The sequence below is a fragment of the Martinezella sp. CNPSo 3964 genome (assembly GCF_057784375.1).
The window spans coordinates 1192488-1247279 of sequence record NZ_JBXSOW010000001.1; the positions used below are offsets into that span (position 1 = coordinate 1192488).

The window sequence follows — 54792 nt, forward strand, 5'->3', positions numbered from 1 at the left end:
TTCCGGCAGCTCACCGAGCTGGAACGGGCCATAGGAAATGCGGATCAGGCGGTTGACCTCGAGGCCGAGCGCGCCGAGCACGTTCTTGATTTCTCGGTTCTTGCCTTCGCGCAGGCCCATGGTGATCCAGACGTTGGACCCTTGCGTGCGGTCGAGCGTCGCGTCGATCGAGCCATAAAGCACGCCGTCGACGGCGATGCCTTCCTTCAGCTTGTCGAGAGCCTCCTGATCGATCTCGCCATGAGCGCGGACGCGATAGCGGCGCAGCCAACCGGTTGTCGGCAGTTCCAGAACGCGGGCAAGGCCACCGTCATTGGTCAGCAGCAACAAGCCTTCGGTATTGATGTCGAGGCGGCCGATCGACATGACGCGCGGCAGCTCGTCCGGCAGATTGTCGAAAACGGTCGGCCGCCCTTCCGGATCGGCATTGGTGGTCACGAGGCCGGCCGGCTTGTGATAGAGCCACAGACGCGTGCGTTCGATGCCGCGGATCGGCACGCCGTCGACTTCGATCTTGTCGGTAAGGGTCACGTTGACTACGGGCGTATCGAGCAACACGCCGTTCAGCTTGACGCGACCATCCAGGATCATGCGCTCGATATCGCGGCGCGAAGCCACGCCGGCGCGCGCCATCACCTTGGAAATGCGCTCGGCCTTTCCATCGTCGACCGTGCTCTCATCCGCAGCTTTAACGGCTGCGGCCTTTGCAGGCTTCGCGCCATCGCGTTTTACCGTCTTCTTGTCGCCAGCAAAGGGTTTAGACCCAGGCCGCTTGGGCTTGTCATTCATCGTCATTTGTTGTTTGCCTGAATTTTTAACGCGTGTTCCTATCAGGTCACGCCCTTGCGGTTAAGTGGAAAAACTTGAATGGCGGCTACAAATCAATTCATGGAGCTTGCTTTGGCCGAAGCGCGCCATGCTGGAGAGCGCGGCGAAGTGCCGATCGGCGCCGTTGTCGTGCTCGACGGCAAGGTCATCGCCACAGCTGGCAACCGCACCCGCGAACTCAACGACATCACCGCACACGCCGAAATCGTCGCCATCCGCCTGGCCTGCGAGGAGCTGGGCCAGGAGCGTCTGACAGGCGCCGATCTCTACGTTACGCTGGAACCCTGTACCATGTGCGCCGCGGCCATTTCGTTCGCGCGCATCCGTCGCCTCTACTATGGCGCCGAAGATCCGAAGGGCGGCGGTATCGACAATGGCGTGCGCTTCTATCGCCAGCCGACCTGCCATCATGCGCCGGAAGTCTATTCCGGCCTCGGCGAAACAGTCTCCGCCGAGATCCTCAGAGGTTTCTTTCAAGCGAAACGTTCCGAAGACTGAAAAGCGGCGGTTTAGAGCCGCCGCTTTGAAAACTTCTTACTGGAAGGGCTTCCACCAGCTGCTGTTGCTGGTCTGCTGCGCAGCCTCGGCATCCTTCTTGCGCTTCTTTTCCTTCTTCGACTCGGGCTCGCCGAGGTCGTTGAGGGCAGCCTGGTCGGCAACCTGACGATATCCCTGCGGCGGATCGATCAGATAGCGGCGCTGGTCATACGTGCCGGCCTGATCCTGGCGCGCTGCACGATAGGCGGCCGTCTGCTGGGCTTCGCTCATGTGATTCTTGCTGCTGTCGGCCTGAGCCAGCGGCGAGCGATAGTTGACGTCGTTCTTCTTCTCGTCGGCTTCCGTGGCGAGGCGCTTGCGGGCGTCTTCCGGCGATTCCAGCCAGGCCGGATTGTCCTTGCTTGCCAGCGACTGCTGCGGCGCGGTCAGAGTGTCCTTGTCGCCACCAACAACCAGGCCGGGGCGGTTCGGGTACTTTACACCCTTGTCCTTCGGCGTCGCGGCCGAAACGGAGGCGATATCGCCAAGGTCGTCCAGGAGCTGCACGCCGGCCGTCTTGTCGGTGCCGTAAGTCGGGCTGCTCAGGCAACCGGACATCGCGCCGCAGCCAACCACAAGTGCCGCCAAGCTGACGCCGACACGAACCTTATGCATCGCTCTCATGAAAACCCTTCCCAGCCATGCCGGAATAAACGTAACAGGACCCCATTAGACGGCAACTGCCGTAAAAATCGGGCCATTTTCAGGCAGCTTTTACCGGATGAACGCCGCAAAGGCAATTCACCCGGCAATTTTCTTCAGTTGACAGCGGCAAGTTCGCGCAGCGCCGCGGCATCGCGAGCCGAGACATCCGGGTATTCCGGATCGGAACCGACATCCGTGGTGATGCGCCAGGAACGGGCGCATTTGCGGCCTTCGGCGAGCTTCGGAACGACACCGACCTTGGCATCGCCATCCAGGCGGAAGGCATCCGCAGGCCCCTGTTCACCCTGGATGGTGATATCAGACGTGATGCAGATTTCCGAGAAGTCCTGACCTTCGAGCACCTTCAGCAACTCCGGATCGGCGACGTAGACGACCGGGGCGGCTTCCAGCGAAGAGCCAATGCGCTTGTCCTTGCGCTCGATTTCGAGCGCGCCTGTGACGACGCTGCGCACGGCGCGGATCTTCTTCCACTTCTCGGCCAGCGCCTCGTTCTTCCATTCCGCCGGAATGGTGACGAACTGCTCGAGATGAACCGAGACCGCCGACGGATTGCGCGACAGCCACGCCTCTTCCGTGGTGAAGGGCAGCATCGGCGCCAGCCACGTCACCATGCAGTCGAAGATCGTGCGGATGACGGCGAGCGAGGCCCGGCGGCGCAGGCTCGACGGAGCATCGCAGTAGAGCGCATCCTTGCGGACATCGAAGTAGAAGGCCGAAAGCTCGACATTGGCGAAATCGATCAGCGCGCGGGCAATGCGCTTGAAATCGAAGGCGTCGTAGCTTTCGCGCACGAGCTCATCGAGCTCGGCGAGACGGTGCAGCATCAGCTGCTCCAGCTCCGGCATGTCGGCGTAGGCGATAACTTCGCCCTTGTCGTGCGCGAGCGTGCCGAGCATCCAGCGGATGGTATTGCGCAGCTTGCGATAGGCATCGACATTGGTCTGGATGATGGCCTTGCCGACGCGCAGATCTTCCGAATAGTCTGACGTCATGACCCAGAGACGGAGAATGTCGGCGCCTGCATCCTTCATCACCTCTTGCGGCGAGGTGACGTTGCCCTTGGACTTCGACATCTTTTCGCCCTTCTCATCCATGGTGAAGCCATGGGTGAGAACGGTATCGTATGGCGCGCGGCCACGCGTCGCGGCACTTTCGAGCAGCGACGAATGGAACCAGCCGCGATGCTGATCGGAGCCTTCGAGATAGAGGTCTGCCGGCCACTTGAGATCCGGGCGATCTTCTAGCGTGAAGGTGTGGGTCGAACCGGAATCGAACCACACGTCTAGGATGTCCATGACCTGCGTCCAGGGCTCGTTGGCCTTCTCACCGAGGAAGCGCGCGCGCGCGCCTTCCGCAAACCAGGCATCGGCGCCTTCCTGCTCGAAAGCCTCGAGGATGCGGTCGTTCACGCGGTCGTCCTGCAGGATGTTGCCCTGTTCGTCGACGAAGATCGCGATCGGCACGCCCCAGGCGCGCTGGCGCGAGAGGACCCAATCCGGACGCTGCTCGATCATGGCGCGCAGACGGTTCTGGCCGGCAGCGGGCACGAAACGGGTATCGTCGATAGCCTTCAGGGCGCGCGAGCGCAGCGTCGAACCATCAGCAAGGTCCTTGTCCATGTAGACGAACCACTGCGGCGTGTTGCGGAAGATGACCGGTTTCTTCGACCGCCAGGAATGCGGATAGGAATGCTTCAGCCTGCCGCGTGCGAAGAGCGTGTTCGTCTCGATCAGCGCCTTGATGACGAGATCGTTGGCATTGCCCTTCTTGCCGTTGTCGTCCATGACGCGACCGCCCTCGAAACCAGGGGCATCGGCGGTGTAGAAGCCACCGTCATCGACCGGGAACGGAATGGTGGACGAGATACCGCGCGCTTCGATGGCGCGGGAATGCGACATCCAGGCGTCAAAGTCCTCGCGGCCGTGGCTGGGCGCGGTGTGCACGAAGCCCGTACCGGCATCATCGGTGACGTGATCGCCATCGAGCAGCGGCACCTTGAAGCCGTAACCGAGCGAAGCCAGCGGGTGCGCGCAGGTGAGCGCGGCCAGATCGGTAGCGGTCACATCGCCGAGACGCTTGTACTGCAGCTTGGCCTTGGCGAAGGATTCTTCGGCGAGCTTGTCAGCGAAGATCAGCTTCTCGCCGGGGCGCGGACCGAAATCATTGGCAGCTTCCGTGACTTCGTAAAGCCCGTAGGAGACACGCGAGGAATAGGCGATCGCGCGGTTGCCGGGGATCGTCCAGGGCGTGGTTGTCCAGATGACGACGAAGGCGCCGGCAAGATGCGCAGCACCCTCAGCCACCGGGAACTTCACCCAGATCATGTCGCTCTCGACATCGGCATACTCGACTTCGGCTTCCGCCAGAGCGGTACGCTCAACCACCGACCACATGACCGGCTTGGAGCCGCGATAAAGCTGACCCGTGCGGGCGATCTTCAGAAGCTCGCCGGCGATGCGGGATTCCGCATGGAAGTTCATGGTGAGATAGGGATTGTCGAAATCGCCGGTGATGCCCAAGCGCTTGAACTCCTCGGACTGGATTTTGATCCAGCCGGCGGCAAAGTCCCGGCATTCCTGGCGAAACTCGTTCACCGGAACCTCGTCCTTGTTCTTGCCTTTCTCGCGGTACTTTTCCTCGATCTTCCATTCGATCGGCAGGCCGTGGCAGTCCCAGCCCGGAACGTAGTTGCTATCATAGCCGCGCATCTGGAACGAGCGGGTGATGACGTCCTTGAGGATCTTGTTCAGCGCATGGCCGATGTGGATGTGGCCGTTGGCATAGGGAGGGCCGTCGTGCAAAACGAATTTTTCGCGGCCCGCAGCGGAAGAGCGCAGTTGTCTGTAGAGGTTCATTTCCTCCCAGCGCTTCACCAGTTCCGGCTCCTTTTGCGGCAGGCCGGCGCGCATCGGAAAGTCGGTTTCCGGCAGGTAAAGGGTCTTGGAGTAATCCATCTTTTCAGCGGTATCGGTCATAGTCGTGACAATTGCCTCGGTGTCTCGGGCGTCTTGCGCCTCAACTGGCGCAGCCATATTGGGATTTTTCGGCGGCGGAAAGCGTCTCTTGAGCGAAACGCCAAAAACCCGGACCTTCCGGCAGCTTACAGCGCGCGGAAGGCCGGGCCAATAATTCGTATCGATAGGCTCAGCCGAAATTGGGTCATAGTCGCCGGTTCATAGGCGCTTTTTCCAAGAAAAGGAAGAGGAAACAGGCCCGCCGGCGCACAGAAAAGCCGCGGACGTTTCCGCCCGCGGCCGATGGGATATTGCCTCGATCAGGCGCGTGCCGTCGCCCGCGCCGGCATGACGGCGTTGAGGATCACCGACACGACGATGTTTGCGGCAAGCGCCAGCAGCCCGGTGTAGACCGTGAAGCTTACGTCTCCGAGCGCGACCGCATGCAGCGGCTTCCAGCCGGCATCCCAGACGAGATAGATGCCGCCAAAGAAGCCGACGGCCCAACCGGCCAGCAGAGCCGGGGCACGGAACCACTTGGTGTAGAGGCCGAAGACCAGGGCCGGCAGCGTCTGCAATATCCAGATGCCGCCCAAAAGCTGGAGATCGAGCGCGAACTGCGTCGGCAGGAAAATGATGACCAGCAGCGCGCCGACCTTGACGACGAGCGAGGTCATCTTGGCAACCTTCGCCTCGCCGGCATCGGAAACCTGCGGATCGACATAGGCTTTCCAGAAGTTACGGGTGAAGAGGTTGGCAGCGCCGATGCTCATCACGGCCGCAGGAACGAGCGCGCCGATGGCGATGGCCGCGAAGGCGAAGCCCGCAAACCAGCTCGAGAACAGGGTCTGGAACAGAGCCGGCACCACGTCATTGGCGCTGTCCAGCTTCAGATTTGCCGCGTGGCCCATATAGCCGAGCAGTGCCAGCAGACCGAGCAGCAGCGTATAGGCCGGCAGCAGCACCGCATTCTTGCGGATGGTATTGCCACTGTTGGACGCGAAGATGCCGGTGAGCGTATGCGGATACATGAAGGCCGCGAGCGCCGAACCGAGCGCCAGCGTGGCATAAGCAACGTATTGGTTGCCGCCGAGCAAAAGACTACCCGCCCCCTTGGCCTTGAAATCCGCATCGGCCGCCGCAAAGACATTGGCATAGCCGCCGAGTTTCGCCGGAATGAGCGCTATGGCCGCGATCACCACGATGTAGATCATGATGTCCTTGACGAAGGCGATCAGCGCCGGGGCGCGAAGGCCGGCCGAATAGGTGTAGAGCGCCAGGATGATGAAGGCGACTGCGAGCGGCAGTTCGCCATGAAGCCCGAGCGCCTTGAATACCGCCGTCATGCCGACGAGCTGCAGGGCGATGTAGGGCATCGTCGCGATGACGCCTGTCAGAGCGACCGCCAGCTCCAACGCCCGCGAGCCATATTGACCGTGGACGATATCGCCCGCGGTGACATAGCCGTGATCCTTGGCGCGCCTCCAGAGAAGCGGCATGACCATGAAGACAAAGGGATAGACGACGATCGTATAGGGCAGCGCGAAGAAGCCATAGGCGCCGACCGTATAGACCAGCGCCGGGACGGCGATGACAGTATAAGCGGTGTAAAAGTCGCCGCCGACGAGGAACCAGGTGATCCAGGTACCGAAGGTGCGGCCGCCGAGGCCCCATTCGTCGATATGGGCAAGAGTCTTCGGCCTGCGCCAGCGTGCAGCGACAAAGCCCATGACAGTCACGAGCGCCAGGAAGAAGATGAAGACGGAGAGCGCGGTCGGATCGATATCAGTCATCATGGCGCATGCTCCGGTAGGCGATCCATGTCAGGATTGCCGTGATCGGCACCCAGGCCAGCTGATACCAATAGAAGAAGGGGAAACCCAACAGCACAGGATCGTGGCTGTTGTAGAATGGAACCCAAAGCAAGCCTATGTAGGGAATGACGAGCAGCCAGCAGGCCGCCGTCCCAAAGCGTTTGTCCATGTCCGATACCTCTCACGCGGTGTCTGCGCGCCACCTTGTTGCAGTTGTCAGAGTGGAAGGGGTGCATCGATCCGCGATTGCAATGAGCGCCCAAGGGCCGAAGCCGATGAGCTTTGGCTATGCAGAGCCAGACCAACGAATATGAATTCCTCCCAACGGCCCGCCTGCGAGCAGCCGCTGATAAAGTCCTACGGCGAGTCTGCTGGCCGAACAAGATATTAGCTGATGCGAAATCGTCGAGCCTACCCAGAAGTGGGTAGACGGGCGTTACAACGCCGTGGTTGCGATGCCGTGGTCGAGGGCGTAACGGATCAGGCCGGCCGTCGTTGCGATGCCTAGCTTCTTCTTCAAATTCTTGCGATGCGTTTCCGCCGTAGCAGGCGTGATCTGAAGTTCCTCGGCAATCTCACGATTGCTCCTGCCTGTAACGATCAAGCCCAGAATGTGACGCTCACGGGGTGTCAGAGGGTCGGCCTCTTTTTGCAGCGCGTCCGCCACCAAGATGTCGCGAACGCCCGACGAGAAATAAGTTCCGCCGGCCGCTACGGTTTCGATAGCGCAGACGACTTCGTCGGTCGAAACGTCCTTGAGGATATATCCGACGGCACCGCGCATGATCGACGAGGAGATGTATTCGCGGCTGTCGTGCATGGACAGCATCACGATCCGCGTCTCAGGAAGCTCCCGGCGAAAGAGTTCTATCGCATCGATGCCGCTCAGCTTCGGCATGTTGATGTCCATCAAGGTCACTTGTGGCAGTGTCCGCCGACCGACCTCCAGGCCGCTTTGCGCAAGGCTTGCCGTCCCAACTACCTCTATGTGGTCGAAAGTCTCCAGCACGGCTTTCAGTCCATCCAGCACCACGGGGTGATTGTCGATCAGCAGAACGCTGATCCTGCCTCTGCTCATGCCGCATCCACCTTTGCTCTTAGCAAGGCATTGGCCGATTTCGGCAGCATCGCAATAAGCGTCGTGCCATCGGCCGTGCTTTGAACGAGAAGCAGGCCACGGAAATGCGCCATCCGTTCCTGCATGTTCCTGAGCCCGAGCCCGCCCTTGCCGTCGCCGGCGCCCTCAAAACCAATACCATTGTCCGAAATTCTCAAGCGCGCACGCCCCCGATCGCTCCAAAGTTTGATCGTAAGACGCGTCGCACCGGAATGACGTTCGACGTTGTTCAAGGCTTCCTGGGCGACACGGTAGAGCGCTGTATTGGCTTCGGGCTTCAGCAGGCTAGTGAAGCCCGAAGCCTCGATCTCGGTTGCGATCCCGGTCCGCTCACCGAAATTGTTCGCGAGTGCGGTGAGTGCGGCCGTCAAGCCGAGATCATCGAGCACGCGGGGGCGGAGATCGTGCGAAAGTCGTCTGATGTCCTTGATCGCGCTGTTAAGGGTATCGATACCCTTCTCGATCGTCGTGGCGGCATCGTCGACCTGGTTTCGTACCTTGCGGTTGGCGAGATCCATGACGTAGCGCACGCCAAGGAGATTCTGCGATACGCCGTCGTGCAATTCGCGGGCAAGACGGGCGCGCTCCTCCTCCTGCGTATCGATCACTCTTTGCGTCAGCTCCTTGAGCCGGCCATCGGCCATGCGTCGCTCACGGAACGTCAGCAGCATGCAGGTCGTGAAAACGACCAGAACGGCGGGAACAGCTATCAACGTGACGACGATGAAGGTTCCTTTTATGTTTGCCCGCATGGCGGCATTGGCGGCCGCAGTCTGAGTGAAAATATCGTCCAGATAGACACCGGTTCCGACGACCCAGTGCCATTTATCAAGGCCGACCACGAATGAGAGCTTATCGGCCATGCGGCCGGTAGAGGGCTTTTCCCATTTGTACTGGTGCAGGCCCCCGCCGGCTTTTGCCGTCTTGATGAGCTCCGCGATGACCCTGTCCCCGTCCGGATCAGTCAAATCGAGCCAATTCCGGCCGTTGCGAAATCCCTCACGCGGATGAACGATGTTGTTCCCATCATAATCGTAGACAAAAAAGTATCCGTCCGGGCCATAGTCAAGGGAGGTCAGGATCTCGGCTACCTTATCCTTCGCGGCCTGATCGTCCGGCGCGGCGTCCCGATAGGTCGCCTGAATGGCCGAGACAGCGAGGTCTGTCAGGTTAACGATTTCCGTTTCCTTTGCCTTCAGCATGTTCTGTTCGAAGGTCTCGATATTGTTCTTGGTAAGATTGGCCGACTGCCAGGTAATGAAGGCCGTGATTGCCAGGATCGAGATAACGAGAGGCGCGAGCGCGAGCGCAATAATCTGATTGCGTAATGTCAACGATTACTCCTCCCAAGAACCGGCGCAGAAGAATGGCCCTTGTCGGACACGAATTCAACAGCTTGCCAGCGGTGTTGATACACACCCGCAATCGGAGAGTTCCCTCGAAACGGCAAGGTGCCGTATTCGAACGGCAGCCACTTGGGAAATATCAGTCGAAGGCGATGATGCGATCGAGCTCGCCGAGCGGCTGGACGCCGGCGAGCAGCGCACGCGCCTCGTCCTCATCCTTGCGGATCTGCGCGACCAGCGGGTCCAGACCGTCGAACTTCAGTTCGGGGCGGAGATAGCCAAAGAAGGACACCGAACAGACCTGGCCGTAGAGATCGCCACTGAAATCGAAGACGAAGGTCTCGAGCAGCGGCGCGCCATTATCGGTCACCGTCGGGCGCCGGCCGTAGCTGGCAACGCCATCGCGGATGACGCCATCGGCCGTTCGGAAGCGAACAGCGTAAATGCCTGCCCTCAGCGATATCTCAGACGGAAGCTGCATGTTTGCCGTGGGGAAACCGAGCGTGCGGCCGAGCTTCTCACCGCCGATGACAGGCGCCTGAACGGTATAGCGATAGCCAAGCAGTCCGGCGGCCTGCGCCACATCGCCCTCGGCGAGCAGCGTACGGATACGACTCGACGAGATGACCTCGGTGTTTTCGTCGCGGAAGGCATCGATCAGCGTCACGCCGAAGCCGTTATGGCTGCCGGCATTCATCAGGAAGGCCGGACCACCCTGACGATCATGGCCGAAATGGAAATCGAAGCCGGTGACGACTTCGGAGGCATGCAGCCAGTCGATCAGGATCGAATGAACGAACTCGTCCGCCGAGCGCTGCGAGAAAGTGCGATCAAAGGGATATTCGATGACGGCGTTGAAGCCGAAGGCCTCGAGCAGCCGCGCCCGCAACGGTGCCGGGGTCAGGCGGAAGACGGGCTGATCAGGCTTGAAGACGGTTCGCGGATGCGGCTCGAAGGTCAGCACCAGAGCCGGAACACCGCGTTCCCTGGCGATCTCCAACGCACGCGTCAGCACGGACTGATGGCCGCGATGCACGCCGTCGAAATTGCCGATGGCGACCACGCCGCCCTTCAAGGCGTCGGGAAGCGGCTCGCGGGTTTCGTTGCGATGGAAAACGGTCATCGTCTGCCACTCTCCTCAGACAAGGCGCGGCATCCACCACTTCGGCGAGGCCTGCTCGCGCGCCAGGAAGGCGCCGAGTGCTGCCTCATCCGTGTGTCCCTCGACGACATATTCGCGGGCGTGGATGCCATGGCTGATATAAAGAAGATCGAGACCGTAATCGAGCGCCCCGCGCACGTCGGTCGGCATGCCGTCGCCGATCGCAACCACGCGCGACAGCGGAAATTCGCTTTTGACCTCGCGAGCCGCGGCAATCGCCGCATCATAGATCGGCTGGTGCGGCTTGCCGGCGATGCGCGTCTGGCCGCCGAGCCGCTCGTAATAGGCAGCCATGGCGCCGGCGCAGGGGATCATGCGATGGCCGCGCTCGACCACGAGATCCGGATTGGCGCAGATGAGCGGCACGTTGCGGGCGGACCAGGCCGTCAGCATATCGGTGTAGTCGTCAGGTGTCTCAGTCTCGTCGTCGAAGAAGCCAGTGCAGACGATGCTTTCGGCCTCGCCGGCGTCGACACGTTGAACGTCAAGGCCTTCGAGGATGCCGATATCGCGTTCCGGCCCGAGCAGGAACACCTTCTTCGGCCCCTCGGCAATAAGCTTGCGGGTGACGTCGCCCGAGGTGATGATGCGGTCGTAGACGCTGTCGGGAACACCAATCGCCCGCAGCTGCTCGACCACTTTGGGAGCGACGCGCGGAGAATTGGTGATGAGGACGACCGCAAGGCCTTCGCCGCGGGCCGCTTCGAGCGCGATGGAGGCTTCCTTATAGGCCGTGACGCCGTTATGGAGCACGCCCCAGACATCGCAGAGCGCAACATCATAAAGTCCGCCGATGTCGCGAAAGCTCTCGATCCGTTTGCCCATGCCGTCCTCGCATCAAATAAATCACGGGCTGACATCGCAAACCGGCCGGCAAATTACAAGAGCGGCCCACAAGGTTTTTGCATCGCACAAGCCCCGAGTAGCAGGCATAGACAGGGTCTGCGGGCGGCAAAGTGAGGTGGCGAAGGAAGCGGGATTGATGGTCCCGAAACGGTGCTGTCACGCCCTTCTTCACGAGATCAAAATGAGGGACTCTTTGCAACGATATGCTACGTGGGATCGCCGTGGACGTTAATCATCCCCCAAACAAGCCGATGCGCGCCGCAAAAAATTCACAGTGCTGTTCTTGACTCGTCCGGAAGCCACCCCTAAATCACGGTCGCTAGCACTCTCGGATGATGAGTGCTAACAAAGTCCATACGGATCCCCCGCTGATCCGTGAATGTCATTTGATCGAGGGATTAGACAATGGCAAGCACCAATTTCCGCCCCCTTCATGACCGCGTCGTCGTTCGTCGCGTCGAGTCGGAAGAAAAGACCAAGGGTGGCATCATCATTCCCGATACCGCCAAGGAAAAGCCGCAGGAAGGCGAAATCGTCGCCGTCGGTTCTGGCGCTCGTGATGAGTCCGGCAAGGTCGTAGCACTCGACGTCAAGGTTGGCGATCGCGTTCTGTTCGGCAAGTGGTCCGGCACCGAAGTCAAGCTCAACGGCGAAGACCTTCTGATCATGAAGGAAGCCGACATCATGGGCATCATCGGCTAATCAGCCGGTTCCCTTTTCCGATACAGCTGACGGGCGACAAGCCCGGAAAACGCGAATTCAGGAGTTTCAAACATGGCAGCTAAAGAAGTAAAATTCGGCCGCAGCGCCCGCGAAAAGATGCTTCGTGGCGTCGATATCCTCGCTGACGCAGTAAAGGTCACGCTCGGCCCGAAGGGTCGTAACGTCGTTATCGACAAGTCCTTCGGCGCTCCGCGCATCACCAAGGACGGCGTTTCCGTCGCCAAGGAAATCGAACTCGAAGACAAGTTCGAAAACATGGGCGCCCAGATGGTCCGCGAAGTTGCTTCGAAGACCAACGACGTCGCCGGTGACGGCACCACCACTGCAACCGTTCTCGCCCAGGCGATCGTTCGCGAAGGCGCCAAGGCTGTTGCAGCCGGCATGAACCCGATGGACCTGAAGCGCGGCATCGACCTCGCCGTTGCAGAAGTCGTCAAGGATCTCCAGGCCAAGGCCAAGAAGATCAACACTTCGGAAGAAGTTGCCCAGGTCGGCACGATCTCCGCAAACGGCGAAAAGCAGATCGGTCTCGATATTGCTGAAGCCATGCAGAAGGTCGGCAACGAAGGCGTCATCACGGTTGAAGAAGCCAAGACCGCCGAAACCGAACTCGAAGTTGTTGAAGGCATGCAGTTCGACCGCGGCTACCTCAGCCCCTACTTCGTAACCAACCCGGAAAAGATGATCGCCGACCTCGAAGACGCGTTCATCCTCCTGCACGAGAAGAAGCTCTCGAACCTGCAGGCCATGCTTCCGGTTCTCGAAGCCGTCGTTCAGACCGGCAAGCCGCTCCTCATCATCGCTGAAGACGTCGAAGGCGAAGCTCTTGCGACCCTCGTCGTCAACAAGCTGCGCGGCGGCCTGAAGATCGCTGCTGTCAAGGCTCCTGGCTTCGGCGACCGCCGCAAGGCCATGCTGGAAGACATCGCCATCCTGACGGGCGGCACTGTCATCTCCGAAGACCTCGGCATCAAGCTCGAGTCGGTCACCCTCGACATGCTCGGCCGTTCCAAGAAGGTTTCGATCTCCAAGGAAAACACCACGATCGTCGACGGCGCTGGCGCCAAGTCCGACATCGAAGGCCGCGTTGCCCAGATCAAGGCTCAGATCGAAGAAACCACCTCCGACTACGACCGCGAAAAGCTGCAGGAACGTCTTGCCAAGCTCGCTGGCGGCGTTGCCGTGATCCGCGTTGGCGGCTCGACGGAAGTCGAAGTGAAGGAAAAGAAGGACCGCATCGACGACGCCCTCAACGCGACGCGCGCTGCTGTTCAGGAAGGCATCGTACCGGGCGGCGGTATCGCTCTCCTGCGTTCTTCCACGAAGATCACTGCCAAGGGTGAAAACCAGGATCAGGAAGCCGGCGTCAACATCGTTCGCCGCGCCCTGCAGTCGCTGGTTCGCCAGATCGCTGAAAACGCTGGTGACGAAGCTTCGATCGTTGTCGGCAAGGTTCTCGAAAAGAACGAAGACAACTACGGCTACAACGCCCAGACGTCTGAATTCGGCGACATGATCGCCATGGGCATCGTCGACCCGGTCAAGGTTGTTCGTACGGCTCTGCAGAACGCAGCTTCGGTTGCTTCGCTGCTGATCACCACCGAAGCCATGATCGCTGAACTGCCGAAGAAGGATGCTCCTGCTGGCATGCCGGGCGGCATGGGCGGCATGGGCGGCATGGACATGATGTGATAGGCCAACGGCCTAATCACAGGAATGTCCGTAAAGCTTCGCCCATGCACTTTTAGTGCTTCAGGCCGACAAGCGGCCTGAAGTGGCGGCATGGACATGATGTGATAGGCCAACGGCCTGTCGCGATTGTTCAATCCGACATCCGGAATTGATGAAGGGCGGCCCTCGGGTCGCCCTTTTTAATTGTGCCAAAAATGTACAACTGCAATTCCTGCAAGATTCTATTGCCTTGCAAATTTTGCAACTTGCCCATTGCTGTTTTCGAAAAAGCCCCTATAACTCGCAGCGCAGCGATTTTGGAGAGTTAGCTGCAATACACGTAATTTTTACTTCTTTTGGACAGGCTTAACCTGCGGCTTGGCATGATCATGACCTTGGGCGCTGGCACTGTCCGGATTTATTACTTGAAATGACTTCATAGACTGGAGCGCCATCCCGAATAGCATTGTCGACAGCGGATCAGCGGAGGCACGTCTCCGCTATGAGCCGCGGCGCAAAATGCGGGGAGACCTTCCATCCGGAGAGATATGGAATTGAAGTGAAGCGCGCGGGGGGACCATGCGCTCATGTGGGGATCATCTTGTTCAAGATTGCCAAGGCCAATTTTTCCGCACCATTTGCTCCCGGCTCGCTGGAGTTCGAAGGCCATGACCCCGATCTTCTGGCACAATTCTGCGTTTCCGAGGGATGGACGGGCGATCTTTCAAGCGGCATCATCAAGCTTGGGCAGTGGAGCACGATGCTGCACGGGCTGAGCTCCTCGGAATGCGGCCTGCTAAGCCTCATGCATTGCTATGATCCGCACGATCGGGCGCGTATCCTCGACCTCTTCGAGCAGGCGGCAACGGCCAACTCTTCCTTCTGTTATTCCACGACGACGCTCGGCACTGGCGGTCATCGCCAGCCGGTCTTCTGCGTCGGCGAATCCGTTGCTGCGGACAAGCAGCACGCCGGCAGCATGGTCGGCGTCTTCCTGTTCCCACGCTTCAAGATGGAACCGGGCAGCCAGCTCGCCACCCGACAGTAAGCGACTGCCGGCTATTGTCAGGCGCGCTCGCCTGACAATAGCCGGGTTCAACCTCATCAATCCCGCTTCGGAATGCTCAAGCCCCGCTGGCTTGCCGGGCGCGCAAGGGCGCGGTCCAGCCAGGCCATGACAGACGGGAAGCTTTCGAACTGCAGGACCTCGCGACCGCCATAGAAGACGTCGACGCCGCGAACCCAAGGGAATGTCGTGATGTCGGCGATAGTATATTCGTCGCCCATGATCCATTCACGGCCCTTCAGGCGCTCTTCCAGCACACCGAGCAGCCGCTTGGCCTCATCGCGATAGCGCTCGACCGGATAGGAGTTGTTGGCCACCTTCTCGGCGGCGAATTTGAAGAAGTGGCCGAACTGACCGAACATCGGGCCGACGCCGGCCATCTGGAAGAAGACCCATTCCAGCGTCTCGTAACGCCGGGCGGCATCGCTCGGAATGAGCTTGCCGGTCTTTTCCGCGAGATAGACTAGGATCGCGCCCGATTCGAACAGACCGATCGGCTTGCCGTCCGGGCCATCGGGATCGATGATCGCAGGAATGCGACCGTTCGGGTTCAGCGACAGGAATTCCGGGGATTTCTGGTCATTGGTGCCGAAGGAGATCAGATGCGGCTCGTAGGGCAAGCCGAGCTCCTCCAACGCGATCGAGACCTTGACGCCGTTCGGCGTCGGCAGGGAATAGAGCTGGATAATGTCCGGATTGCTGGCAGGCCAGCGCTTCGTGATCGGAAAGGACGACAGATCGGCCATGGACTAGCTCCTGAAAACCATGATTTGACAACTGATTTGGCGCCACCATAGCCGATACGGCTCGTATGGGAAGAGCGATCGAGGTGGATCATTGTTCAATGATTGTGAACTAATTGTGCGCAGTTGTTTATCTTTTCAATCTCCTGAAAATCACGAATATCTGTCTTCAGAAATTGTCGCCACCCGATCCCAAGTGAATTTACCGGAGACTGTCATGTCCAATACCAACAACATCATCATTCTCGTGGCGCGCATCCTGCTCGCCTTCATGTTCATCTTTGCCGGCTTCGGCAAGTTGACCGATCCGGCGGGTACGGCTGGCATGATCGCCGGCGCTGGCATGCCGGCTGCAACGCTGCTCACCTACCTTGCCGGCGCCTTCGAATTCGTCACCGGCGTTTGCGTTCTCATCGGCTTCCAGGTCCGCATCGTCGGCTGGCTGCTCGCCGCCTTCTGTGTCTTCACCGGTATCATCTTCCACCTGCCGACCGTCAATGTTCCGGATTTCCCGGCTGCGGCCAACGGCTGGATCAACGGCCTGAACTTCGTGAACTTCCTGAAGAACATCACGCTTGCCGGCGCTTACATCATGCTCGCCACCAATGGCGCAGGCGTCTACTCGGTTGATGCCCGCCGCGGCGCTTACGCTGCAGCCTGATCGGCACATAGCCTCCCAAGATAAAGAGCCCGCCGGAACTTCCGGCGGGCTTTTTTCATGTCGGCTATTTGAGAAAATCAGAGCGCGCTGCGCACCGCCGAAATAATGCGCTCAACCATCGGATCACCCTGGTGGCTTTCCTTGCGGGCGCGTACCAGGCAGGCCTCGGAGCGCAGAATGATCCCATCCGACAGGATCTTCAGATGGTTTGCCCGCAACGTCGAGCCGGTGGAGGTGATGTCGACGATGATATCGGCTGAACCGGCAGCCGGCGCACCTTCGGTCGCACCGAGGCTTTCGACGATACGATAAAGCTGGATGCCATGCTGGCTGGAGAAGAACTGCTGCGTCAACCGCCAGTATTTCGTGGCGACTGTCAGCCGGTGGCCATGGCGGGCGCGGAAGTCCGCGGCGACGTCGCCGAGATCTGCCATGGTGTCGACATCGAGCCAGATTTCCGGCACGGCGACGACGACATCGGCATGGCCGAAGCCGAGCCTCGCACAGAATTCGACGCGGCGATCGGCCTCCGCCATGCCCTCGCGCACGAGATCCTCGCCGGTAATGCCGAAATCGACGCTGCCATTGCCGATCTCGCGCGAGATCTCCGAGGCCGACAGGAAGGCGATTTCAACACCATCCCAGCCCTCGACGCGGCCGCGATAGGAGCGGTCATTGCCGACGGCGACGATCGGCATGCCGGCACGCTCGAAGACCGCGGCGCAATCGTCCTTCATGCGGCCCTTGGAGGGAAGCGCTATCGTGATGGTCATCAGGCTGCCCTCGCGGTTTCGATGCGATCGAGCCAGAGCGCGAAGCCGACAGCCGGAATATGATCCTTGGCGCCGAGCAGGGTCATCAGCCGATCGAAGCGACCGCCACCGGCAAGCACGGCGCTCGATCCCTCCACCGTCACTTCGAAGACGAGGTCGGTATAGTAGTCGAGCGGACGACCGAAGGCGGCACGATAATCTATGTTCGAGGCGTCCACGCCCGCCTTGGCCAATGCCGCGACGCGGGCGTCGAAATTCCTCAGAGCCGTGCCAAGCTTCAGGCCTGCCGCATCGGCAAAGCCGGCCAGTGCCGCGGAAGCATCCGCCAAAGGCACGCTGAGGGACAAAAATTCCTCCAGCACGAGGAAGGCGGCGTCATCGAGCCGCGTTTCCGACAGCACCAGCTTCTCGCGAAGGCGGCGGGCGATCTCCTGCGGCGAGCGGCTGGCATTCGTGGAATAGCCGGTTGCCTGCATGGTGGCATCGATATGCCGGATAAGACCCTGCTCGTCGCCGCGGTTGAGGAAATCGAGCACATGCGCATCGAGCCCGGTAACCGGCTGCGGGCTTGCCAGATGTGCCAGCAGGGTTTCGAGCTGCATCATGTTGCCGAAGGCGTGAATTAGCCGCTTCTGCCAGCCTGACGGCAGCCCGAGCGCCTGCACTACAGCCTCGAACACGGCCTGGTCGCCAAGCGTCACCGAGAGCGACGTGCCGGGAACCAGCCGATTGAGGATGCCGATGGCGTCGCCGATGGCACGGGCATCGGCGCTGGCGGTATCGCTATCGCCCAGATCCTCGATGCCGGCCTGATAGAATTCATGCCCGCCTTCGCGGCGCTGGCGAAAGATCTCGCCGAGATAGGAATAGCGCTTCGGCGTGCCGGTGGCGGTTTCGATGTGGCGCAGGCAGACCGGAATGGTGAATTCCGGACGCAAGCAAAGGCTGGCGCCGGTTTCGCTTTCGGTCATGAAGATGCGTCGGCGAAGATCCTCGCCGGCCATATCGAGAAAGGGTTCGGCCGGCTGGATGATGGGTGTGTCCACCCTCTCCGTCCGGCGACCGGCAAACTCATCCAGCAGATCGCCGGCAAAATCCGGAAGATTGATCAGGGGCATCAGCCCGCCCTCTTCCGGTCTTCCGCCTGTGCCGCGAGCATCGCTTTGACCTTCTCGATCAACTGCGCTTCCGCCACGGTTTCCTGCGCCACGCGGGCTTCGCGCCAGCTGGCATTGTCCTCGATCTCGCCGGAGAGGCGCTTGCCCTCGATCAAGTCCTTGATCTGGACGACGCCCTGGGCGCGCTCGTCGCCGCCCTGGATGATGGCGATCGGGCAGCCGCGGCGGTCGGCATATTTCAGCTGGTTGCCGAACTTCTTCCAGTTGCCCTGGAACATCTCGGCGCGGATGCCGGCAGCGCGAAGCTGCTGCGTGAAGCGCTGGTAACGCCCCATGGCCTCGACATCGCCATCCATGACGGTGACGAGCACAGGCTCGATCACCTCATCCATGCCGAGCTTGCCGAGATTCTTCAATGCCGTCATCAGGCGCGACACACCGATGGAGAAGCCGGTGGCCGGCACCGGCTGGCCCATGAAGCGCGAGACGAGCCCGTCATAACGACCGCCGCCGCCGACCGAGCCGAAGACGACCTTTTCACCCTTCTCGTTGGTGACGTCGAACAGCAGCTCGGCTTCGTAGACCGGGCCAGTATAGTATTCGAGGCCACGCACGACGGAGGGATCAATCTTGATACGATCCGACTGATAGCCCGCGCTAGTGACGAGGCTACCGATGAAATTCAGCTCCTCGACGCCTTCGCCGCCATTCGACGTGCCGGCGACAAGTTCTGCAAGCTGGGTAGCACTTTCGGCATAATCCTTGATGCCGACGAAGAAGAGCACCTTCTCGATCTGATCGGCGTTAAGACCGGCACCCTTGGTGAAATCGCCGGACTCGTCCCTGCGGCCGGCGCCGAGCAAAAGCGCCACACCTTCCGGGCCGAACTTGTCGAGCTTGTCGATGGCGCGCAGCACGTTCAGTCGCTGGGCGGCCTTGTCATCGCCGCCGAGGCCGATGGCTTCCAGCACGCCGTCGAGAACCTTGCGGTTGTTGACTCGAACCACATAGTCGCCGCGTTTGATGCCCAAAGCTTCCAGCGTATCGGCCATCATCATGCACATCTCGGCATCCGCCTGCACGCCTGGCGCGCCGACGGTATCGGCGTCGAACTGCATGAACTGGCGGAAGCGGCCAGGACCCGGCTTCTCGTTGCGGAAGACATAGCCGGCGCGATAGGTGCGGTAGGGAAGCTGGATCTCGTTGAAATTCTCGGCGACATGACGGGCGAGCGGCGCCGTCAGGTCGTAACGCAGCGACATCCACTGCTCGTCGTCGTCCTGAAGCGAGAACACACCCTCGTTCGGCCGGTCGCTATCGGGCAGGAACTTGCCGAGCGCATCGGTATATTCGAACAGCGGCGTTTCGAGAGGATCGAAACCATAATGCTCGTAAACGGCCCGGATCTTGGAGGTCATCTCGTTGACGGCGCGAATGTCGCTGGCCGAACGATCGACAAAGCCACGCGGCAGGCGGGCCTTGAGCTTCTGCGGTTTCTTTTGTTTGTCGCTCATCTCTAGGGTAATCCGGTATGGGAACAGTCGCGGTTAACTAGCGGATTGGGCGGAATGCGGCAAGGATTGTTGTATGTTAGCGGCCGACAAAACGGACAAAAGCCAGAGTGGGCGGCGCAGAGACCATGCCATATGCGATCGTTTTGAAATGTGCGAATGAGAGTGCCGCCCCTGTTCTGGATCTCTGGCGGGAGGCGAGCGGTTTCGAAACTGCGCCTTCAATGCAGGCGCTGAACTATTCGCCACATCTGACCTTTGCGGTCTATCAGGACGTAGCCATGCCCTTGCTTTTCGCAGCCGCTCAGAAGGCGTTCGGAAATGTGCCGCCGCTAGCGGTCGAGTTTTCGGGGATCGGCCATTTTCCAAACGAGATGCTGGTGCTCTGGGCGCGTCCGACCGATGATCGCGTCTTGAGGCAGATACATCGCGTCATTCACGACGAGATCGACCCTGCCCTTTGCCATGAGCACTCCCGTCCGGATCGCTGGCAACCGCATTGCACGATTGCGATGAAAATCCCCGCAAGCACGGCGGAAACGGCGCTGTCATGGGCGAAAGCGACGCCTGCCAAGTTTACGCTCACCTTCGATGTGGTGGATTGCGTAAGCTTTCCGCCTGTCGAAATCATAAGGGAAGTCAAACTGCGGCATTGATCGGCATCCGGTGGTCTGGCGATGCAGTTTGCGCTTGCCTTCACGCGCCGCACGACTAGGTTTTGTTCATGCGCTTGCTTGCGATCCTGACAATGTTAGTTGCCTGGTTGCTCTACGGTGCCATGCCGGCCCTGGCGAGCTGTCCTGTCTGCGATTCCACCATGCCCATGCCGGTAACAGCGACTATGAGCATGCATGATGGCATGGGGGATATGCCTGGTATGACGGGCCATGGCGACATGGCGCAGCATCATGAGAAGAAGCCAGAAAACCCTTGTGCCGGCGGCATGACGCATGTGGCGTCCTGCGCAGCCTGTCTTGCCCTGACGCCGACCCTTGCGATCGAAGAGGCCAAGAACACATTCTCCTATCCGGCGCCCGCACCTAGCCAGCGTCTTGCCGGCTCGCGTCCACAGCCGACGGCGCCCCCTCCCCGTTTCGCCTGACGATCCCCTACATTCAATCGACGAGCGGCTGCCGCTCAAATCCAGATACCGTCCAGAAACGGAGAGAATACCTATGTCCACTTCAAAGTCGCTGATGCTTGCCGGCGCATTCGCATTTGCCATCGCCCTTCCCGCCTTTGCCGATGACATGCAGGGCATGGACATGAGCAAGCCGATGGGCGACCAGAGCGCCTCCAGCAAGGCCTACAACGATGCCATGGGCAAGATGCACAAGGATATGATGATCCACTATAGCGGCGATGCCGATGCCGATTTCGTCCGCGGCATGATCCCCCATCATCAAGGCGCGATCGACATGGCGAAGATCGAGCTGAAATACGGAAAAGATCCCGAACTGCACAAACTGGCGGAAGGCGTCATCACCGCGCAGGAGGCCGAGATCAAGGAAATGAAAGCCTGGCTGAAGAAGCACGGCAAGTAATTCGCGAGATCATGGAGGCGGCATCCGTGCCGCCTCCTTCACCGCACCGGATGGCGGAAGACGCTATCCAGCCAATCGGAAACGGTGCGGATACGCACAAGCTGGCGAAGCTCGGCATGCATGAGCAGCCACATTTCTCGCGCTGGCGGATTTTTGTCGCCACTGTCGACGCGGCAAAGGCCATCAGCATTTTCCGCCAGAATTTTGGGCAACAGCGCGCGTCCCAGACCTGCAATTGCTGCCTGAAGCAGAGCTTCAGCATCATTGACCGCGAGTGGGCTGGAGCGGCCTGACTTTTCCGCTTGCGCTGCGATCCAGCGGGCGTGCGGCAGATGCGCCATCGCCTCCTCATAGACGATCCAGGGCAATTCTTCCGCGCGGCTCTCCTGCCCCTCGGCGACATAGACGGCGTATTCGAGCGTCGCGATTCGCCTGGCGACCACCTTGCCGTTTGCCCCGTCGGCCGGCCTTGCGAGGCGCAGCGCCATATCCGCCTCGCGCCGGGTCAGATTGAAATTTCTGGAATCGCCGATGAGTTCCAATTGCAGGCCGGAATGCTGCGCCAGCAGGGCGGGCAGCGAGGGGATCAGCAGCCGGCTGATAAAGGATGGTGCTGCCGTCAGCCGCACCTTGCCGAGCGCCATGGGATCGGCCGCGTCCAATGCGCCGGATAGCGCCATGACTTCGGCCTCGATCGCCTCGGCCTTCGCGACCGCAATCTCCCCTGTCGGCGTCGGAGACAGGACGCCGCCTGCATCGCGAGAGAATAGCGGAGCGCCGAGGCGTTGCTCCAAAATGCGCAGGCGGCGACCAACCGTTGTTGCATCCGTCCCGAGCACTCTGCCGGCGGCTGCGAAAGACCCATCCCGCGCAAGCGCCAGAACATGGCGCAAATCGTTCCAATCGATGTCGTGCAATTTTGCAGCTCCTGACGGTAAACTTACTGCATGCATCAGCATTATTGCAGCCATAGACTGGAAATATCCAGCAAGGAGATGACGATGACCCTGTTCGCAGTTCTATTCGAGGATGACCCGCAAAACGCCGCCGCCATCCGCAAGGAGTATCTGCCGCGCCACTTTGCCTTCCTTGAGGCGAATGCCGCTTCCATCAGGGCGGCCGGGCCGCTCAGCCGGGAGAGTGATGCTTTCGCTGGCGGCCTCTGGCTTGTCGAGGCGCAGACCACGGATGACGTCGACCGACTGGTGAAGGAAGACCCCTTCTGGCCGGCAGGATTGCGTAAATCCGTGCAGATCCTCCGGTGGAACCGGGTGTTCGCCGAGGGCGTACTCCTCTAGCCGCGCGAGCGACGGGCGCCTTTCGACCCTCCACGCTGCCTGCCGGCGGATCAATCCATGATGTCGGGCAGGCGCTCAGCCAGGAGGTCGATGACGGTGCGTGTCCTCAGCGGTAGCTGCGGCATTTGCGGCCAGATCGCATAGACGTTGACGGATCGGCTGGAAACATTCCTCAGCGCCAAAGTGAGCGTGCCAGCAGCCACATAGTCGCGCACCAGCCAGCAGGGGAGCCAGGTGATTCCCATCCCGGCCGCGGCCGCATCGGCAAGCACCTCCAGATCGTCCAGGCGCAGGCGCGTTTCCGGATAATAATCGACGGCCGTGCCGTCATCCTGCAGGAAGGTCCATTTCTTCGTCTGGCCCGATCTCGCATAGACGAGCATGTCATGGTCGGCCAGGTCGGCAATACTTTGCGGCGCGCCTCTTGCGGCAAGATAATCCGGTGACGCGCACAGCGTCATGCGATGTGCGGCAATCTTGCGCGCGGCAAGTCCGGCTTCGTCCCGCAGCACGCCGTTGCGAATGGCCAGATCGAACCCTTCCTCGAAGAGATCGACCACGCGGTCGCTGAAGGAGAGATCCAGTTCGAGCCTGGGGTGCATGCGGGCCAGCTCCAGCAACAGCGGCGCGGCACAGCGACGGCCGAACAGCACGGGCATGGAGATGCGCAGGCGCCCCGTGACCTCGCGCTTGCCCGATTCCAGCATGGCTTCGCCCGATTGTATCTCGTCGAGCGCCCGTCGGCAGCGCTCATAAAACGCCTGGCCTTCATCCGTCAGGCTCTGCATACGAGTGGTCCGATGAAACAGGCGCACATTCAGGCGCCTCTCCAGCCTCGCAATGGTCTTGCCGATTGCCGAGCGCGACAGATTCATGCGCGTCGCCGCCGCGGAAAAGCCGCCTGCTTCGACCGCCTCCACGAATTCAGGAATGCCGTTGAGCATGTCATTCATGATGATTGCTTCCCCAGAGGAACCAGTTAGCGGAAATAATATCGCCACTGGCGACCATGAAGCAACGATATAGTGCCGTCATTGCTTCCAATTCTTCTCAGGAGATCATGATGACGAAAAGCATGAAGCGCTGGACACTCGATACGATCGCCGTCGGCGCTCCGTTGAACCTTACGGAAACGGCGGTACCTAAGCCGGCGCGCGGCGAAGTGCTTGTCCGGGTCAAAGCCGTTTCGCTGAACTATCGCGACAAGCTCGTGCGCGAGACCGGCATGGGCCTGCCGATCCAATTTCCCTTCGTACCGGCGTCCGATATGGCAGGCGTGATTGAAGCGGTGGGAGATGATGTCACCAGATTTGCGGTGGGCGATCGGGTCATTTCGACCTTCCATCCTGGCTGGATTGACGGCAAGCCGCTCGGCGATGCCCGCACGCCTCCCTATAAGACGCTCGGCGGCTTCTATCCCGGCGTGCTATCCGAATATATCGCCATGCCGCAGGATTGGTTCGTCTCGGCACCGACGAGCCTCGACTATGCCGAGGCAAGCACTTTGCCCTGCGCCGGCCTGACGGCATGGTTCGCGCTGGTCGAACGCGGCAAGATCAGGCCCGGTGACAGCGTGCTCGTGCAGGGAACGGGCGGTGTAGCGCTGTTCGGCCTGCAGATCGCCGCTGCACAGGGCGCCGAGGTCTTCGTAACCTCATCGAGACCGGAAAAGCTCGATCGAGCCAAGGCTCTGGGAGCTCATCACGGCATCGACGGGAACAAAAGCGATTGGGTGGAGGAAGTCTATCGCCTCACCAACGATCAGGGCATTGACCACATCATCGAAATCGCCGGTGGGCCGAACTTCGGCCAATCGCTGAAAGCGGTGGCGCCCCATGGACGGATTTCAGTCATTGGCGTCCTCGAGGGCTTCGATATTTCCGGGCCGGCGGCGCCGCTGCTTCTGAAGTCCCCTACAGTGCAGGGTATCGGCGTCGGCCATCGCCGTTCGCTCGAAGATTTCGTGCGCGCGGTCGACAGCATCGGCCTGAAACCTGTGATCGACCACCGCTACGCGCTCGGCGAGGTGCCGGCTGCCTTCGATCATCTCGATCGCGGCCCCTTCGGCAAGATTGTTATCGAGCTGTGACAACCACCGAGCCGCCGCGAAAACGGCGGCTCGGCTTTGCATTATATCAGGCCTTCGGCTCGAACGGCTGCGGTACGCGCTGGGCGCCCTGGCGTGCGAGCATCCAACCGGGATATTCCGGTGCAAGCGCACTGACTTCGTCGAGCTTGGCCATGTCATCCGCATCGAGCTTCAACTTGACGGCGGCGAGATTCTGGTCGAGCTGATCGAGACGCTTGGCGCCGATGATGATGCTGGTGACGAAGGGTTTTGCCAGGATCCAGGCAAGCGCCACCGTGGCGACGCTGGAGCCGTGCTTTTCCGCCACTTCGCGCATGGCGGCGACGCAGGCCCAGGCGCGGTCCTTGTCGACGGGCGGGAAATCGAAGCTCGCGCGCCGCCCCTCGCCGTTGCCGGGAGCACCGGGACCATATTTGCCGGACAGCAGGCCGCCCGCCAACGGCGACCAGACCATCAACCCAAGCTTTTCTTCCGACATCAGCGGCACGATTTCACGCTCCAGATCGCGGCCGGCGATGGAATAATAGGCCTGCACCGTCTCGAAACGGGCAAAGCCGCGACGTTCGGAAATGCCAAGCGCCTTGGCGATGCGCCAGGCCTGCCAGTTGGACACGCCGACATAGCGGACGAGACCACGCGAGACGAGATCGTCCAGCGCCCGCAGCGTCTCGTCGATCGGGGTTACCGTATCCGTGGCATGGATCTGATAGAGATCGATGTGATCGGTTTGCAGGCGGTCAAGGCTTGCCTGCACCGAATCCATGATATGGCCGCGCGAGGCGCCGCGGTCGTTCGGCTTGTCGCCCATGACGCCGTAGACCTTGGTGGCGATGACGACATCCTTGCGGGGAACGCCGAGATTCTTCAGCGCCTGGCCGAGCAGCTTTTCGGAATTGCCGAAGGAATAAACGTCGGCGGTATCGATGAAGTTGACGCCCGCGGCTAGTGAGCCTTCGACGATCTTGTCGGCGAGCGCCTGATCGACATCGGCGATCGAGCCCCAGAGGCTATTATTGGGATTGGCTTCGCCGAAGGTCATCGTGCCCAGGCAAAGTTCGGAGACGAACAGGCCAGTATTGCCGAGTTGGTTGTAACGCATAGGAGAAAATTCCCTTGTGATCAGCCGGAAGAGGCTTCCGGCCGGTGAATGCTTATCTCTTGGCTATAATTTGGCCTCGGCACGGCAGCCGTTGTCGGCACCGCCATGGAGAGGTCAGAAGACAGTCGTCGAGGCGCGGCTCTGGCTCCGCGGCGATCGAGACAACAAGCACATAATGCACCGGAAACCGATTTCAACGCGAGACCTCGGATCGATCACGATGCGGTTACCTGCACTTGCTCTTGCGTCCGGACGGGCGCGAACTAGACTCCAGTCTTCATATCATGCGCAGAACGGACATACCGATGACGCAACGCCCTTTGACCACGATCGGCTTCGACGCTGACGACACGCTCTGGCAGAACGAACAGTTCTACCGGCTGACGGAACTGCAATTTACCGATCTTCTCGCCGATCACGCTGCCAGCGACGTCATTTCCGCCCGGCTGCTGGAGGCGGAGAAGCGCAATCTTCGCCACTACGGCTTCGGCATAAAGGGCTTTACCCTCTCGATGATCGAGACGGCCATCGAGATCACGGAAGGCGAAGTGCCATCGAATGTCATTGCCCAGATTCTCGATATCGGCCGCGACCTTCTTGCCCATCCAGTCGAAACACTGCCGCATGTGCGCCAGACACTGGAGGCCCTGTCGGGAAAATATCTGCTGGTGCTGATTACCAAGGGCGATCTCTTCGATCAGGAGCGCAAGCTTGCACAATCCGGGCTCGGCGACCTTTTCGATGCAGTCGAGATCGTCTCGGACAAGAATGCGTCCACCTATCGCCGCATCTTTTCCAAGGTGGGCGATGGGCCGGAACGAGCGATGATGATCGGCAATTCGCTGAAATCCGATATCGTGCCGGCGCTCGCTGCCGGCAGCTACGGCGTCTTCGTGCCGCATGAACTTACATGGTCGTTCGAACATGTCGACGAGCCGACCGAGGCGCCGCGTTTCCGCAAGATCGGCCATCTCGGCGAGCTGCATGGCGTGATCGAGGCGTTGCTGTAAGCTCTCATTTGTTTCGCAGTTCCGGACGGAAAACCGCTGAGCACTTTTCCTGGAACGGCTCTACTGCCCCTGCTTCGAGCGCGGCGGGAAGAGCATGGGACCCTGATCCTTCTGCTGGTCGGTGGGCTGTTGCGCGGCCGGCGGATTGGGATCGATGAGGATTTCATAGGGAGCGCCGAGACCACGGCGACGGGTGACGCGCGAATAATAGGGCTTGATCAGCCAGGTCGTATCCTCATTGACGGTGACGTCGGCGGTGTTGCCGTCTTCATCCGTGCCGAAGAAGGATTCATCCTCGCTCGACGAGAGGTCGAAGATCGCCATATAGGCGTATTTGCTTTTCGAGCTGAAAGTGATCCGTACATGCTGGCCCTTCTTCAGCGGCAGCATATAAACCTTGCCCTTGCCGAACTTCGTCCAACCCGTCAGTTTCTCGAGGACGGCCGGCAAGGCAATCTTCTCAAGCTTTTCGCCGCGATCGAGCTGCGGCAGCTGCTGTTGCTGGGTGTTGCTTTGAGCATAGGCGGCTGTAGCGCCGAAAAACGCAAACATCGTCAGCGAAAAACCAAAAAGCGCAGCTCTCACGGTCTCACCAATGCACAGCGCATCGCCTCCACCTCTTTCCGGCAATAGCAGCCTTCGATGTGATCGTTGACGAGGCCCATGGCCTGCATGAAGGCATAAACTGTGGTCGGACCGACAAAGGTCCAGCCGCGCTTCTTCAAATCCTTCGAGATCCGCACGGAAGCCGACGTCGTCGGGTTGGCGCGAAGATGTGCCAAGTCGAAGACCTCGGGGCGCTCGTCGGCACCTGGCTCGTGACCCCAGAAATAGCGGGCGAGCGAGCCAAATTCGTCACGCAGCTCGATGGCGCGGCGGGCATTGTTGATGGTGGAGACGATCTTGCCGCGGTGGCGGATGATGCCGGCATCGGCGAGGCAGCGCTCGATATCCGTGTCGCCAAACTTGGCGACCTTCTCGAAATCGAAGCCTGCAAAAGCGGCGCGGAAATTCTCGCGCTTGCGCAGGATCGTCAACCAGGACAGGCCCGACTGGAAGCCTTCCAGGCAGATCTTCTCGAAGAGCCTGATGTCATTGACGACCGGGCGACCCCATTCCTCGTCGTGATAGCGCTGATATTCCGGCAAATTGCCGTGCCAGAAGCAGCGGTCCTTGCCGTCTTCGCCGGTGATGATGCCCGTTTCGGTCATTTTCGCGATTCGTCCCCTATTTCAGCGCACGCTACCGGAAACCGGTATGCAACTATCGGATAAATTGAGATCAATCAAATGCTTAAATTCATAGGCTGACTTCGACGACCGCGCATTCCGATTCATGATTTACCACTTGCAAACCATCTTTCCAAACCAGGCGGTAACCCTGACAAAGCTTTATCGGCTTCGCGGCATTTTGATGAATAGATCTTTACCATTCGCTCGCGTGCAAGTGGCAACATGATTTCGACCGGGCGCTTTCGTGCCCATCCTCGGCCCATGTGTAGAGAGTTTGTCCGATGATGAAACATGCCGTTCTGTGTGCCGCCGGCGCCCTGAGCCTGCTCGCCTCCACCGCCTTTGCCGACGATCGCTATCAGTCGCGCCCGCCCGTCATCGTCAGTCCCGATCTGACCGCCCCCTGGGTGATGCAGCTGGGCGGCGGCAACGTGGAGCCGGTGGTCTATCCTCGTCCGATGGCGCGCCGCGCCGCCGATCCCACGATGCAGCAGCAGGCCAATCCGCAGGTACGCCAGGTCGTGCAGCCACGCGGGCTGTTTGCGCGCCCGGCCGTGCAGCAGGTCGCCATGGCCCGCCCGCAATATCCGGCGGTCCGCGGCCAGATCGATCCGCAGTTCCTGCCGCAGATCATCGACTACCAGACCAAGGAAAAACCCGGCAGCATCATCATCGATACCAATAACCGCTTTCTCTATCTGGTGATGGATGGCGGCAAGGCGCGGCGCTACGGCGTCGGCGTCGGCAAGCCCGGCTTCGAATGGGCCGGCGCCCACACCGTCACCCGCAAGCAGGAATGGCCGGACTGGACGCCGCCCGCCGAAATGATTTCACGCGAGGCTGCCAAGGGCCACTATCTGCCGGCGCACATGGAAGGCGGCGAAGGCAATCCGCTCGGCGCACGCGCCATGTATCTGGGCTCCACCCTCTATCGCATCCATGGCACCAACGCGCCGTGGACGATCGGCAACGCCGTCTCTTCCGGCTGCATCCGCCTTCGCAACGAGGATGTCATCGACCTCTACAATCGCGTGAAGGTCGGCACCCGCGTCACCGTCATGTAGTTTGCACGACTTCTGAGCCTGTGCGGCGATACTATCCCATCGAAGGGGCAGTATTCGCCGCGCCAGACAGCCCTCCACTATAGTTCAGACTATAGTCTGATCCGCGATAGAAGAGCGGGGCGTTCTTCGAGGCCAGTCTCCTCATCGGGCATTTTGATCTTGATCCCTTCGTTGGTTCCGGTAGTTTCCTACCGAATTCAACGAGGGGAATGCCATTATGAAAGCAGCATTGTCGATCGTGACGACAGGTGTCGTTGCGGCGTGTCTTCTTGCAGCATCGAACGCAGCGGCCTTCACCGCCTCAGCACCCTATGCGGCGCCGGCCACGCGTTCGGATGTGATCCGGGTCGCGATGGAGCCGCAGGGCCAGGTGAAGCCGCAGTTCCAGCGGCGCATGGTGCGGCTGGCGACGAACGAGGAGCCGGGCACCGTCATTGTCGACACCAACAACAAGTATCTCTACCTCGTCGAAGGCAATAATCGCGCAAGACGCTACGGCATCGGCGTCGGCCGCGACGGCTTCGGCTGGTCGGGCGTCGTCAAGGTTGGCCGCAAGGCGGAATGGCCCGGCTGGACGCCGCCGCCGGAAATGATCGTGCGCGAAGCCAAGAAGGGCCACAAGCTGCCGGCCTACCAGGAGGGCGGCGAGGACAATCCGCTCGGTGCCCGCGCCATGTATCTCTACCGCAACGGCAACGATACCGCCTTCCGCATCCACGGCACCAACCAGCCATGGAGCATCGGTCTCAACATGTCCTCCGGCTGCATCCGCATGATGAACAAGGACGTGATGGATCTCTATGATCGCGTTCCAGTCGGCACCAAGGTCATCGTCGTCGGCCCTGGCAACAAGCAGGGCGAAGTCAGCTATCAGGATCGCGGCGTCGATGTACTGAGAACCCTGTTCGGCGGCTGATCGAGGCGGTATTTCCGCCCCCTAATTCGAACACCGACTCAAGGGCGTTCCAGACCATGCATGGCACCGATCATGCAGGTCGGGGGCGCCCGCTTCGCTTGCAAGGTATCCTCCTCCTCCAGGCCTGGCTGAGCTACTGTTGCGCCAGTGTTACAGCCTGAAACTTATCGCACTGGTGTGCCGCAAAACGGCCCATTCCCTTCAGTTTAGCGTCAGTTTTCCCACTTAAGCCGTGCCTGTTCACCCATGACTGCAATAGAAGTGTCATGGAAGCACGCTTAGATGGCAGCACTTTGGCATCCGGGGATTTCATATGCATCGTGCATTTCGCATCAAGCAGCCGGCCCTCGCCGCGCTTGCGACTTCCGCATTCATATTTGCCGCAAGCTCTGCCTCGGCAGAGATGCAATTTTCCGCTTACGGCGGCATACAGGGCGCAACAGGCAGCAATGTGACCACGTCGGACGGCGCCGATTTCGACCCGAACTGGTCCGGCAAATCCTTCAAGATGCCGCCCTATTTCGGCTTCCGCGGCATCTGGTGGCTTGACCAGTTCGACAAGCCGAACTGGGGCGTATCGCTCGATTACACCCATGCGAAGGTCTATGGCGATCTCGGCAATACGCCCGGCTGGTCGCATTTCGAGTTCACCGACGGCCTCAACATGCTGACGCTGAACGCGCTCTACCGTTTCCAGGACCCTAGCCGCAACTGGACGCCCTATGTCGGTCTCGGCGCCGGCATCAACGTGCCGCACGTCGAAGTCACGCGCGCTTCCGGCACGACCTTCGATTATCAGTTCGGCGGCGCCTCGCTACAGGCGCAGGCCGGCGTCAGCTATCAATTCGCCAAGCACTGGTCGACCTTCGTCGAATACAAGGGCAACTACAACTTCGTGAACAACGTCTCGATCGACAGCGGCGATACGCTGAAGACCAGGGTTTTCACGCACGCTCTCAACTTCGGCGTCTCGTTCAACTTCTGACGTCCTTCAGGCCGAACTTCGCGATCAATCCCTCAAACCGGTTCAGGCTTGGGGGATCTTGTGCTATGTTTCAGCCCATGAGCTTTTTCTACTACCGATGTGACTGGATCCATCCGGAAAGCGAGGAGCCAGTCATCGTTTATTACGAGGTCGATGTCGCCGGCGATGTTCCGCGGCTCATCGACGTGTTCGCGGACGGCCGCCGGCATTGCATGTCGGTTGCCGATTATGTTGCGCTGGGGCGTGAGATGCGACGGGTCACCAGCCTCGTCGAAGGCTCGTTTTATGACGGCATTGCCGGCCTGGTGGACGGCATCTTCTTCGAGGAAGGCCAGGACCGCATCAGCATGACGCGGATCGCTGCCGACAGGTTCGAGGGCGAATGGCAGGCACATCGCCTGCCGACGCCCGACAAGCTGCACTAGAGCCGGATGATTTTAGATCGAATCGATCTAAAATCTGAATCCGCTCCAGAATCAAAGAAGCAGAGCACGATGTCGTCCGAAATTCCCTGACACTTTTCGGCATCATGCTCTAGGCAGCGGCCGGCTGCAAACCCTTCAGCTTCTCCGGCATATTCCCGCCATAGGCCCAATCCAGCAATTCCACCGTATGCAGGATCGGAATGCCGGTACCTGTGGCGATCTGCGTGATGCAGCCAATATTGCCTGTGGCGATGATATCTGCTCTCGTCGCTTCGAGATTCCGGACCTTGCGCGCCTTCAGTTCGGCCGAAATCTCCGGCTGTATGATGTTGTAGGTGCCGGCAGAACCGCAGCACAGATGCCCTTCCGCCGGCTCACGCACGGTGAAGCCGGCCGCTTTCAACAAGAGCTTCGGCGCCATGGTGATCTTCTGCCCGTGCTGCATCGAGCAGGCGGAATGATAGGCAACCGTGATGCCGCGCGGCATATGCGAGGGAAGGTCGAGGCTTGCGAGATATTCGGTGATATCCCTGGCGAGCGCCGAAACCCTTGCCGCCTTTTCGGCATAGGCCGGATCGAGGCGCAGCATATGCCCGTAATCCTTGATCGTCGTGCCGCAGCCGGATGCGGTTATGATGATGGCGTCTAGCCCTCCGACCTCGATCTCGCGAACCCAGACATCGACATTGGCGCGGGCAGCAGCAAGCGCCTGTTCCTCGCGCCCCATATGGTGGACCAGCGAGCCGCAGCAGACCTCCCCTTCCGGCGCCACGACCTCGACGCCGAGGCGGGTCAAAAGGCGGATGGTCGCCGCATTGATTTCGGGATCGAGCACCGGCTGGGCGCAGCCCGTCAGGATCGCCACTCGACCGCGTCGCTCGGCTTGCGGTGCGTGCACCCCCGGCTTGGCAAGGGGCGACGTCGCAGGAATGCTGCGCGGCGCAAGATCGAGCATGGCGGCGAAAGCCTTCAATGCAGGAATGCGTCTCAACAGACCCTTGAACGGTCGGCCGAGCTTTGCAAGCTGCAGGGCGAACCGGAAACGGCCGGGATAGGGCAAGACGGCAGCCAGCACATTGCGGGTCAGCCGGTCCATCAACGGGCGTTTGTAGGTCGTCTCCACATGCACGCGCGCGTGGTCGATCAGGTGCATGTAGTCGACGCCGGACGGACAGGTGGTCGTGCAGGCAAGGCAGGAGAGACAGCGATCGATATGCGTCACCACTTCGGCATCGGCTGGCCGGCCGTTTTCCAACATGTCCTTGATCAGGTAGATGCGGCCGCGCGGGCTGTCGAGCTCGTTGCCGAGCGTCACATAGGTGGGACAGGTGGCGGTGCAGAAGCCGCAATGCACGCATTTGCGCAGGATCGCCTCGGACTCGGCCACATGCGGATCGGCAAGCTGTTCGGGCGTGAAATTGGTTTGCATTTACACGCGCTCCCGTTTGAGCAAGACCCTGCCCCTCATCCGGCCTCCTGAGTTTTTATCGAAGGGCGGCCACCTTCTCCGCGTATGAACGGGGAGAAGGCGATAGACGCGCTCTCTGTCATCCCTCAGCGTCTCTTGAGCCGAGAAATCACCGCAAACGATGTCGTCCCCTCTCCCCGCCAGCGGGGAGAGGGCTAGGGTGAGGGGCCATCGCCGACAGAAACTAGATTTCATCACGCCATCTTCCCGGGATTGAAAATCCCTGCCGGATCGAATTTTTCCTTCACGCGCGCCGAAAGCAGCGCCACGGCCTCCGGCTGCGGCTGGAAGGCTGCGGTCATCGCGCGGTAAGCCGGGGTGGCGCGCATCAAGGTCGCATGTCCGCCGCCAAGCGCGTGGATGTAGCGTCGCAGCATGTCGCCTTCCGGCTCGGCTTCCATGCGCATCCACACGAGCCCGCCCTGCCAATCGTAATAGGCATCCACGCCCTCCTCCAGGCGAAGAGCGGCCACAAGCTGGTGGCCCGTGTCGGGCGCGACCGAGACGCGCCAGACAGGACGCGAGGTGCCATCCGCATAGGGCTTCACATCGCGGATCTCGCGCCATAACCGGCGGCTGTCATCCTCCTCGAGGCGTTTCACCGATCCAAGCCGGCCCATCGCGGCGGCAAGCTTTTCACCACGGACTGCGACGGAGCCAGGAAGACCCTCGAGGCGCAGCACCGCCGCCTCTCCTTGCGGCAACTTCCCATCGAGAAAAGACCAGGCGACGGTGAGCGGCAGATGGGCGGCACCCGACACTTCGAGCGGCAGGGCCATGGCCGCAGCCATCGCATTGGCGGCTTCCGCATCGTTAAGGCCGGAGAGAACGATCGTCTCCTCCGTCTTCGGCCTCGGCGGCACGCGGAACGTTACCTCGGTCAGAAGCCCGAGCGTGCCGTGGGAACCAGCCATCAGCTTGACCAGATCGAGGCCGGTGACGTTCTTCATCACCCGCCCGCCGGCCTTGACGATCTCGCCCCGGCCGTTGACGAAACGGACGCCGAGAAGACTATCGCGCGCGGCACCGCTGACGAAGCGGCGCGGACCGGAGACATTGGCCGCGAAGATGCCGCCGATGGTCGGCTCGCCTTCGGTCGCCATCAGCGGCCGATGATCCATCGGCTCGAAGGCCATCATCTGACCGCTCTCTGCAAGCGCTGCTTCGATCTCCGTAACCGGCGTACCGGCGCGAGCGGTCATCACCATCTCACCCGGATTATAGGCGACGATGCCGGCAAGGCCGCTCGATGAAAGAACGGCGTCGGATGCGACCACATTGCCGAAGCCGGATCGCGTGTTGCCGCCGACGATGGCGAGGGCTGCGCCGCGTGCCGTATGATCGCCGATGATCGAGGCAGCTTCCTCTTCTGTCTTCGGATGAAACTCGGTCATGCGGCGTTGCGTCCGTCGAGCGGGAAAACCTTGGAAGGATTGAGGATCCAGTCGGGATCGAAGGCTGCGCGAACCGACATCATCTGCGCGAGATCGACATCCGCGTATTGATGGCGCATCAGGTCGCGTTTCTCGATGCCGACGCCGTGCTCGCCGGTCAGGCAGCCGCCGGCATCGACGCAGAGCCGCAGGATATCGTTGCCGGCGGCTTCCGCCTTGGCTGCTTCCTCGGGATCGTTGGCATTGAAGAGGATCAACGGGTGCATGTTGCCATCGCCGGCGTGGAAGACGTTGGCGACGCGCAGGCCGTAGCCATCGACGATCTCGCCGGTCTTCTTCAGCACATAGGAGAGCTGGCTGAGCGGCACCGTGCCATCCATGCAGATGTAATCGGCAATGCGGCCAGTGGCGCCGAAAGCCGATTTCCGGCCTTTCCAGATCAGGGCCGCCTCCGCCGCCGACTGGCATTCACGCACGGTCTTGACCCTGTGAGTGCGGGCGATGGCGACGATGCTGGCAAGCATATCGTCCATTTCCGCCTCGGAGCCTTCGACTTCGACGATCAGGAGCGCCTCGACATCAAGAGGATAGCCGGCCTTGGCAAAGGCCTCGCAGATCTCGATCGCCGGCTTGTCCATGAATTCGATGGCGACGGGCACGATGCCGGCGGCAATGACATCGGCGACGCAGGCGCCTGCTTCCTCGGAACTGTCGAAGCCGAAGAGCACCGGCCGGGCGCCCTCGGGCTTGGCGATGAGCCGCACCGTCGCTTCGGTGACGATACCGAGCTGGCCTTCCGAGCCGCAGACGAGGCCGAGCAGATCATAGCCTGCCGCATCGAGCGCCTTGCCGCCGAGATCGATGACGGTGCCGTCGGTCAGGACGAGCTTGACGCCGAGCAGATTGTTGGTCGTGACGCCGTATTTCAGACAGTGCGCGCCGCCGGAATTCATGCCGATATTGCCGCCGATGGTACAGGCAAGCTGCGAACTCGGATCGGGCGCATAGAAGAAGCCGTCGGCCGAAACGCTTTCGGAGACATGCAGGTTCGTCACGCCCGCCTGCACGGTCGCGGTGCGGTTGGCATAATCGATATCGAGGATGCGGTTCATCTTGGAGAGGCCGAGAACGACCGCATCTTCCTGCGGGATGGCGCCACCGGACAGCGAGGTGCCGGCGCCGCGCGGCACGACGGGAATGCCGTAGCGATGGCAGTATTTCATCACGGCCGCGACTTCCGCCGTCGAGCGCGGCAGAGCGACGGCAAGCGGCAGGCGACGATAGGACACGAAGGCATCGGTTTCGAAGGGCACGAGCTCACGCGGCTCGTGGACCAGACATTCCGGCGCCAGAAGATCGGCGAGATCAGCGACGATCGCGCTGCGGCGCGCCAGAACATCCGCCCGCGGCTCCAGAAATGAAATGGCCTCGGCCATGCCGTCCTCCTCCTGCATCCCCTTTGCGGATACAGCCTCCTTTTAACCCATTACAGGCTTAGCGCTTTCCCAAGTTTGGAGCAAATGATAAGCATTTATTCCAAAATAGGAAATAATCGCGCATGACCAATCTAGGGGATCTCGAAATCTTCGCCAGCGTCGTCGCGACCGGCAGCATGTCCCTGACCGGCCGCGCGCTCGGTTTTTCTCCCGCCGTCATCTCCAAGCGCATCAAGCGCCTGGAGGATAGGCTCGGCACCCGGCTCCTGCAGCGCACCACGCGGCAGATTTCGCTGACGGAGGCAGGCCAGGGTTTCTATGACCGCGTACTTGCCATTCTTGCCGGGCTCGAAGAGGCAGAAGCCTATATTGCCGGGCGCTCCTCGCAGATGCACGGCACGCTGAAAATATCAGCCCCGACCTCCTTCGGCCGTCTGCACATCGCGCCGCATCTGAAATCCTTCATGCAGGCGCATCCCGAGTTGGCGCTCAATCTCGTGCTCAGCGACGAATTTGTCGATATCGTCGGCGGCGGCTTCGATCTTGCCATCCGCATTGCCGAACTGACCGATTCCAGCCTTGTCGCGCGCAGGCTCGCTCCGGTGCGCCGCGTGCTCTGCGCGTCCCCCGCGTACATCGACGCCCATGGCCTTCCGCAGGATATCGACGATCTGCGCCGGCATATCTGCCTGCCGGCGCACAATCTCGATCCGTGGCGGCTGGAGGGGCCGAAAGGCAGCCTGATCTTCCGTCCCGAGGGCAGGCTCATCACCAACTCCAGCGAGGTCGTGCGCGAAGCCGTGATCGCCGGCCTCGGTATCGCGCTGCGCTCCACCTGGGACATCGGGCCGGAGCTGCGCGACGGCCGCCTCGTCCAGGTGCTGTCGGCCTATGAGGGCTCGCATAATGTCACGCTTTCGGCCGTTTATCCCAGCCGGCAGTTCCTGCCGGCAAAGGTGCGCGTCTTCATCGATTTCCTGGCGGAACTTTACGGCCCCGTTCCCTATTGGGAAAGATAAGTGCCGTAGAGGTTCGAGGAGACCGCCATGTCCGGGCCTGAAATCATCCGTTCCGATCTTGCCCTAAACGGGAAGACGCGCCTCACCGTGGCGCTTGGCGACATCACCAAGTTCTCGGTCCATGCCATCGTCAACGCCGCCAACAGCAGCCTGCTCGGCGGCGGTGGCGTGGATGGCGCGATCCATCGTGCAGCGGGGCCAGACCTCCTAGCGGAATGCCGGACGCTGAACGGCTGCAAGACCGGGCAGGCAAAGATGACGGGCGGATATCGCCTGCCGGCTCGGCATGTGATCCATACGGTCGGCCCGGTCTGGAATGGCGGCGACCATGGCGAAGAGGAGCTGCTTGCCGGCTGCTATCGCAACAGCCTTGGCCTTGCACGGCAGCACGGCCTGAAGACGATCGCCTTTCCCGCCATCTCGACGGGCATTTACCGCTTTCCCGCCGAGCCGGCGACGAAGATCGCAATAGGCACCACGCTTGCCGAAAGCAAGGATGACGCCTTTGACGAGATCATCTTCTGCTGCTTCGGCGACGAGATGGCAGCGCTCTATGATCGATTGCTGCCGCAGGCGTTGGCCGAAACCTGATGCTTAGCGCGCCAGATCGAGGTAGGCGGAGGCAACCATGGCGTCGATATCGGCCGGAACCGGGATGACGCAGGCTTCCTTCCCAAGGTTGTCCTTGGCGACTCGTTCCAGGCAGCGGGCCTGCAAGGCAAAGCCGAGATCCATGGATTCGACCGTGTTGCCGAGCGGACGCGGGCCGGCCAGATTGGCCATGTGGCCGCCGCCAAGAATATGGAAGGCACGGCCATCGCGCATGCGGACGGTCTCGATCTGCTCGGCTTCATAACGATCGACACCGACAACATCGGGACTGCTGCGGAAGCCCTCGACATCGATTTCATGCGGGAAATGGCCACCATTCATCAGGATCGCGCCGTCCTTGATCAAGGGCAGATCGGCGACCGTGATGATATCCGGATAGCCTGTCACGGTGACCAGCACATCGGCGGAACGGATCGCTGCGTCACGCAACGGCGTTGAAAAGCCGTCGAGATGCGCTTCAAGCGTCGTGACCGGATCGATATCGACGACGCTGACGGCTGAGAACGCATTGCGGAAGCACGCCGCCGTGCCCTTGCCGCAAGCGCCGTAACCGAAGACGGTGACGCGCTTGCCGTTGGTGGAGCGGTTGGTGAAGCGCAGATAGCTCTCGAACATGCTCTGCCCGACGGCATGCCGGTTTTCGGCGAATTGCTTGATCGGGCTATCGTTGATGACGAGGATCGGCATGTTGAGCTTGTCGCGCATCGGCATGAGACGGGTGCGGCCGGATGTGGTTTCCTCGGTGCCGCCGAGCAGGTTTGCATAGGGCTTGTCGGCCGCGCGGGCAAAAAGATCGCCGCCATTGTCGAGCAGCAGGTCCGGCTTTTCCGCCAGGATCGCATCGAGGCTCGCCCCATGCTCCTCGGCATCGCGAGTCTGCGTTGCGAAGACCTTGATCCCCTGAGCGCGCAGATAGTCCACCGTCTCAGGCTGGGTGCTGTTGAGGTTTCCGGTGCAGACGAGATCGGCGCCGCCAGCCCGCAGCGTCATCAGCAGCGCGACCGTCTTCGGCTCGAGATGAATACCCGTGCCGATGGTGAGACCAGCAAAGGGCTTGGTGTCGCGGAATTCCGCGGCCGTTGCAGCCAGGAGCCGGCAGCTGCGCGCCACCCAGTCGATACGGGAAAAAGAAGAAGACTGATCCATGATGCGCTCCTGCCGGCTTGTTCTATGCCGCGATCTGGCATGATGGCAAAGGCCGTGTCGATGGACATTGCAATGCGTCGCATGGCAGAAAATCTGCCATGCGACGCGCCTTGCCTTGATGTTTTGCTAAGTCGGTTCGGCTCCCGCTTCGCTTAGCCAATCCGCCAATCGCACAAGTGCCGGATCCTTCACATCGCTGCTGCGGATGCTGAGGCTGTAGCCTGCCGGCCTGCGGATGAAGCCAAAGGGGGCGACCAGGGCGCCACGGTCGATATCCTCGCCGATGGCAGTGCGCGGCACGATCGCGACCCCGAGACCCGAGCGGGCGGCGCCGATTGCCAGCAACAGGTCTTCGAATTCGCGATTGCCGGCAAAGTTGACGGGCGCATGTCCGCTTTCGGCAAACCAGTCACCCCACAGGCTCGGTGCCGAGCGGCTTGAAAGAGCAACAGCGGCGCCAAGAGCCTTGACGCCCTCGGCAAGCCCGAGGCGACCTGTAACATCAGGCGTTGCGACAGGCCCGAACTCATCCTCCATGAAGCGAATGGCCGTGATATCGCGCATCGGCCTGTATTCGCCGCCCATGATGACCGCTTCGAGATCGGCGCGCTTGGCGAGAGGCTCCACCATCGCCATCGGCACGATATCTATATCGATATCCTGAAGCGCCGCCTGCAGCGCCGCAACGCGCGGCATCAGCCACCAGACGGCGAAGGCCGAGGGAACACCGAGCCGGATCGAGCGCCGGCCTCCGATCGAAAGCTCCGCCGAGGCCCGCGTCAGGATACCAAAGGCGACGCCGACAGAATCGGCAAATGCCCTGCCCTTCGGCGTTAGCACCAGCCTGCCGTTCTCCCGATCGAACAGGGACACGCCAAAATGGGCTTCCAGGAGGTTCAATTGCTGCCGGACGGCACCCCGCACGACCCCGAGTTCGTCGGCTGCCTTCAAGATGCTGCCGCGCCGCGCCACAGCGTCGAAAGCGCGAAGCGCGTTCAAGGGCGGCAGACGTCGAGGCGGTATGCGTCCGGACATGGTAAGTTTTTCTTTCTTTCCAAAACGATAGCAGCCACACCCAAGCAATTGCGCCATCTGCGGCACGAAAATGCTGTTGAATGTCGCTTTCAGCACAATCGCTGGCGAATATCAGAAGGCAAATCTTTGCACTTTTATCTATGCAGCACTCAATAAATTTGTGGGGAAATACCATATAGCCTTATATGGAACGCAAAATTTTTCCACATCGTGATAATATAGAATCGATACGTCACTCCAACTCCTAAAGGTGAACCGACAATTGGCCTTTCTCAGCCGCATAGCAAATGATGTGCAACTCATGTTTCGGCGTCCGCCGCGACAGCAATATGCTGCGCTTTGTTATCGCGTGAAAAGGAAAACCGGTCATCTCGAGATGTTGTTGCTGACCAGTCGCGACACCGGCCGCTGGGTCATTCCCAAGGGATGGCCGATGCCCGGCAAGCTCTCCCATGAAGTCGCTGCCCGCGAGGCCTACGAAGAGGCGGGCGTGCGCGGCGTAGTGGAAACCGAGCCGCTGGGCTCGTTCGGCTATGACAAGGTGCTGAAGGACGGCATTCAGGTGCCGTGCCGGGTGCAGGTCTACGCCCTCGAAGTCAGCGAACTCGCCAAGAACTTCAAGGAAAAAGGCGAACGCTCCATGGAGTGGGTTTCCTGCGAGGAAGCCGCCGAACGCGTGCATGAACCGGAGCTGCATGATCTCATTCTCGCCTTCGCGAAGCGAAGGACGGCCGCTCCGGCGATTTCGCAAGCGAAGTAAGCCACATTACCCACAAAAAACTGTGTCAGTATGCATGGTGGATATTGCGCGCCTTATCGGGCGGCGCAATACGAGAATTTTGATCCAGAGAATTGCATGCCCGACCGACCGGCCACACCAGTAAAAAGGACGCTCGACAAGGACCTCGACAAATTCACTTATGTCGAGGACGCGACCCATCACGTCACGAGGCGTCTGGTGGCGCCGGGCATCGGTCTGATCTTCCTCGGTCTCGCCATGGTCTTTGCCGGCATCTACGTGTTCGACCAGCCCCGCGCAACGCTGATTTTCGCCGCCGTCGCCCTTGCCGGCTATATGGCCCTGAACATCGGCGCCAAGGACGTCGCCAACAATGTCGGCGCCGCCGTCGGCGCACGTGCGATCACCATGACGCAAGCGCTCGTCATGGCGGCCATCTTCGAGATCCTCGGCGCTACGATCGCCGGCGGTCCTGTCATCAATACGATTTCGACTCATATCGTCGACACCAACCGCATCATCAGCATCGGCAAGCTTGCCTGGCTGATGATGGCGGCGCTGCTCGCCGCAGCGCTCTGGATCAACTTCGCCACCTGGCGGAAGGCTCCAGTTTCAACCACCCATACGATCGTGGGCGCCGTTGTCGGCGCGGGTGCAGCCGCCGTTGGCCCGGAACTCGTGAACTGGAACGTGCTGGCGGCAATCTCGGCCGGCTGGGTCATAACGCCCTTTCTCGGCGGCACAATCGCCGCCAGCATCCTCTATTTCATCGAGACATTCATCATCTACCGCGACGACAAGATCGCCGCTGCGCGCCACTGGATTCCCATCCTGATCGGATTAATGGCCGGCGCCTTTGCGGGTTATCTCGTCGTTCAGCTCGAGCCCAAGGGCGTGATCCCCAATATCGCGAACCTTGCGATCGGGATCGGCATCGGCATCATCGCCTGGCTTGCCGCGCGGCCGCTGGTGGCAGCGCAATCAGTCGGGCTGGAAAACAAGAACAGCTCGCTGCGCAAGCTTTTCCGGCTGCCCCTGATCTGTTCGGCAGCGCTGATGTCCTTCGCGCATGGAGCCAACGATGTTGCCAACGCCATCGGCCCGCTGGCCGCCATCGTGCGCGATATCGGCCTTGGCGGCTCGATCGGCGTGATCGCCGAGACGACCACGCAGAAAGCGCCCTTCTGGGTCGTCATGATCGGCGGCTGCGGCATTTCCGTGGGCGTGCTGCTTTATGGGCCACGACTCATCCGCCTGCTTGGCGAACAGATCACCAAGCTCAATCCGATGCGGGCCTATTGCGTGGCGGTCTCCGCCGCGCTCACCGTCATCGTCGCCGCCTGGTTCGGCTTTCCGGTGAGCTCGACCCATATTGCCGTCGGCGCGGTCTTCGGGGTCGGCTTCTTCCGCGAGTGGTCAACCAGCCGCTCCAAGCGGCGCTTCGCCTATATGCGCAAGCGGGCTGAAGCTGCCGGCATTGCCTGGATCGAGCCGGAGGCCACAGACGAGCGCAATCCCGATGAGGTTCATCGCCGCCGGCTTGTGCGCCGCTCACATTTCATGACCATCATCGCCGCCTGGGCGATCACCGTGCCGGTCGCTGCCTTGCTTGCCGCCGCCGTATATTGGGTTATGGTCGCGCTCTTCATTTAGAGCGGTTCGGCTTCTCGTCGAATCTTCGAGCCGCTCCATCGCATTGCTTAAGGAATTCCGGGGGTAATCCATGCGCGCCAATTTCCGCATGCAGCGGCTGTACGTGGCATCAGACATAAAGGCTGGGATCGCAATCGAGGCCGAACAGGATCAGTTCAACTATCTCGCCAATGTGCTGCGCATGGAGGATGGTGCCGAACTACTTGTGTTCAACGGGCGCGATGGCGAATGGAAAGTCAGCATCTCCTTCCCCACCCGCAAGCGCATTCTGCTGACGCCGATCGAGGAAACGAGGCCGCAGCCGGCCCCGTCCGATCTCCATTATCTCTTCGCGCCGCTGAAAGTCGGACGGCTCGATTATCTCGTGCAGAAGGCAGTCGAGATGGGCGCTGGCCTGCTGCAGCCGGTCATGACGCAGCACGTGCAGGGTAAGATCACCAATCTCGACAAGGTCAAGGCCAACGTCATCGAAGCGGCGGAGCAATGCGGCATTCTCGGCATTCCCGATGTCGCCGAACCGGTGAAGCTTGCCGACCTCCTCACCCGCTGGCCACGCGAGCGGCGCATCATCTATTGCGACGAGGGCGATGCCGGGCAAAACCCGCTGCCGCTGCTAACGCAGGTGAAGGAGAAGCATCTGGCGCTGCTGGTCGGCCCTGAAGGCGGTTTTTCCGAGGAGGAGCGCGCCCTGCTGCGCAGCCTCGATTTCGTCACAGCCATTCCGCTCGGCCCGCGCATCCTGCGTGCCGACACGGCCGCCGTTGCCGCCATGGCGGTGATCCAGGCAGCGATCGGCGACTGGAACTGACACTTCACTCCAGAACGGCGGCGATGGTTGTCACGATCAGCAGGATCGCCAACGAGATGTTGACGATCCGCGAGATCTTCGGATCTTGAAGGAAACGGGACAGAGAAGCACCAACAAGAAGCCAGACCATATGGATGGCGACGATCATTCCCGTGAGCAGCACGACCTTTGCCGCAGCGTCGAGCATTCGCTCGTTCTGAAACAGGCTCACGCCGGCAAAGACGGCTGCGATCGCGAGATAAGCCTTGGGGTTGGCGACGGCCAGCAGGAAGCCACCGGAAAAGGCTGGCGCGGCGATCTGATCATCGCGGCGCGACAAAGGCGGAGCGGTAGCGATCTTGAATGCTAAGTAAAGGATATAGACCGCAGAAATCGCTGTCAGCACAAAGGCTCCGTGCGGCACAGAGAGCAGGATCGCGACGACGCCGGCCGCTACGGCGAGCAGGACAGCCACGGTGCCTGCGATAAGACCGGAGACATAGGCAAGCGACCGTCGAAAACCATAGGCCGCGCCCATCGCCGTCGCACTGATCGTCGAAGGACCGGGACTGCCCATGATAACCAGCGAGGCCAACAGCAGTGTCAGTATGGAATAGTAAAGGGCGTTCGAGCCGTTCATTGATATGCTCCGCTAATGTCAGTGGAAGCAAAACTATCGGCGTGAATAGCGAGACGTCTTGAACGCTTGTGCAAATATGCCGGTGGCTGACATGGCTGTGATGCACTTGCGAGACATAAAATCCTATTTTTTTGAACGACCCTTGAAAGAAATTCACTTGCACCGTACCTCAATCCGCGTCAATCACCCTCCTATTGACCTGCGGCTGGCGCGGGTTCTCCTCCGAGATCTAAGGTAATACCATGGCGCGCGATACTACCGACCAGACTCCGCTCTCCTCGGTCTCGGAAATGACGGCCTATCTGGCCGCCGGCAACAAGCCGAAGGAGAAATTCCGCATCGGCACCGAGCACGAAAAATTCGTGTTTTTCCGCGCCGACAACAGCCCCGTGCCCTATTTCGGCGAGGCCAGCATTTCAGCACTCCTCACGGGGCTGCAGAAGAAGAGCGGCTGGGACCCGATCATGGATGGCGACAACATCATCGGGCTCGGCGAACCCTCCGGAATGGGCGCGATCTCGATCGAGCCGGGCGGGCAGTTCGAGCTGTCGGGTGCACCGCTCGAAACCATTCACCAGACCTGCAAGGAATCGAACAACCATCTGGCGACGGTGCGCGAGATCGCCGAGCCGATGGGCATTCGCTTCCTCGGCGTCGGCGGCAGCCCGAAATGGACGCTTGCCGAAACGCCGCGCATGCCGAAATCGCGCTACGAGATCATGACCCGCTACATGCCGAAGGTCGGCACCAAGGGTCTCGACATGATGTACCGCACCTGCACGATCCAGGTGAATCTCGACTTCTCGTCGGAAGCCGACATGCGCCGCAAGATGCGCGTATCGATGAAGCTGCAGTCGCTGGCAACGGCGCTCTTTGCCTCCTCACCCTTCACCGAAGGCAAGCCGAACGGTCTTTCCTCCTGGCGCGGCGAAATCTGGAAGGATACCGACAACCGCCGCGGCGGCCTGCTCGACTTCACCTTCCGTGACGATTTCGGCTTCGAAGACTATGTGAAGTGGGCGCTCGACGTTCCCATGTATTTCGTCGTTCGCGACGGCCGCTATCATGACTGTACCCACGTCACCTTCCGTCAGTTCATGGACGGCGCGCTGAAAGGCGAAATCGCCGATTGGGAACCGACGATGGGCGACTGGACGAACCATCTCTCGACGCTGTTTCCGGACGTGCGCCTCAAGCGCTTCCTCGAAATGCGCGGTGCCGATGGCGGCCCCTGGCGGCGCATCTGCGCGCTGCCGGCCTTCTGGGTCGGCCTGCTCTATGACGACGAGGCGCTGACAGCAGCCGACGAGCTGACCAAGGACTGGAGCTTCGACGAGGTCAACGCGCTGCGCGATGTCGTACCGGTTGAGGGTCTGAAAGCCTCGATCAAGGGTCATAGTCTTATGGATGTGGCGCGTGAAGCGGTCGGCATTTCCCGCCTCGGCCTGAAGAACCGTGGCCATTTGAACGGCGACGGCCAGGACGAAACCGTCTTCCTTGCGCCGCTCGATGAGGTGCTCGCCAAGAAGGGCACGCTCGCCGACGATCTGCTGATGCTCTACAACGGCCGCTGGAACCAGTCGGTTGAGCCGATCTTCGAGGAATATCAATACTGATAGCGGTCTCGTCTGCTTTCCCGCTCTAATGTCATCGCGGCAGAAACCGGTATGCGCCCTCATTTTTCCGCTATACTATCGGAATCAAGCGCCGCCTGATTCCGAAGCGGCCTCATAGCGGGGAAAGGGACTTCGATGCTGCCACTCTTCGACATGATGATGCAGGCACAGAATGGCGCCGCCACGGAAGCCATGGCCAAGCAGTTCAATCTGGCGCAGGAGCAGGCGACGAAGGCGATAGCCGCGCTGATGCCGGCCTTTTCCTCCGGCTTCAAACGAAGCGCCACCGATCCCTACAATTTCGTCGGCGTCATGCAGGATATTTCGTCCGGCAACTACGCCAAATACTTCGAGGACATGACGAAGGCCTTCACGCCCGAGGGCATCGCCGACGGCAATGCAGTGCTCGGACGACTGTTTGGCTCGAAGGACGTTTCCCGCGCGATCGCGGCGCAGGCGGCGCAGATGACCGGCATCGGCCAGGAAATCTACAAGCGCATGCTGCCGGCCATGGCCGATGCGCTGATGGGCGGCCTCTTCAAGGAAACCAGCGGCCAGATTCCGCAGATGGCCAATCCCTTCCTCAACACCGATATGGGCGAGATGATGCAGGGCTGGCTGCAGAGCATCGGCTTTGCGCCAAAACAGCAGCCGACGCCGCAGGCGAGCATCTTCGACAATCCCTTCACCCAGGCGATGGAGTTGATGTTTGGTGCCGATTCGGTCAAGCGCGAGAAGCCGGCGCCGACCAATCCTTTCTTCGACAATCCCTTCACCAAAGCCTTTCAGGACATGATGAAGAACTTCCCGATGCCACCTGAGCCGCCGAAGGAAGAGCCGAAGGCCAAACCTGCCGCCGGCGTCGACATGGCCGCCTATACCGAAATGTTCAACGCCATGTTCGACAGCGGCCTCGAAGTGCAGAAGACCTATCAGAAGAACATGGAAGCGATCTTCGACAGCTATTTGAAGAGCGAGGACAAGCCAGCACCGAAAAAAGGGTGACGGTCGGCAAGAGCGCATCCATTTTAATTTGGAGTCATAGCCACATCCTGTTTCGGCTGATCAATTCGTGATCCGATTTGATTGTGGAGGCATTTCCTGCAACGTCTTGAGTATTGCATTTGTCCCCGTCCCGTTGGCGCACATTCCGGTAGCGGCCTCGCCGAAGTCTACAAGGCTGTGATATTTGGGGGGCGTCGCCTTTCTGAGCGCCAGCATCCATGCTGTGTGTCCGCGTGACTTTAGCTGGTCGAAATAGAGTTTTTGGGTCGGAAAGGGAATGTTTGTCTCGCGCGGATCTGCGAGCACGAATATCCGACGATCGGGCTGTTTGGGGATTTGATCCAGCGCATCGAATGGATCGAAAAACACCTCTGTTTTCAATCGGTTTTTGAATCCTCGTTCCTTCAGTCGTTCCCGGTACGCGGCAGCAGCGGAGGATAAAACGACACATTGAAGGTCAGTACGTCGCGCAAGAAACTCTGCGGCAAGCGTGCCTCCTCCGCTGTGCCCTCCTAGTGCCCAGTTGCCAATGTGGTAGCGGGCTTTCAACGCGTCGATCTGAGCGGCCATCAACTTCGCTTCCAGAGGCGTGTGTCTGATCGTGTAATGCTTGCCTGCGCTGCCATAAGTGCCTGGCCGGGCGAGGAATATCCAAGGCACACCATAGCGGTCGGATAGCGACTTCGACTGTGCAATCATGCTGGCGACGCCGATCCCCTTTTGATGAGCGACACCTTTCGGACCGCCCATGACATCACCGGGCATCCATGCGGCGACCACGGGGTTCTCGCCATTCTGATTGAGGCCGGCCGCATAATATCTGAGGCAATATCCTTGGCCGTCGACGGTTACCCAAATGCCCGTCTGCCGAGCCTCCATTTCCAGGCACGTTGAATGATCTATTTGAATTCCGGCGATGACCTTGGCAGGGTCAAACATTTCATTGTCTGGTTTTGACTGTGCGGCAGCGATGGTCGGAATAAATGGTACGACTGCTGCCAAAAGCATGCGCAGAGCGGTCTTGACGCTATCCATTTTTAATTTTCACCTTTGCCTGGTTGCAGACCGAAAAATCGCTTTCACGGGTATCCAAATTATTAGAACGCGTCCATTGAAGGCGGAAGTGGATGAGGATTCCGTTTTCAGTGGATTTCTGCTTCCATCGTTCCGGTTGGTGATTTGGTTGGAGGTAGTATTGATCCGTGCTTTCAACGATCATCTCTGCGGCTGCAGCCATGAATCCAAGCAAAATAGAGTGCTCCAGTCACTTTCAATTCCTGACCACTGTTCGTAATTCCGCACAGCCCGTGCGTATTGCGCCGGGTTATCATACACTGAGACGAAGCTTATTTCTGTTTTCATCTTGAAAAGGAGATAGCCATGTCCCCCATCGATCAATCCGGCAGCTTTACCCTCGGAGACCTTCAGGTCAAACGGCTTGGCTACGGCGCCATGCAGCTCGCAGGCCCCGGCGTATTCGGCCCGCCAAAGGACCATGACATCGCGCTCGCAGTTCTGCGCGAAGCTATCGCCTTGGGCGTCGACCATATCGACACCAGCGATTTCTACGGCCCGCATGTGACCAACCAGCTGATCCGGGAGGCGCTTCACCCCTATCGCGATGATCTCGTCATCGTTACCAAGATCGGCGCGCTGCGCGGCACGGATGCTTCCTGGCTGCCGGCCTTCTCGTGCGAAGAACTGACACAGGCGGTGCACGATAACCTGCGCAATCTAGGGCTGGATGTGCTCGATGTTGTCAACCTGCGCATCATGCTGGACGTGCACGGTCCTGCCGAAGGGTCTATCGAAGCACCCTTGACCATCCTAGCCGACCTGCAGCGGCAAGGCCTGGTGCGCCACATTGGGCTCAGCAATGTTACCGCCAACCAGATCGCCGAGGGCCGCCGGATCACGGAGATTGTCTGCGTGCAGAACCAATATAATCTTGCCCATCGCGCAGACGACAGCCTGATCGACGCACTTGCCCGCGACGACATCGCCTATGTGCCCTTCTTCCCGCTGGGTGGCTTCACGCCGCTGCAATCCTCGGCTCTCTCCGATGTTGCCGCCCGCCTGCAGGCCACGCCGATGCAGGTGGCGCTCGCCTGGCTGCTGCAGCGTGCGCCGAACATCCTGCTTATTCCAGGCACATCGTCGCTTGCCCATCTCAAGCAGAACATCGCGGCCGCCGAGCTGAAGCTGCCGGAAGATGCGATCGCCGAACTCGATCGCATCGCCGGCGCCGGCCACGCCTAACGCGGCTGGTCACCGATCCGAAACGGCTCGGGCGGGCAGCTCGAGCCGTCTCTCTATACCGATATTCTCCAGAAACACTTCATCGTGGCTAACGACCAGAAGTGCGCCGTCATAGGCTCGCAGTCCTGCTTCGACCGCCGCAATGGAATCGATATCTAGATGGTTGGTGGGTTCATCGAGAACAAACAGTGACGGCGGTACCGAGCCGCCGAGCACGCAGGCGAGTCCGGCGCGTAAAAGCTGGCCACCGCTGAGGCTGGAGACGATCTGCAAGGCCGCATCGGCCCGGAACATGAAACGCGCCAGCGCAGCCCGGCAGGCATTCTCGTCCGCATCCGGATTGATCCGGCGAAAATTATCGCGGATCGAAAGCGAAGGATCTAGGAGGCTCACTCGTTGATCCAGCAGGGCGGAATGGACGACCCGCACCGTCCCGCTCCAGGGCTGCAAAGCGCCTGATATCAGCGCCAGCAGCGTCGTCTTGCCCGAACCGTTCGGGCCGGTGACGGCGACGCGTGCCGGGCCCGTGATGATGAAATCGAAATCGCGCAGGATCGGCCGTTCGGGCTCGTAACCGGCGCTGATGCCCTCCATCTTGAGGACGATCCTGTTTGCCGGCAATCCCGATGTCGGCAGCTTGACGGTCAGGGGTTGCAGGATCTCGATCTTTTCGCGGGCGGCAGCAGCATCCTGCAGGGCCTGGCCACGACGCCGTTCGGCAAGTCGCGTATTCTCCGCGCTCGTCATCTCGGCCCGCTCCTTCAGGCCGCCGAGCATGATGCGCGGGATGCCGCCCTTGGCCGCCATCTTCCGGCCTGCTTTGTCCCGCCTCGCCTGCCGCTCGACGGCCGCCTGCGCGCTTCTTTCTACCTCGGCGACACGCTTCTCCGCCTCGGCGAAGTCATGCTCGGCGGCGGAGAGCTCCAGCGCCTTGCGTTCACGATACTGGCTCCAGTTGCCGCCGTAGCGCAATGCGCCAAGCGATGTCAGCTCGACGATCGCATCCATAGTATCGAGCAATTGGCGGTCGTGGCTGATCACAATGGCACCTGCCCTCCAGCCTGCGAGCAGATCGATCACCGCAGTGCGGCCTTCACGATCGAGATTGTTGGTGGGTTCGTCGAGGATCAGGAAATCGGGATCGTCGACAATGAGTGCGGCAAGACCACAGCGGGTGCGTTGGCCGCCAGACAGGGTGACGAGAGGCGTTTCCGGGGTGACGTCAAGCCCGACGCGATCAAGGGCTGCGGCGATGCGCACCTCGAGCGTCCAGTCTGCCGAGGCGAGTTCGTCATTGGTCGCCTCGCCGGCTTCCGCCCGTTTCAGCACGGCAAGGGCTTGGCTCGCGCCGAAGAGATCGGCAACGGTTTCGTCCGCTTCGACCTGCACGCTCTGGCGCAGGATCCCCAATCGCCCATTGAAGGAGATGCTGCCGGATTGCGGCTGCAGCTCGCCGGAGACGAGCCTGATGAGCGTCGTCTTGCCGACGCCGTTGCGGCCGACAAGGCCGGTGCGCTCGGCGCCGAAACTCAGATCGAGATGGGAAAGAAGCGGCCGGCCGTCAGGCGTGGACCACGAAAGATTGGATAGAACGATGGATATGGGCATGAGCAAAAATTTCCCCGATGGCAAGGCTGAACGGCATTGCGGTCGAGGTGGAATCCATTGCTGCACACATCCTGTTGGTATCAACGATGCCCATAAACTAGACGGGCAGCGGCTTGAGTTCAAGTCCTGCGAGTAGAGATGCAGGCATTTCACGCGCCGGCATCAATGGCATCAAGGAAGCTGAGCACCCGCTTCCAGGTGAGATCGGCAGCCTTCGCATCATAATCGGGCAGGCTGGCATCGGTATAGAGATGGCCGCCACCGCCCGGATACCGGAAGATCTCTGCAGCAACGCCGGATTTGGCGACGGCCTGCCGCCAGCTGGCAACATCTTCCTCTGGTTCGAACGGATCGGGATCGGCCAGATGAAGCTGCAAGGGCAGACCCTTGCGCGCATTGTCGGCGATGGAGGCAATGCCATGCAGGAACAGGATGCCGGCGGCTTTCTCCCTCTTCGGCCAAAGGCTCGCAGCGACGGCAGCGCCCATAGAGAAACCGGCAAGCACGGTCGAGGCAGGCAGGCCGGCCAGCGCCCATTCCGCACGCTCGCAGATCGTCTGCCAGCCGATCTCGTCCTTGAATTCGAAACCCTCTTCGATCGACCGAGCGATCAGCCCGTCATAGAGATCCGGCGCGAAAGCCTTGTGTCCCGCCGCCTGCGCGCGCTCGACCGCCTCATGCTCAAGCGAGCGCAGACCATAGACGGAGTGGAAGAAGATTACCGTTGCCATCGCCAAATCCCCGTTGCCGCATCTGACGATAAGATAAGGCCGTTGCCGCCGGAGGCAACTTGCCCGCGCATGATCTATGGAGGAAACACGATCTCCAGAAAGAAAAAACCCGGTGTTGGCCCTTGGGCCGAACACCGGGAAAGAGGCAGGGCTTATTGGCTATCACCCTGCGGGGAAACTATTGTCCGTCATCAGCCTCTAATGCTGCTGCAGGCGGAGAGGCGCGTGCGGCGACGCGCGGAATTGGTCAGATGGCTGGACGGATCCTCGAAGAAGGTCGAGGTGGTCAGCGCGCAGCTCACATCCTGCCGGGTGAGGCCGATGTCGCGCAGCTGGCTGTCGTCAAGCTCATTGAGATAGTGGATCTCCTGGCGATTTCGGAGTGCGCGCCAGACGGAAGCGAGATTGGCGATGGCAAGCGTCATGCGTGCCGTCAGCGACAGCGATGGCGTTGCCAGGCCGAGGTCAAGGGTCCGATCTGTCGTGCGCATTTCCGTATTCCTTTCCTTGGGCACACGCGAGCCGAGCCCCTTTCCGATGATCCGGAAAAGGGGCGTAGGCCGGGAGGAGTTCGACAGGTGTCTCTGTTCGATTGGTATGCTGAATTGCATTCAGAAGATGCCAAAGCCCTATTGATCAGTCCAACGAATGTTTCTAATGATAACTATCAAACTCCTTTATAGGTGAGCCCATGTCCGCGCCGCTTGATATCGATCAGTTGCAGACCTTCATCGCAATCGTGGATTCCGGCAGCTTCACCAAGGCCGCCGACCGCGTGTTCAAGACGCAATCGGCCGTTTCCATGCAGATGCGTCGGCTGGAAGAGCGCGTCGGCAAGCAGCTCTTCATCAAGGATGGCCGTGGCAACCGCCTGACGGCGGAAGGCGACAAGCTGCTGAACTATGCCCGCCGCATCATCCGCCTGAACAACGAGGCCATCGCCGCCTTCGACGACAATCGGCTCGAAGGCACGCTGCGCATCGGCACGCCGGACGATTATGCCGACCGTTACATGCCCGAGATCATTGGCCGCTTCGCCAAGACGCATCCGAATGTCGAGCTCTATATCGTCTGCGAGCCCTCGGTCGATCTTGCAGAGCGCATGCATCGCGGCGAGCTCGATATCGCGCTTGTTACCCACAATCCGCGCGAACGCATGTCTGACGTGGTGCGCACGGAGCCGCTCTGCTGGGTCGGCTCGGCCAACCATCCGCTGCGCGACGATGCGCCCATTCCGCTCGCCGTCGGCCGACGCGATTGTCAGTGGCGCCAGCTTGCCTGCTCGGCGCTCGATGCCGGCGGCCGCGACTATCAGATCCTGTTCACCAGTTGGTCCTGCACCGTCGTTGCCGCTGCCGTGCTTGCCGGCATGGCGGTTTCGGTCATGCCGGAATCGGCGCTGCGCACCGGCATGAAGGTGCTGACCCAGGCGGACGGCTTTCCGCCGCTGCCGCCGGTGCAGATCGGCATCATGAAGCGGGCCGGACTTTCCGTGTCGCTGATGAATGCCATCACCGCCCACATCTCGGCCTGCTTGGACAACATCACGCCAGCTGCCGTGGATGACGATCTCGATGGCGAGGTGAAAACCTATACGCGCTTCTATCCGCGGCTGCGTGCCGGGCATATTCTGCCGGGCTGGTGAGTTCGAAGCGCACCAGCCGGTTACCTTCGGCGATCGTTACGGCGCCGGCTCCACCAGCAGGGTAGCGCGGATCACCTGTTTCCATTCGTGCAGCATGCGCTTTGCCATCTCATCGTCGCTCATGATGGCAAAGCGGACGGAAGCGCCAATCAAATGGCTGAACAGCTGGGTGCGCGCCTCAAGGTCGATGCGGCTTTCTGCCGGCAGGAAAGGCCGAATGCTCTCCAGGAAGATTTCGGCGACACGGTTGCTATGCTGCATGTTGAGCTGGAGGATGTCCCTGTCGATATCCGTGCCGAGCCAGACGCCGAGATAGGCGGGATCACTCCGATACTCGCGATAATACCAATCGATCATGGTGCAGACCAGCTCGATGGCATGATCGAGCGATGTAACAGTGGCAAAGGCCTCGCTGACCTTTTGCTGGATGCGGCTGGAGTGCCGGTCGAGCAAGGCCCTGACGATCGCCGCCTTGTCCGGGAAATACTGATAGACGGAACCGATCGGGACAGTCGCAACCGCAGCCAGTTCGGTCATCTTCATGGCGCTGACGCCCTTCTCGGCAATCAGCGCGGCCGCAACCGACAGGATGGCGTCGACGCGCTGGATACTTCGTTCCTGCTGGGGTCTTTTGCGGAACGTGACGCGGTCAGGCTTATTCGGCTTCATTCTTTACCCGTTTCATTATCATACTGAACGGCGCTCAAGCGCGCAGACGCTATGACACCAGACGCGTTCAATGCGCGTAAACGGGAAAAGCTCAATTTTAATCATCACTTAGGAGCTGCGGTCCAGCTCCTGGAAACGGGGCCAAAACATGGTTTCGGCCTCGTAACCAACCTTTGGCCGACGCGCCGGCGTCAGCAATTTGTGCCGTTCTAAGACACGTATTTTTTCAGAAATTCGACCGTTCTGCCCCAGGCGAGATCAGCAGCCTTCTTGTCGTATCGGGCAGCCGAAGTGTCATTGTTGAAAGCATGGTTGACGCCGTCATAGACGAAGATCTCGAAGGTCTTGCCGCCTGCCTGCAGCTCCTTGCGATAGGCATCGATGCCGGCATTGATGCGATCGTCCAGGCCGGCATAGTGCAACAGCAGGGCAGCCTTGATCTTCGGCACGTCGCCTGCCGGCGGCTGCGCACCATAATAGGCGACGCCCGCCTTCAGCTCCGGCGAGATCGTCGCGAAACGATTGACGAGGCCGCCGCCCCAGCAAAAGCCCACGGCGCCAACATGGCCGTTAGTACCATCCGTCTTCGCGAGATAGCTCAGGCTCGCCTCGGCATTTTCTGCCGTTAGCGCCGGATCGAGATTGGTGAACATATCGCGCGCCTTGTCCTCGTCGCTAGGCGTGCCGCCGAGCGGAGAGAGGAAGTCCGGCGCCAGCGCCACGAAGCCCTCCAGCGCCATGCGGCGGGCGACATCGCGGATATGCGGATTGAGGCCGCGATTCTCGTGGATGACGATGACGCCGCCGAGCTTGCCGGCAGCATCTTTCGGGCGGGCGAGATACCCCTTCATCTCGCCCTTGCTGCCAGCGAACGCCACATCCTTTGCGTCGAGCCTGCTGTCATCGGCGGCAATGACCTCGGCGCTTGCCTTGTTGGCGGCGAGCAGCGGCGCGATGGCGGCGGCGGCGCCCGCCGAGCCTGCGAGCTTCGTCAGCTTTTCCATGAAACTCCGACGATCGAGTGTCAGATGCGTGTATTCGTCATAGGCGTTGATCATCGCCTGCGTCACAACGGGTTTTTCCGTGCTCATGGTCCTGTTCTCCCTGTTTCCCCGGCAGCAGGCAACAAATGACCAGCCACCCGCTGACAAGATAGGTCAGCCGATATCGGCGTAGCGGTAAAGGAAAAACACAAACGCGTTACCGCAAGTTGCTACTTGCGGTAACGCGGGCAGCGTCAGGAAAAGGCGAGCCAGATGCCGAGCCAACCCCACATGCAGACGAGAGCCGCAAAACCAAGAGCAAAGAGCGGACTGCGATAGCGCAGATTATTGCTGGTGACGTGCACGTAGGCATGGGCATAGCGCGTGACAACAAAAATCCAGGCGAGGATGACGGCTGGCAGATTATCCGCCTGGGTGGTGTAGAGCACGATGCAGCAGACGTGGAAGAGCAAGGGGATTTCGAACTGATTGGCGATGCTGTTTCGTACCACCAGGCTTTCGGCCGGTTCGTTGGCTGCATGGTTCTCGCGGAATTGCGCGGGCTGGATGCGGTCGGCCTTGACGAGAACACGGCGACGCCATCCGAGGAGTGCGTAGAGAATGAAGACCAGTACCGCATGCGCCACCATGGGCCAGAACATTTCGTAGCCTGTCACGCCGCCAACTCCTTTGGAATTTCCGAAAGCCGAACCACTGTATAGCTTTGTCCCTAAATCGGAATCGATTTAGGGACAAAGCTATACAGTAGATCTAAAATCCTACAGCGACCTTTGCGCGTCACGCATGACGCGCGGCGCTGTAGTCGATCAGGACGATCTGGTGCCGTCCGGCGAGAGGTAGCGAAAAATCGCGAAACGGGCCAGTAGAATAACTGTCACAACCAGCGTCAGGAATTTCAGCCGCACGATGATGGGCAGCAGGCTCGCAAGCAGCGATACCGTGGCATCGGAAGGCATTGCCGGCGGATAGAGCATCAGCCCGGCGATGTTCTCGGCATAGTCGACAATCGTATAGAAGATCGGCAGGCAGAAAATGACTGCGGTGGCGCCAGGCGGGATCGGCCGGCCGAAGAAAAAGCCGCCGGGGCCAACCAGCCGCATCAGGCAGAACAGCAACCCACCCAACACC

The 54792-nt window shown here is 60.5% G+C and carries 56 protein-coding genes (2 of these 56 running past the window's edge); 24 read left to right on the forward strand and 32 right to left on the reverse strand.

The genetic code is table 11. The annotated features are described in order from the left end of the window. Nucleotides 1-795, reverse strand: the beginning of a protein-coding gene (locus tag AC13Q5_RS05850; protein WP_488501075.1) for a pseudouridine synthase. It extends 1221 nt beyond the left edge of the window; 795 of the gene's 2016 nt are visible here — the first part of the coding sequence; the start codon lies at nt 793-795; the stop codon falls past the left edge of the window. A gap of 72 nt (nt 796-867) precedes the next feature. Here AC13Q5_RS05850 and AC13Q5_RS05855 point away from each other — a divergent pair, with 72 nt between their 5' ends. Then, nucleotides 868-1326: a nucleoside deaminase gene (locus AC13Q5_RS05855; protein ID WP_075855638.1), complete on the forward strand. Its 459-nt coding sequence runs from the start codon at nt 868-870 to the stop codon at nt 1324-1326. Between the two features lie 36 nt (nt 1327-1362). On the opposite strand, the gene AC13Q5_RS05860 is transcribed toward AC13Q5_RS05855, so the two are convergent. The 8 genes from AC13Q5_RS05860 to AC13Q5_RS05895 all read right to left on the reverse strand — a co-directional run bounded on the left by AC13Q5_RS05860 (nt 1363) and on the right by AC13Q5_RS05895 (nt 11249). Beyond that, a complete protein-coding gene (locus AC13Q5_RS05860; RefSeq protein ID WP_075855639.1) occupies nt 1363-1989 on the reverse strand; it encodes a hypothetical protein in 627 nt (208 codons plus the stop codon). A 134-nt stretch (nt 1990-2123) separates the two neighbouring features. Continuing rightward, complete coding sequence (ileS, locus tag AC13Q5_RS05865) at nt 2124-5006, reverse strand: isoleucine--tRNA ligase (RefSeq protein WP_488501174.1); 2883 nt, start codon at nt 5004-5006, stop codon at nt 2124-2126. Between the two features lie 299 nt (nt 5007-5305). Then, entirely contained in the window at nt 5306-6781 is a 1476-nt protein-coding gene (gene mctP, locus AC13Q5_RS05870) for a monocarboxylate uptake permease MctP (RefSeq protein ID WP_488501076.1), read from the reverse strand. Further along, nucleotides 6771-6968 carry a DUF3311 domain-containing protein gene (locus AC13Q5_RS05875; RefSeq protein WP_047627888.1) on the reverse strand — a complete coding sequence of 66 codons (198 nt, stop codon included), beginning with the start codon at nt 6966-6968 and terminating at the stop codon, nt 6771-6773. Before AC13Q5_RS05875 ends, mctP begins: the two co-directional genes overlap by 11 nt. A gap of 267 nt (nt 6969-7235) precedes the next feature. Beyond that, nucleotides 7236-7877, reverse strand: a complete 642-nt coding sequence (gene mctR / locus AC13Q5_RS05880) for a two-component system response regulator MctR (protein ID WP_457880502.1) — start codon at nt 7875-7877, stop codon at nt 7236-7238. Next, a complete protein-coding gene (gene mctS / locus AC13Q5_RS05885) occupies nt 7874-9250 on the reverse strand; it encodes a two-component system sensor histidine kinase MctS (RefSeq protein WP_488501077.1) in 1377 nt (458 codons plus the stop codon). Before mctS ends, mctR begins: the two co-directional genes overlap by 4 nt. A 151-nt stretch (nt 9251-9401) precedes the next feature. Beyond that, nucleotides 9402-10385 (reverse strand): bifunctional riboflavin kinase/FAD synthetase, encoded by a 984-nt coding sequence (locus AC13Q5_RS05890; protein WP_075855644.1) that lies wholly within the window; start codon nt 10383-10385, stop codon nt 9402-9404. Between the two features lie 15 nt (nt 10386-10400). Continuing rightward, nucleotides 10401-11249, reverse strand: a complete 849-nt coding sequence (locus AC13Q5_RS05895; protein ID WP_457880504.1) for a TIGR01459 family HAD-type hydrolase — start codon at nt 11247-11249, stop codon at nt 10401-10403. A 426-nt stretch (nt 11250-11675) separates the two neighbouring features. Here AC13Q5_RS05895 and groES point away from each other — a divergent pair, with 426 nt between their 5' ends. From groES to AC13Q5_RS05910, 3 genes are all read left to right on the forward strand, one after another. Beyond that, nucleotides 11676-11972 carry a co-chaperone GroES gene (gene groES, locus AC13Q5_RS05900; protein WP_004109735.1) on the forward strand — a complete coding sequence of 99 codons (297 nt, stop codon included), beginning with the start codon at nt 11676-11678 and terminating at the stop codon, nt 11970-11972. Nucleotides 11973-12044: 72 nt separating this feature from the next. Next, on the forward strand, nt 12045-13685 hold the full coding sequence (gene groL, locus AC13Q5_RS05905) for a chaperonin GroEL (protein ID WP_075855646.1): 1641 nt from the start codon (nt 12045-12047) through the stop codon (nt 13683-13685). A 580-nt stretch (nt 13686-14265) separates the two neighbouring features. After that, nucleotides 14266-14712 (forward strand): hypothetical protein, encoded by a 447-nt coding sequence (locus AC13Q5_RS05910; protein ID WP_457880505.1) that lies wholly within the window; start codon nt 14266-14268, stop codon nt 14710-14712. A 56-nt stretch (nt 14713-14768) separates the two neighbouring features. Here the strand turns inward: AC13Q5_RS05910 and AC13Q5_RS05915 are convergent, their stop codons facing one another. Then, the gene (locus AC13Q5_RS05915) at nt 14769-15476 is read right to left on the reverse strand and encodes a glutathione binding-like protein (protein WP_488501078.1); all 708 of its coding nucleotides are present in this window, start codon (nt 15474-15476) and stop codon (nt 14769-14771) included. A 214-nt stretch (nt 15477-15690) separates the two neighbouring features. Between AC13Q5_RS05915 and AC13Q5_RS05920 the strand changes: the two genes are divergently transcribed. After that, nucleotides 15691-16134, forward strand: a complete 444-nt coding sequence (locus tag AC13Q5_RS05920) for a DoxX family protein (protein WP_075855649.1) — start codon at nt 15691-15693, stop codon at nt 16132-16134. 77 nt (nt 16135-16211) lie between these two features. Here the strand turns inward: AC13Q5_RS05920 and hisG are convergent, their stop codons facing one another. The 3 genes from hisG to hisS are packed head-to-tail and all read right to left on the reverse strand — an operon-like array spanning nt 16212 to nt 19539. Further along, nucleotides 16212-16907: an ATP phosphoribosyltransferase gene (hisG, locus tag AC13Q5_RS05925; RefSeq protein WP_488501079.1), complete on the reverse strand. Its 696-nt coding sequence runs from the start codon at nt 16905-16907 to the stop codon at nt 16212-16214. Next, nucleotides 16907-18025 (reverse strand): ATP phosphoribosyltransferase regulatory subunit, encoded by a 1119-nt coding sequence (locus AC13Q5_RS05930; protein ID WP_488501080.1) that lies wholly within the window; start codon nt 18023-18025, stop codon nt 16907-16909. Before AC13Q5_RS05930 ends, hisG begins: the two co-directional genes overlap by 1 nt. Then, the gene (gene hisS, locus AC13Q5_RS05935; RefSeq protein WP_488501081.1) at nt 18025-19539 is read right to left on the reverse strand and encodes a histidine--tRNA ligase; all 1515 of its coding nucleotides are present in this window, start codon (nt 19537-19539) and stop codon (nt 18025-18027) included. The genes AC13Q5_RS05930 and hisS overlap by 1 nt, the downstream gene beginning before the upstream one ends. A 125-nt stretch (nt 19540-19664) precedes the next feature. Here hisS and AC13Q5_RS05940 point away from each other — a divergent pair, with 125 nt between their 5' ends. From AC13Q5_RS05940 to copM, 3 genes are all read left to right on the forward strand, one after another. Continuing rightward, nucleotides 19665-20192, forward strand: coding sequence for a 2'-5' RNA ligase family protein (locus tag AC13Q5_RS05940; RefSeq protein WP_488501082.1), 528 nt, complete (start codon nt 19665-19667; stop codon nt 20190-20192). 92 nt (nt 20193-20284) lie between these two features. After that, the gene (locus AC13Q5_RS05945; RefSeq protein ID WP_488501083.1) at nt 20285-20638 is read left to right on the forward strand and encodes a hypothetical protein; all 354 of its coding nucleotides are present in this window, start codon (nt 20285-20287) and stop codon (nt 20636-20638) included. A 73-nt stretch (nt 20639-20711) separates the two neighbouring features. Continuing rightward, nucleotides 20712-21080, forward strand: coding sequence for a CopM family metallochaperone (copM, locus tag AC13Q5_RS05950; RefSeq protein WP_457880512.1), 369 nt, complete (start codon nt 20712-20714; stop codon nt 21078-21080). Between the two features lie 38 nt (nt 21081-21118). Here copM and AC13Q5_RS05955 read toward each other — a convergent pair whose 3' ends face one another. After that, nucleotides 21119-21997, reverse strand: a complete 879-nt coding sequence (locus AC13Q5_RS05955; RefSeq protein ID WP_488501084.1) for a LysR family transcriptional regulator — start codon at nt 21995-21997, stop codon at nt 21119-21121. A gap of 84 nt (nt 21998-22081) precedes the next feature. Here AC13Q5_RS05955 and AC13Q5_RS05960 point away from each other — a divergent pair, with 84 nt between their 5' ends. After that, nucleotides 22082-22378: a YciI family protein gene (locus AC13Q5_RS05960; RefSeq protein WP_075855657.1), complete on the forward strand. Its 297-nt coding sequence runs from the start codon at nt 22082-22084 to the stop codon at nt 22376-22378. Between the two features lie 50 nt (nt 22379-22428). Here AC13Q5_RS05960 and AC13Q5_RS05965 read toward each other — a convergent pair whose 3' ends face one another. After that, nucleotides 22429-23331: a LysR family transcriptional regulator gene (locus AC13Q5_RS05965; protein ID WP_075855658.1), complete on the reverse strand. Its 903-nt coding sequence runs from the start codon at nt 23329-23331 to the stop codon at nt 22429-22431. 110 nt (nt 23332-23441) lie between these two features. Between AC13Q5_RS05965 and AC13Q5_RS05970 the strand changes: the two genes are divergently transcribed. After that, a complete protein-coding gene (locus AC13Q5_RS05970) occupies nt 23442-24467 on the forward strand; it encodes a zinc-dependent alcohol dehydrogenase family protein (protein WP_488501085.1) in 1026 nt (341 codons plus the stop codon). A gap of 46 nt (nt 24468-24513) precedes the next feature. Here AC13Q5_RS05970 and AC13Q5_RS05975 read toward each other — a convergent pair whose 3' ends face one another. Continuing rightward, nucleotides 24514-25566, reverse strand: coding sequence for an aldo/keto reductase (locus AC13Q5_RS05975; protein ID WP_457880514.1), 1053 nt, complete (start codon nt 25564-25566; stop codon nt 24514-24516). A 305-nt stretch (nt 25567-25871) separates the two neighbouring features. Between AC13Q5_RS05975 and AC13Q5_RS05980 the strand changes: the two genes are divergently transcribed. Continuing rightward, nucleotides 25872-26576: an HAD family hydrolase gene (locus AC13Q5_RS05980; RefSeq protein ID WP_488501086.1), complete on the forward strand. Its 705-nt coding sequence runs from the start codon at nt 25872-25874 to the stop codon at nt 26574-26576. A gap of 60 nt (nt 26577-26636) precedes the next feature. Here the strand turns inward: AC13Q5_RS05980 and AC13Q5_RS05985 are convergent, their stop codons facing one another. Together AC13Q5_RS05985 and AC13Q5_RS05990 are read right to left on the reverse strand one after the other, a co-directional pair. Continuing rightward, nucleotides 26637-27128, reverse strand: coding sequence for a hypothetical protein (locus AC13Q5_RS05985; RefSeq protein ID WP_488501175.1), 492 nt, complete (start codon nt 27126-27128; stop codon nt 26637-26639). 29 nt (nt 27129-27157) lie between these two features. Continuing rightward, nucleotides 27158-27787, reverse strand: a complete 630-nt coding sequence (locus tag AC13Q5_RS05990; RefSeq protein WP_457880516.1) for a DNA-3-methyladenine glycosylase I — start codon at nt 27785-27787, stop codon at nt 27158-27160. Between the two features lie 302 nt (nt 27788-28089). Here AC13Q5_RS05990 and AC13Q5_RS05995 point away from each other — a divergent pair, with 302 nt between their 5' ends. The 4 genes from AC13Q5_RS05995 to AC13Q5_RS06010 all read left to right on the forward strand — a co-directional run bounded on the left by AC13Q5_RS05995 (nt 28090) and on the right by AC13Q5_RS06010 (nt 31198). Then, on the forward strand, nt 28090-28872 hold the full coding sequence (locus AC13Q5_RS05995) for a L,D-transpeptidase (RefSeq protein ID WP_488501087.1): 783 nt from the start codon (nt 28090-28092) through the stop codon (nt 28870-28872). A gap of 217 nt (nt 28873-29089) precedes the next feature. Beyond that, nucleotides 29090-29788 (forward strand): L,D-transpeptidase, encoded by a 699-nt coding sequence (locus AC13Q5_RS06000; RefSeq protein ID WP_075855664.1) that lies wholly within the window; start codon nt 29090-29092, stop codon nt 29786-29788. 313 nt (nt 29789-30101) lie between these two features. Further along, a complete protein-coding gene (locus AC13Q5_RS06005) occupies nt 30102-30773 on the forward strand; it encodes an outer membrane protein (protein WP_075855665.1) in 672 nt (223 codons plus the stop codon). 65 nt (nt 30774-30838) lie between these two features. Then, entirely contained in the window at nt 30839-31198 is a 360-nt protein-coding gene (locus AC13Q5_RS06010; protein ID WP_457880519.1) for a DUF6881 domain-containing protein, read from the forward strand. A 109-nt stretch (nt 31199-31307) separates the two neighbouring features. Here AC13Q5_RS06010 and glcF read toward each other — a convergent pair whose 3' ends face one another. From glcF to AC13Q5_RS06025, 3 genes are all read right to left on the reverse strand, one after another. Next, a complete protein-coding gene (glcF, locus tag AC13Q5_RS06015; protein WP_488501088.1) occupies nt 31308-32627 on the reverse strand; it encodes a glycolate oxidase subunit GlcF in 1320 nt (439 codons plus the stop codon). 233 nt (nt 32628-32860) lie between these two features. Then, entirely contained in the window at nt 32861-34060 is a 1200-nt protein-coding gene (locus AC13Q5_RS06020) for an FAD-binding protein (protein WP_488501089.1), read from the reverse strand. Then, a complete protein-coding gene (locus AC13Q5_RS06025) occupies nt 34057-35496 on the reverse strand; it encodes an FAD-binding oxidoreductase (RefSeq protein WP_488501090.1) in 1440 nt (479 codons plus the stop codon). Before AC13Q5_RS06025 ends, AC13Q5_RS06020 begins: the two co-directional genes overlap by 4 nt. Before the next feature lie 122 nt (nt 35497-35618). On the opposite strand from AC13Q5_RS06025, the gene AC13Q5_RS06030 reads away from it, so the two are divergent. Together AC13Q5_RS06030 and AC13Q5_RS06035 are read left to right on the forward strand one after the other, a co-directional pair. Continuing rightward, complete coding sequence (locus tag AC13Q5_RS06030; RefSeq protein WP_488501091.1) at nt 35619-36515, forward strand: LysR family transcriptional regulator; 897 nt, start codon at nt 35619-35621, stop codon at nt 36513-36515. Nucleotides 36516-36542: 27 nt separating this feature from the next. Next, complete coding sequence (locus tag AC13Q5_RS06035) at nt 36543-37106, forward strand: O-acetyl-ADP-ribose deacetylase (protein ID WP_488501092.1); 564 nt, start codon at nt 36543-36545, stop codon at nt 37104-37106. 3 nt (nt 37107-37109) lie between these two features. Here the strand turns inward: AC13Q5_RS06035 and AC13Q5_RS06040 are convergent, their stop codons facing one another. Together AC13Q5_RS06040 and AC13Q5_RS06045 are read right to left on the reverse strand one after the other, a co-directional pair. Next, the gene (locus AC13Q5_RS06040) at nt 37110-38273 is read right to left on the reverse strand and encodes an adenosylhomocysteinase (protein ID WP_488501093.1); all 1164 of its coding nucleotides are present in this window, start codon (nt 38271-38273) and stop codon (nt 37110-37112) included. Nucleotides 38274-38399: 126 nt separating this feature from the next. Beyond that, nucleotides 38400-39308 (reverse strand): LysR substrate-binding domain-containing protein, encoded by a 909-nt coding sequence (locus AC13Q5_RS06045; protein WP_488501094.1) that lies wholly within the window; start codon nt 39306-39308, stop codon nt 38400-38402. 301 nt (nt 39309-39609) lie between these two features. Here AC13Q5_RS06045 and AC13Q5_RS06050 point away from each other — a divergent pair, with 301 nt between their 5' ends. The 3 genes from AC13Q5_RS06050 to AC13Q5_RS06060 all read left to right on the forward strand — a co-directional run bounded on the left by AC13Q5_RS06050 (nt 39610) and on the right by AC13Q5_RS06060 (nt 42508). After that, nucleotides 39610-40068, forward strand: coding sequence for an NUDIX hydrolase (locus AC13Q5_RS06050; protein ID WP_075855671.1), 459 nt, complete (start codon nt 39610-39612; stop codon nt 40066-40068). A gap of 96 nt (nt 40069-40164) precedes the next feature. Continuing rightward, the gene (locus AC13Q5_RS06055) at nt 40165-41700 is read left to right on the forward strand and encodes an inorganic phosphate transporter (protein ID WP_075855672.1); all 1536 of its coding nucleotides are present in this window, start codon (nt 40165-40167) and stop codon (nt 41698-41700) included. Nucleotides 41701-41770: 70 nt separating this feature from the next. After that, entirely contained in the window at nt 41771-42508 is a 738-nt protein-coding gene (locus AC13Q5_RS06060) for a 16S rRNA (uracil(1498)-N(3))-methyltransferase (protein ID WP_488501095.1), read from the forward strand. A 4-nt stretch (nt 42509-42512) separates the two neighbouring features. On the opposite strand, the gene AC13Q5_RS06065 is transcribed toward AC13Q5_RS06060, so the two are convergent. Beyond that, entirely contained in the window at nt 42513-43127 is a 615-nt protein-coding gene (locus AC13Q5_RS06065) for a LysE family translocator (RefSeq protein ID WP_488501096.1), read from the reverse strand. 242 nt (nt 43128-43369) lie between these two features. On the opposite strand from AC13Q5_RS06065, the gene AC13Q5_RS06070 reads away from it, so the two are divergent. Beyond that, nucleotides 43370-44743: a glutamate--cysteine ligase gene (locus AC13Q5_RS06070; RefSeq protein WP_488501097.1), complete on the forward strand. Its 1374-nt coding sequence runs from the start codon at nt 43370-43372 to the stop codon at nt 44741-44743. Nucleotides 44744-44878: 135 nt separating this feature from the next. Beyond that, nucleotides 44879-45748, forward strand: a complete 870-nt coding sequence (locus AC13Q5_RS06075) for a DUF937 domain-containing protein (protein ID WP_488501098.1) — start codon at nt 44879-44881, stop codon at nt 45746-45748. A 60-nt stretch (nt 45749-45808) separates the two neighbouring features. On the opposite strand, the gene AC13Q5_RS06080 is transcribed toward AC13Q5_RS06075, so the two are convergent. Beyond that, complete coding sequence (locus tag AC13Q5_RS06080) at nt 45809-46783, reverse strand: alpha/beta hydrolase family protein (protein ID WP_488501099.1); 975 nt, start codon at nt 46781-46783, stop codon at nt 45809-45811. 345 nt (nt 46784-47128) lie between these two features. Here AC13Q5_RS06080 and AC13Q5_RS06085 point away from each other — a divergent pair, with 345 nt between their 5' ends. Further along, complete coding sequence (locus AC13Q5_RS06085; protein ID WP_488501100.1) at nt 47129-48007, forward strand: aldo/keto reductase family oxidoreductase; 879 nt, start codon at nt 47129-47131, stop codon at nt 48005-48007. 9 nt (nt 48008-48016) lie between these two features. Here AC13Q5_RS06085 and AC13Q5_RS06090 read toward each other — a convergent pair whose 3' ends face one another. The 3 genes from AC13Q5_RS06090 to AC13Q5_RS06100 form a co-directional block, all read right to left on the reverse strand. Next, on the reverse strand, nt 48017-49615 hold the full coding sequence (locus AC13Q5_RS06090; protein ID WP_488501101.1) for an ABC-F family ATP-binding cassette domain-containing protein: 1599 nt from the start codon (nt 49613-49615) through the stop codon (nt 48017-48019). 149 nt (nt 49616-49764) lie between these two features. Next, the gene (locus AC13Q5_RS06095; RefSeq protein ID WP_457880532.1) at nt 49765-50346 is read right to left on the reverse strand and encodes a dienelactone hydrolase family protein; all 582 of its coding nucleotides are present in this window, start codon (nt 50344-50346) and stop codon (nt 49765-49767) included. Nucleotides 50347-50537: 191 nt separating this feature from the next. Then, nucleotides 50538-50837: a DUF1127 domain-containing protein gene (locus AC13Q5_RS06100; RefSeq protein WP_488501102.1), complete on the reverse strand. Its 300-nt coding sequence runs from the start codon at nt 50835-50837 to the stop codon at nt 50538-50540. A 200-nt stretch (nt 50838-51037) separates the two neighbouring features. Between AC13Q5_RS06100 and AC13Q5_RS06105 the strand changes: the two genes are divergently transcribed. Then, nucleotides 51038-51991 (forward strand): LysR substrate-binding domain-containing protein, encoded by a 954-nt coding sequence (locus AC13Q5_RS06105; protein ID WP_069612360.1) that lies wholly within the window; start codon nt 51038-51040, stop codon nt 51989-51991. A gap of 36 nt (nt 51992-52027) precedes the next feature. Here AC13Q5_RS06105 and AC13Q5_RS06110 read toward each other — a convergent pair whose 3' ends face one another. The 4 genes from AC13Q5_RS06110 to AC13Q5_RS06125 form a co-directional block, all read right to left on the reverse strand. Beyond that, complete coding sequence (locus tag AC13Q5_RS06110; RefSeq protein WP_075855681.1) at nt 52028-52660, reverse strand: TetR/AcrR family transcriptional regulator; 633 nt, start codon at nt 52658-52660, stop codon at nt 52028-52030. A 209-nt stretch (nt 52661-52869) separates the two neighbouring features. Beyond that, nucleotides 52870-53751, reverse strand: a complete 882-nt coding sequence (locus AC13Q5_RS06115; protein WP_457880534.1) for a dienelactone hydrolase family protein — start codon at nt 53749-53751, stop codon at nt 52870-52872. Between the two features lie 146 nt (nt 53752-53897). Then, nucleotides 53898-54320 (reverse strand): MAPEG family protein, encoded by a 423-nt coding sequence (locus tag AC13Q5_RS06120; RefSeq protein WP_075855683.1) that lies wholly within the window; start codon nt 54318-54320, stop codon nt 53898-53900. 150 nt (nt 54321-54470) lie between these two features. Then, nucleotides 54471-54792: the 3' portion of a hypothetical protein gene (locus tag AC13Q5_RS06125; protein WP_457880535.1), read on the reverse strand. Its footprint extends 269 nt past the window's final position; the window shows 322 of its 591 coding nt (coding positions 270-591); the start codon falls outside the window, past its right edge — the gene reads right to left on this strand; it ends in the stop codon at nt 54471-54473.

Coding starts and splice junctions, on each gene's coding strand:
- AC13Q5_RS05970 (WP_488501085.1), top strand. CDS start 23,442: ATGACGAAAAGCATGAAGCGCTGGACACTCGATACGATCGCCGTCGGC.
- hisG (WP_488501079.1), bottom strand. CDS start 16,907: ATGACCATCACGATAGCGCTTCCCTCCAAGGGCCGCATGAAGGACGAT.
- AC13Q5_RS05960 (WP_075855657.1), top strand. CDS start 22,082: ATGACCCTGTTCGCAGTTCTATTCGAGGATGACCCGCAAAACGCCGCC.
- AC13Q5_RS06080 (WP_488501099.1), bottom strand. CDS start 46,783: ATGGATAGCGTCAAGACCGCTCTGCGCATGCTTTTGGCAGCAGTCGTA.
- AC13Q5_RS06040 (WP_488501093.1), bottom strand. CDS start 38,273: ATGGATCAGTCTTCTTCTTTTTCCCGTATCGACTGGGTGGCGCGCAGC.
- mctP (WP_488501076.1), bottom strand. CDS start 6,781: ATGATGACTGATATCGATCCGACCGCGCTCTCCGTCTTCATCTTCTTC.
- AC13Q5_RS05920 (WP_075855649.1), top strand. CDS start 15,691: ATGTCCAATACCAACAACATCATCATTCTCGTGGCGCGCATCCTGCTC.
- AC13Q5_RS06050 (WP_075855671.1), top strand. CDS start 39,610: ATGTTTCGGCGTCCGCCGCGACAGCAATATGCTGCGCTTTGTTATCGC.
- AC13Q5_RS06105 (WP_069612360.1), top strand. CDS start 51,038: ATGTCCGCGCCGCTTGATATCGATCAGTTGCAGACCTTCATCGCAATC.
- AC13Q5_RS05965 (WP_075855658.1), bottom strand. CDS start 23,331: ATGAATGACATGCTCAACGGCATTCCTGAATTCGTGGAGGCGGTCGAA.
- AC13Q5_RS05895 (WP_457880504.1), bottom strand. CDS start 11,249: ATGGGCAAACGGATCGAGAGCTTTCGCGACATCGGCGGACTTTATGAT.
- glcF (WP_488501088.1), bottom strand. CDS start 32,627: ATGCAAACCAATTTCACGCCCGAACAGCTTGCCGATCCGCATGTGGCC.
- AC13Q5_RS05875 (WP_047627888.1), bottom strand. CDS start 6,968: ATGGACAAACGCTTTGGGACGGCGGCCTGCTGGCTGCTCGTCATTCCC.
- AC13Q5_RS05890 (WP_075855644.1), bottom strand. CDS start 10,385: ATGACCGTTTTCCATCGCAACGAAACCCGCGAGCCGCTTCCCGACGCC.
- AC13Q5_RS06070 (WP_488501097.1), top strand. CDS start 43,370: ATGGCGCGCGATACTACCGACCAGACTCCGCTCTCCTCGGTCTCGGAA.
- AC13Q5_RS06005 (WP_075855665.1), top strand. CDS start 30,102: ATGCATCGTGCATTTCGCATCAAGCAGCCGGCCCTCGCCGCGCTTGCG.
- mctR (WP_457880502.1), bottom strand. CDS start 7,877: ATGAGCAGAGGCAGGATCAGCGTTCTGCTGATCGACAATCACCCCGTG.
- AC13Q5_RS06045 (WP_488501094.1), bottom strand. CDS start 39,308: ATGTCCGGACGCATACCGCCTCGACGTCTGCCGCCCTTGAACGCGCTT.
- AC13Q5_RS05855 (WP_075855638.1), top strand. CDS start 868: ATGGCGGCTACAAATCAATTCATGGAGCTTGCTTTGGCCGAAGCGCGC.
- AC13Q5_RS06065 (WP_488501096.1), bottom strand. CDS start 43,127: ATGAACGGCTCGAACGCCCTTTACTATTCCATACTGACACTGCTGTTG.
- copM (WP_457880512.1), top strand. CDS start 20,712: ATGTCCACTTCAAAGTCGCTGATGCTTGCCGGCGCATTCGCATTTGCC.
- AC13Q5_RS06090 (WP_488501101.1), bottom strand. CDS start 49,615: ATGCCCATATCCATCGTTCTATCCAATCTTTCGTGGTCCACGCCTGAC.
- AC13Q5_RS06035 (WP_488501092.1), top strand. CDS start 36,543: ATGTCCGGGCCTGAAATCATCCGTTCCGATCTTGCCCTAAACGGGAAG.
- AC13Q5_RS06000 (WP_075855664.1), top strand. CDS start 29,090: ATGAAAGCAGCATTGTCGATCGTGACGACAGGTGTCGTTGCGGCGTGT.
- AC13Q5_RS06085 (WP_488501100.1), top strand. CDS start 47,129: ATGTCCCCCATCGATCAATCCGGCAGCTTTACCCTCGGAGACCTTCAG.
- AC13Q5_RS06095 (WP_457880532.1), bottom strand. CDS start 50,346: ATGGCAACGGTAATCTTCTTCCACTCCGTCTATGGTCTGCGCTCGCTT.
- AC13Q5_RS06115 (WP_457880534.1), bottom strand. CDS start 53,751: ATGAGCACGGAAAAACCCGTTGTGACGCAGGCGATGATCAACGCCTAT.
- ileS (WP_488501174.1), bottom strand. CDS start 5,006: ATGACCGATACCGCTGAAAAGATGGATTACTCCAAGACCCTTTACCTG.
- AC13Q5_RS06030 (WP_488501091.1), top strand. CDS start 35,619: ATGACCAATCTAGGGGATCTCGAAATCTTCGCCAGCGTCGTCGCGACC.
- AC13Q5_RS05995 (WP_488501087.1), top strand. CDS start 28,090: ATGATGAAACATGCCGTTCTGTGTGCCGCCGGCGCCCTGAGCCTGCTC.
- AC13Q5_RS06060 (WP_488501095.1), top strand. CDS start 41,771: ATGCGCGCCAATTTCCGCATGCAGCGGCTGTACGTGGCATCAGACATA.
- AC13Q5_RS05945 (WP_488501083.1), top strand. CDS start 20,285: ATGTTAGTTGCCTGGTTGCTCTACGGTGCCATGCCGGCCCTGGCGAGC.
- AC13Q5_RS06075 (WP_488501098.1), top strand. CDS start 44,879: ATGCTGCCACTCTTCGACATGATGATGCAGGCACAGAATGGCGCCGCC.
- AC13Q5_RS06010 (WP_457880519.1), top strand. CDS start 30,839: ATGTTTCAGCCCATGAGCTTTTTCTACTACCGATGTGACTGGATCCAT.
- AC13Q5_RS06025 (WP_488501090.1), bottom strand. CDS start 35,496: ATGGCCGAGGCCATTTCATTTCTGGAGCCGCGGGCGGATGTTCTGGCG.
- groES (WP_004109735.1), top strand. CDS start 11,676: ATGGCAAGCACCAATTTCCGCCCCCTTCATGACCGCGTCGTCGTTCGT.
- AC13Q5_RS05930 (WP_488501080.1), bottom strand. CDS start 18,025: ATGCCCCTGATCAATCTTCCGGATTTTGCCGGCGATCTGCTGGATGAG.
- AC13Q5_RS05915 (WP_488501078.1), bottom strand. CDS start 15,476: ATGGCCGATCTGTCGTCCTTTCCGATCACGAAGCGCTGGCCTGCCAGC.
- AC13Q5_RS06055 (WP_075855672.1), top strand. CDS start 40,165: ATGCCCGACCGACCGGCCACACCAGTAAAAAGGACGCTCGACAAGGAC.
- AC13Q5_RS05990 (WP_457880516.1), bottom strand. CDS start 27,787: ATGACCGAAACGGGCATCATCACCGGCGAAGACGGCAAGGACCGCTGC.
- AC13Q5_RS06110 (WP_075855681.1), bottom strand. CDS start 52,660: ATGAAGCCGAATAAGCCTGACCGCGTCACGTTCCGCAAAAGACCCCAG.
- hisS (WP_488501081.1), bottom strand. CDS start 19,539: ATGAGCGACAAACAAAAGAAACCGCAGAAGCTCAAGGCCCGCCTGCCG.
- AC13Q5_RS05940 (WP_488501082.1), top strand. CDS start 19,665: ATGCCATATGCGATCGTTTTGAAATGTGCGAATGAGAGTGCCGCCCCT.
- AC13Q5_RS06100 (WP_488501102.1), bottom strand. CDS start 50,837: ATGCGCACGACAGATCGGACCCTTGACCTCGGCCTGGCAACGCCATCG.
- AC13Q5_RS05985 (WP_488501175.1), bottom strand. CDS start 27,128: ATGTTTGCGTTTTTCGGCGCTACAGCCGCCTATGCTCAAAGCAACACC.
- AC13Q5_RS05860 (WP_075855639.1), bottom strand. CDS start 1,989: ATGAGAGCGATGCATAAGGTTCGTGTCGGCGTCAGCTTGGCGGCACTT.
- groL (WP_075855646.1), top strand. CDS start 12,045: ATGGCAGCTAAAGAAGTAAAATTCGGCCGCAGCGCCCGCGAAAAGATG.
- AC13Q5_RS06020 (WP_488501089.1), bottom strand. CDS start 34,060: ATGACCGAGTTTCATCCGAAGACAGAAGAGGAAGCTGCCTCGATCATC.
- AC13Q5_RS05980 (WP_488501086.1), top strand. CDS start 25,872: ATGACGCAACGCCCTTTGACCACGATCGGCTTCGACGCTGACGACACG.
- AC13Q5_RS05975 (WP_457880514.1), bottom strand. CDS start 25,566: ATGCGTTACAACCAACTCGGCAATACTGGCCTGTTCGTCTCCGAACTT.